38 protein-coding genes are annotated in these 45,710 nt (G+C 64.3%); 14 read left to right on the top strand and 24 right to left on the bottom strand.

Going from position 1 to position 45,710, the window contains the following annotated elements; all coding sequences use genetic code 11:
* The first annotated feature begins 751 nt into the window (after positions 1–751).
* A complete protein-coding gene (locus UP09_RS06550; protein WP_245301764.1) occupies positions 752–2,224 on the top strand; it encodes a sensor domain-containing diguanylate cyclase in 1,473 nt (490 codons plus the stop codon).
* Between the two features lie 41 nt (positions 2,225–2,265).
* On the opposite strand, the gene UP09_RS06545 is transcribed toward UP09_RS06550, so the two are convergent.
* The 6 genes from UP09_RS06545 to UP09_RS06520 all read right to left on the bottom strand — a co-directional run bounded on the left by UP09_RS06545 (position 2,266) and on the right by UP09_RS06520 (position 11,492).
* A complete protein-coding gene (locus UP09_RS06545; protein ID WP_044537262.1) occupies positions 2,266–3,144 on the bottom strand; it encodes a transglutaminase family protein in 879 nt (292 codons plus the stop codon).
* The gene (locus UP09_RS06540; protein WP_044537261.1) at positions 3,141–5,684 is read right to left on the bottom strand and encodes a circularly permuted type 2 ATP-grasp protein; all 2,544 of its coding nucleotides are present in this window, start codon (positions 5,682–5,684) and stop codon (positions 3,141–3,143) included. The genes UP09_RS06545 and UP09_RS06540 overlap by 4 nt, the downstream gene beginning before the upstream one ends.
* Before the next feature lie 20 nt (positions 5,685–5,704).
* Complete coding sequence (locus tag UP09_RS06535; protein WP_044537407.1) at positions 5,705–8,971, bottom strand: transglutaminase family protein; 3,267 nt, start codon at positions 8,969–8,971, stop codon at positions 5,705–5,707.
* 143 nt (positions 8,972–9,114) lie between these two features.
* Positions 9,115–9,978: a glycosyltransferase family 2 protein gene (locus UP09_RS06530; protein WP_044537260.1), complete on the bottom strand. Its 864-nt coding sequence runs from the start codon at positions 9,976–9,978 to the stop codon at positions 9,115–9,117.
* Positions 9,975–10,700 (bottom strand): class I SAM-dependent methyltransferase, encoded by a 726-nt coding sequence (locus UP09_RS06525; RefSeq protein ID WP_044537259.1) that lies wholly within the window; start codon positions 10,698–10,700, stop codon positions 9,975–9,977. Before UP09_RS06525 ends, UP09_RS06530 begins: the two co-directional genes overlap by 4 nt.
* A 12-nt stretch (positions 10,701–10,712) precedes the next feature.
* On the bottom strand, positions 10,713–11,492 hold the full coding sequence (locus UP09_RS06520; protein ID WP_197082621.1) for a class I SAM-dependent methyltransferase: 780 nt from the start codon (positions 11,490–11,492) through the stop codon (positions 10,713–10,715).
* Between the two features lie 254 nt (positions 11,493–11,746).
* Between UP09_RS06520 and UP09_RS06515 the strand changes: the two genes are divergently transcribed.
* The 3 genes from UP09_RS06515 (at position 11,747) to UP09_RS06505 (ending at position 16,347) form a co-directional block, all read left to right on the top strand.
* On the top strand, positions 11,747–13,303 hold the full coding sequence (locus tag UP09_RS06515; protein WP_044537257.1) for a hypothetical protein: 1,557 nt from the start codon (positions 11,747–11,749) through the stop codon (positions 13,301–13,303).
* Positions 13,304–13,357: 54 nt separating this feature from the next.
* Positions 13,358–15,268, top strand: coding sequence for an asparagine synthase (glutamine-hydrolyzing) (gene asnB, locus UP09_RS06510; protein ID WP_044537256.1), 1,911 nt, complete (start codon positions 13,358–13,360; stop codon positions 15,266–15,268).
* A 146-nt stretch (positions 15,269–15,414) separates the two neighbouring features.
* Entirely contained in the window at positions 15,415–16,347 is a 933-nt protein-coding gene (locus UP09_RS06505) for a lipase family protein (protein WP_052832988.1), read from the top strand.
* A gap of 112 nt (positions 16,348–16,459) precedes the next feature.
* Here UP09_RS06505 and UP09_RS06500 read toward each other — a convergent pair whose 3' ends face one another.
* From UP09_RS06500 to hpaR, 8 genes are all read right to left on the bottom strand, one after another.
* Entirely contained in the window at positions 16,460–17,980 is a 1,521-nt protein-coding gene (locus UP09_RS06500; RefSeq protein WP_044537255.1) for a UxaA family hydrolase, read from the bottom strand.
* Between the two features lie 202 nt (positions 17,981–18,182).
* Positions 18,183–18,959 (bottom strand): HpcH/HpaI aldolase family protein, encoded by a 777-nt coding sequence (locus UP09_RS06495; RefSeq protein WP_044537254.1) that lies wholly within the window; start codon positions 18,957–18,959, stop codon positions 18,183–18,185.
* A 39-nt stretch (positions 18,960–18,998) separates the two neighbouring features.
* Entirely contained in the window at positions 18,999–20,084 is a 1,086-nt protein-coding gene (locus UP09_RS06490; protein ID WP_044537405.1) for a malate/lactate/ureidoglycolate dehydrogenase, read from the bottom strand.
* Positions 20,085–20,115: 31 nt separating this feature from the next.
* Positions 20,116–20,844 carry an ABC transporter ATP-binding protein gene (locus UP09_RS06485; protein WP_044537253.1) on the bottom strand — a complete coding sequence of 243 codons (729 nt, stop codon included), beginning with the start codon at positions 20,842–20,844 and terminating at the stop codon, positions 20,116–20,118.
* Positions 20,844–22,619 (bottom strand): branched-chain amino acid ABC transporter ATP-binding protein/permease, encoded by a 1,776-nt coding sequence (locus UP09_RS06480; protein ID WP_044537252.1) that lies wholly within the window; start codon positions 22,617–22,619, stop codon positions 20,844–20,846. The genes UP09_RS06485 and UP09_RS06480 overlap by 1 nt, the downstream gene beginning before the upstream one ends.
* Positions 22,616–23,491: a branched-chain amino acid ABC transporter permease gene (locus tag UP09_RS06475; protein WP_044537251.1), complete on the bottom strand. Its 876-nt coding sequence runs from the start codon at positions 23,489–23,491 to the stop codon at positions 22,616–22,618. Before UP09_RS06475 ends, UP09_RS06480 begins: the two co-directional genes overlap by 4 nt.
* Positions 23,492–23,579: 88 nt before the next feature.
* Complete coding sequence (locus UP09_RS06470; RefSeq protein ID WP_044537250.1) at positions 23,580–24,725, bottom strand: ABC transporter substrate-binding protein; 1,146 nt, start codon at positions 24,723–24,725, stop codon at positions 23,580–23,582.
* Between the two features lie 297 nt (positions 24,726–25,022).
* The gene (gene hpaR / locus UP09_RS06465) at positions 25,023–25,559 is read right to left on the bottom strand and encodes a homoprotocatechuate degradation operon regulator HpaR (RefSeq protein WP_044537248.1); all 537 of its coding nucleotides are present in this window, start codon (positions 25,557–25,559) and stop codon (positions 25,023–25,025) included.
* A gap of 109 nt (positions 25,560–25,668) precedes the next feature.
* On the opposite strand from hpaR, the gene hpaH reads away from it, so the two are divergent.
* The 6 genes from hpaH (at position 25,669) to UP09_RS06435 (ending at position 32,061) form a co-directional block, all read left to right on the top strand.
* A complete protein-coding gene (gene hpaH, locus UP09_RS06460; RefSeq protein ID WP_044537247.1) occupies positions 25,669–26,475 on the top strand; it encodes a 2-oxo-hept-4-ene-1,7-dioate hydratase in 807 nt (268 codons plus the stop codon).
* A gap of 27 nt (positions 26,476–26,502) precedes the next feature.
* Entirely contained in the window at positions 26,503–26,904 is a 402-nt protein-coding gene (locus UP09_RS06455) for a 5-carboxymethyl-2-hydroxymuconate Delta-isomerase (RefSeq protein ID WP_044537246.1), read from the top strand.
* Positions 26,897–28,438, top strand: a complete 1,542-nt coding sequence (gene hpaE, locus UP09_RS06450) for a 5-carboxymethyl-2-hydroxymuconate semialdehyde dehydrogenase (RefSeq protein WP_044537245.1) — start codon at positions 26,897–26,899, stop codon at positions 28,436–28,438. Before UP09_RS06455 ends, hpaE begins: the two co-directional genes overlap by 8 nt.
* A gap of 103 nt (positions 28,439–28,541) precedes the next feature.
* Positions 28,542–29,525 carry a 3,4-dihydroxyphenylacetate 2,3-dioxygenase gene (hpaD, locus tag UP09_RS06445; protein WP_044537244.1) on the top strand — a complete coding sequence of 328 codons (984 nt, stop codon included), beginning with the start codon at positions 28,542–28,544 and terminating at the stop codon, positions 29,523–29,525.
* 9 nt (positions 29,526–29,534) lie between these two features.
* The gene (locus tag UP09_RS06440) at positions 29,535–30,407 is read left to right on the top strand and encodes a fumarylacetoacetate hydrolase family protein (RefSeq protein ID WP_044537404.1); all 873 of its coding nucleotides are present in this window, start codon (positions 29,535–29,537) and stop codon (positions 30,405–30,407) included.
* 25 nt (positions 30,408–30,432) lie between these two features.
* Positions 30,433–32,061, top strand: a complete 1,629-nt coding sequence (locus tag UP09_RS06435; RefSeq protein WP_044537243.1) for a thiamine pyrophosphate-dependent enzyme — start codon at positions 30,433–30,435, stop codon at positions 32,059–32,061.
* A 12-nt stretch (positions 32,062–32,073) separates the two neighbouring features.
* Here the strand turns inward: UP09_RS06435 and alkB are convergent, their stop codons facing one another.
* The 9 genes from alkB to UP09_RS06390 form a co-directional block, all read right to left on the bottom strand.
* Positions 32,074–32,727, bottom strand: a complete 654-nt coding sequence (gene alkB / locus UP09_RS06430; protein WP_082070022.1) for a DNA oxidative demethylase AlkB — start codon at positions 32,725–32,727, stop codon at positions 32,074–32,076.
* A gap of 8 nt (positions 32,728–32,735) precedes the next feature.
* On the bottom strand, positions 32,736–33,482 hold the full coding sequence (locus UP09_RS06425; RefSeq protein ID WP_044537242.1) for a 2OG-Fe(II) oxygenase: 747 nt from the start codon (positions 33,480–33,482) through the stop codon (positions 32,736–32,738).
* Positions 33,483–33,640: 158 nt separating this feature from the next.
* Positions 33,641–34,327 carry a DUF2848 domain-containing protein gene (locus tag UP09_RS06420; RefSeq protein ID WP_044537240.1) on the bottom strand — a complete coding sequence of 229 codons (687 nt, stop codon included), beginning with the start codon at positions 34,325–34,327 and terminating at the stop codon, positions 33,641–33,643.
* Positions 34,320–35,669 carry an amidase gene (locus UP09_RS06415; protein ID WP_044537238.1) on the bottom strand — a complete coding sequence of 450 codons (1,350 nt, stop codon included), beginning with the start codon at positions 35,667–35,669 and terminating at the stop codon, positions 34,320–34,322. Before UP09_RS06415 ends, UP09_RS06420 begins: the two co-directional genes overlap by 8 nt.
* Positions 35,670–35,760: 91 nt before the next feature.
* Complete coding sequence (locus tag UP09_RS06410; RefSeq protein ID WP_044537237.1) at positions 35,761–36,480, bottom strand: ABC transporter ATP-binding protein; 720 nt, start codon at positions 36,478–36,480, stop codon at positions 35,761–35,763.
* Complete coding sequence (locus tag UP09_RS06405; protein WP_044537236.1) at positions 36,470–37,201, bottom strand: ABC transporter ATP-binding protein; 732 nt, start codon at positions 37,199–37,201, stop codon at positions 36,470–36,472. Before UP09_RS06405 ends, UP09_RS06410 begins: the two co-directional genes overlap by 11 nt.
* A complete protein-coding gene (locus tag UP09_RS06400) occupies positions 37,191–38,111 on the bottom strand; it encodes a branched-chain amino acid ABC transporter permease (RefSeq protein WP_044537235.1) in 921 nt (306 codons plus the stop codon). Before UP09_RS06400 ends, UP09_RS06405 begins: the two co-directional genes overlap by 11 nt.
* The gene (locus UP09_RS06395) at positions 38,104–39,027 is read right to left on the bottom strand and encodes a branched-chain amino acid ABC transporter permease (RefSeq protein WP_044537234.1); all 924 of its coding nucleotides are present in this window, start codon (positions 39,025–39,027) and stop codon (positions 38,104–38,106) included. Before UP09_RS06395 ends, UP09_RS06400 begins: the two co-directional genes overlap by 8 nt.
* 45 nt (positions 39,028–39,072) lie before the next feature.
* Positions 39,073–40,320: an ABC transporter substrate-binding protein gene (locus UP09_RS06390; protein WP_044537233.1), complete on the bottom strand. Its 1,248-nt coding sequence runs from the start codon at positions 40,318–40,320 to the stop codon at positions 39,073–39,075.
* A gap of 208 nt (positions 40,321–40,528) precedes the next feature.
* Between UP09_RS06390 and UP09_RS06385 the strand changes: the two genes are divergently transcribed.
* From UP09_RS06385 to UP09_RS06370, 4 genes are all read left to right on the top strand, one after another.
* Positions 40,529–40,942 carry a Zn-ribbon domain-containing OB-fold protein gene (locus UP09_RS06385; protein WP_044537232.1) on the top strand — a complete coding sequence of 138 codons (414 nt, stop codon included), beginning with the start codon at positions 40,529–40,531 and terminating at the stop codon, positions 40,940–40,942.
* 5 nt (positions 40,943–40,947) lie between these two features.
* Positions 40,948–42,087 carry a thiolase C-terminal domain-containing protein gene (locus UP09_RS06380; RefSeq protein WP_044537231.1) on the top strand — a complete coding sequence of 380 codons (1,140 nt, stop codon included), beginning with the start codon at positions 40,948–40,950 and terminating at the stop codon, positions 42,085–42,087.
* Positions 42,088–42,194: 107 nt separating this feature from the next.
* The gene (locus UP09_RS06375) at positions 42,195–43,109 is read left to right on the top strand and encodes an SDR family oxidoreductase (RefSeq protein WP_044537230.1); all 915 of its coding nucleotides are present in this window, start codon (positions 42,195–42,197) and stop codon (positions 43,107–43,109) included.
* Positions 43,110–43,268: 159 nt separating this feature from the next.
* Complete coding sequence (locus UP09_RS06370; RefSeq protein WP_044537229.1) at positions 43,269–44,381, top strand: SMP-30/gluconolactonase/LRE family protein; 1,113 nt, start codon at positions 43,269–43,271, stop codon at positions 44,379–44,381.
* Between the two features lie 206 nt (positions 44,382–44,587).
* Here UP09_RS06370 and UP09_RS06365 read toward each other — a convergent pair whose 3' ends face one another.
* Positions 44,588–45,691, bottom strand: a complete 1,104-nt coding sequence (locus UP09_RS06365; RefSeq protein ID WP_044535962.1) for an IS4 family transposase — start codon at positions 45,689–45,691, stop codon at positions 44,588–44,590.
* Positions 45,692–45,710: the final 19 nt, after the last annotated feature.

Below are 45,710 nucleotides of genomic sequence, written 5' to 3'. Positions count from 1 at the left end.
GGGCTGGAACCGAGAGGCCGCGGCGTACTGGGTCGCCCGGTCGAGCCGGGCGATGACAGCGGTGGATGTGGCTGCGCATTCTCGCGACATGATTTGTCCGAGCTTTGCATTTCGTTTGCCCTCTTATTGAGCAGAGGGCGCAGGGAAAGCCGGGTGCCGATCGCACCCATGGGCCCGGTGCAACAAAAAGCACCGGGGTAGGACCACAGGTGTAACCGGGAACTCCGGCTTTCCCTGCACGATGGTTTTACGGTTTCCTTCGTGCTCTCCCCGGTGAGCGCTTTGTTGCCACCGTTGTCTCTGAGAAGCGTCAGCTTCTCTAGAAACTTTCCGCCTGCATTGCAGCGTCAGGACCACACGACTTCGCCGTCCGCCTCACGCGCTCTCGTCAGTTGCGCATTCGGCGTCCACCGCATCCCACCGCGCGTTCGTGACGTGCGCTCGCCCCTCAATCGGGTGGGACGGCATATCTATATCACTGAGTTGCGATTCTGAAAATCGGAATATTTTTCACGCGAGGGCTTGACGGGTTTTTGCTGAGTTGCCCGACAGGCAGTTTTTGCATGGCTCACGGCCCTCATTCCGGGGGAATGCGCCATGGTTAATCACCCCCTAACCGGCTCGAATAAATTGCGTCCGGTTCACGCCGGCTTTCTCAATCCGATGCCCCCATAAACGCGGCCCAAGCACGGGGGTGCGGGGAATTTCGGGGAAGCGAGCAATGCACGGGATTTTGCCACGACCGAGGACAGTGCCAGCCAAACGGCTGTTCGCACTCGGCATCGGCCTCATCCTCTGCTTTTGCGCAGTCTGCGCGGCCATCCTCTGGGAGATGGCGCAGAAGGACTACCAGCACGCGAAGGAAGCATCGACCAACCTCGTCGCCAGCATCGCAAGCGAGATCGACCGCAACATCGAGCTCTATGATCTCTCGCTGCAGGCTGTCGCCGACGGCGTGAAGCTGCCCGAGATCAACAGCATCAGCCCGGAACTTCGGCAGGTCGTGCTGTTCGACCGGGCCGCAACGGCCAAGGATCTCGGTTCAATTCTCGTGCTGAACCCGGCCGGCGACGTCATGCTCGATTCCACAACGTTGACGCCGCCGCCGGCGAATTTCGCCAATCATGATTTCTTCCGGGTCCATCAAACGCGATCGGCCGCGGGATTGTACATCAGTGCGCCCTGGGTCACCCAGCAAGGCGAATATCTGATCAGCCTGAGCCGGCGCATCAGCGACAGCGACGGCTCGTTCGCCGGCGTGGTCGCCGGCAGCATGCGGCTCAGCTATTTCCACAATCTGTTCCGGAAGCTGAGCTTCGGCCCCAACGACAGCATGACGCTGTTCAACACCGACGGCGCGATGCTGATGCGGGCGCCGTTCGACATCGGCAAGATCGGGCAAAGCATCCGGGACTCCCAAGCCCTCAAGCAGTTTCCGGCACGGCAATCCGGCTCCTACGTCACGAAATCGGTCGTCGATCGCGTCAGCCGGCTCTACGTTTTTCAGCAGGTCGGGCACCATCCCCTCATCATTGCCCAGGGTCTCGCGCTCGACGGCATCTATGCCGACTGGTGGCAACAGCTTTGGCTGATCGGCGGCGTGGTGGCCGCACTCGGCGGCTTCTCGATCGTCCTGATGTTCTACCTGGTGGCGGCCGTCAAACGGCGGGCCGCGGCCGAAGACCGGCTGGCGCACCTCGCCAGCACCGATTCACTGACCGGCCTGGCCAACCGCCGCCGCCTCGACAATACCCTGGACGTCGAATGGCGCCGCGGCATGCGCGCGAAGGCGCCGGTCTCGGTCCTGATGATCGATGTCGATCATTTCAAGATCTTCAACGACACCTACGGGCATCAGGCCGGCGACGCGGTGCTTGCCACCGTGGGGCAGTGCATCGCAACCAGCACCAAGCGCGCGACCGACCTTGGCGCACGCTATGGCGGCGAGGAGTTTTCCGTGCTGCTGCCCGGCATCGGCAAAGTGGGAGCGCTGGAAGTCGCCGAACAGATTCGCGCAAGGCTGACGACCGCCCGCGCATCGCAGGGTGAGCTGCCGACCGTCAGCATCGGATTGGCTTGTCTCGTTCCCGACCATGAGCGCACGTCACGCGATCTGATCAAGGCGGCGGACCTTGCCCTTTATGAAGCCAAGCGTGAGGGCCGCGACCGCGTCGTCGTCAGCCCGGTCGGGTGGGACAAATCGAGCAAACGGCGCGTGGCCTGATCGAGGCGTTGGCGCCAACGAGTGCGCCCGCCTGTTTCCGCTCATTCCACCAGCAGCACGTCCACCGCAACGTTGAGCTTCTGCTTGCGCGCGCCGACGATGACGCCGTCGACCGGCGAGACGTCGGAGAAGTCGCGCCCGACGGCAAGGATGATGTGGTCGCTCGCGACGACGAGATCGTTGGTCGGATCGAACCCGATCCAGCCGAGTTCGGCGCCACACCAGACCGAGACCCAGGCATGGGTCGCGTCCGCGCCCTGCAGCCGCGGCTGGCCGGGCGGCGGAATGGTGCGCAGATAGCCAGAGACATAGGCGGCCGGCAGGCCGAGCCCGCGCAGCCCTGCGATCATCACATGGGCAAAATCCTGGCAGACGCCGTGGCGCTTCTCGAACACCTCCTTCAGCGGCGTCGAGATCACGGTCGCCTTCGGATCGTATTTGAAGTCGGTGCGGATGCGGCGCATCAGGTCGGCGGCGCCTCGCAGGATGCCGCCGCCGGGCGCAAAGCTCGCCGACGCATAGGCGGTCACCGGCCGCAGCACCGGTACCAGCGCGCTGGCGAAGACATAGCCGACCGGCGAGTCCGCACCCAGGCTCGAGGCCTCGAAGGCGACGTCACGCACGGTCTCCCATGACGGACTCGCGGTATCGCGGGGCGGCGCCTGCCGTTCGACCGAGACGCGCGAGCGCGAATCGATGCGAAGGTTGCGGTGGGCGGTCTCGATCAGCACGTTCTCGGTCAGCGTGCCGAAGAAGTCCCGCCTTGCCGTGCGCTCCGCGGGCTTCGGCCTGATCTCGACACTGTGGGAGATCAGCTGCTGGCCGTCGCCGCTGAGTGGCTCCAGCCGCAGCGAGCAGCGCGCGAAGCTGACCTGGGTCTCATAGCTGTAGGTCGTGACGTGACGGATGTCGTAGATCACGCCAGCCCCGTGAGCTTCTCCGGCCGGCTGGCGTTCGGTCCGTGCGGGAAGTAGTGCAGCCCGATTGCGTCGGCGAGGCTCAGCAGGTCCTGCTCCAGCGCGAACAGCGCCTTGACGTCGAGCGCCGTGGCCTCCGCCGTCGTCAGCATCGCCTCCAGTGCGACTGCCAGGCGCTGCGGCCGCTCGATCATCCCATGCTCCTTCAGGCTCGGCAGCGCGGCGACATGCTCGTTCAGGCAGGCGACCTGGAACACCACCGAGCGCGGATTGTAGGGATCGAGCACCGCCAGATCGCGCACCGGCGCCAGCAGCGGCTGCACCAGATAGCGTGAGCGATAGGTGATCTGGCAGTCGACCAGCGTCAGCAGGACGTCGAGGTCTTCGTCGCCGGCATCGTCATAAGCGAACTGGCGGGCGAAGCGCGTGGTGTTGATGGCGCGCTCGGCGCGGCGGCCCATCTCCAGGAAGCGCCAGCCGGCGGCACGGTTCATGTTCTCCTGCGCCAGCCCGGCAAAGCTTGCCAACTCCTGCAGCGTCAGCTCGGCGGCGCTAACGACGCCGTCGTCATCATGAACCTCGATGGCGAGGCGCTCGGCCATTTCGGTGATGACCTGCCAGGCATCCGGCGACAGCCGCTCGCGCAGCGAGGTTGCGGTGCGCTGCGCCGATCGCACCAATGACAGCGCCGAGCCGGCTTTCTCCTCGCTCTGCAGCGCTTCGAGTGCGACCTTGGCGGGATTGGCGCGCGCGGTCTGCGAGGACGCGCCCCAGGCAACCAGCATGCGCTGGATCCGCTCAGCCGAATGCAGCGTCGGCGCGGTGCCGGTGGCATTCGTGCGGGCCGGATCGCGCAACGGCGTGCCCAGCGCACGGATCAGCCGCATGGTCGCCTCGGCGCGCTCGAGATAGCGGCCGAGCCAGAACAGATTGTCCGCGGCGCGGCTCGGCAGCACGCCGGCGATGCGGCGGATGCGCACCGTGTCGACCGCAGGCAACAGCGTCGAGGTTGCAACCGCCTTGTCGGAGACGATCCAGACGTCGGCCGAAACAGCGCCATCGCCCATCGACACCGCGCGTGCATCCGCCCGTTCGGCGATCCGGCACAAGCCGCCGGGCAGCACAGTCCAACCGTTCGGCGTCGCGGCTGCGAACACCCGCAGCGCGAAGGGACGCGGCGCGATGCGGCCGTTCTCCCAGACCGGCGTGGTCGAAAGCCTCACCAGCTCCTGCCCGACATAATCGATGCCGCGATTGGCGATCGCATCCTTGAGCCGGTCGCGCTCGCTTGCCGGCAATTGGCCAGGAAGCACCGGGCCATTGCCGGGGAAGCCGGGAGCGCCGCGGCCATAGGCACCCTCGATCGCGAACTCGTCGAGCCGCGACAGCACCTCCTCGCGGGCCGCTTTCTGGCCGCACCACCAGGTCGCGATGTGCGGCATCGCCAGATCTTCGCCAAGCAGCCGCCGGCAGAGATTGGGCAGGAAGCCGAGCAGCGCGCGTGCCTCCAGCACCCCCGAGCCCGGCATGTTGGCGACCACGACACCCTGTTTGCGCAGCACCTCGACGAGGCCAGGCACGCCGAGATAGGAGGATGAATCGAGCTCGAGCGGATCGAGCATGTTGGAATCGACCCGGCGCAGCAGCACGTCGAGCCGCTTCAGCCCAGCCACGGTGCGGATGTGGACGCGATCGCCCGAGACCGCGAGATCGTCGCCTTCGACCAGCAGGAAACCCAGATAGCGCGCCAGCGTGGCGTGCTCGAAATAGGTCTCGCTGAACGCGCCGGGCGTGAGCAGGCCGATCCGCGGTTCGTCGCGATCGGCGCTGGCGCGCAAGGAATCGCGGAACTGTTCGAAGAACGGCGCCACGCGCTCGACATTCATCGACTTGTAGAGATTGGAGAAGGCGCGCGACAGCACCAGGCGATTTTCCAGCGCATAGCCCGCGCCGGACGGCGCCTGCGTGCGGTCGCCAAGCACCCACCAGCGGCCATCCGGCCCGCGGCCGACATCGGCGGCGTAGAGATGCAGATAGCGGCCGCCCGCCGGCTTGATACCGCTGACCGCGCGCAGATATTCGCCGCTGCCGGCAATCGCCGCGGCGGGAACAGCGCCATCAGCGACCAGACGGCCCTCGCCGTAGAGATCGCCGAGCACCATTTCCATCAGCTGCGCGCGTTGCGCGACCGCGGCGGCCAGTTGGCGCCAGTCGGCGGCGTCAATCAGCAGCGGCAAATGGCTGAGCGGCCAGATCCGGTCGGCGGTATCGCCGGGCGCGCGATAGGTGACGCCGGCCTCGCGCAGATGCCGGTCGGCGGCGGCGAATCGCCGCTCGATATCGGCCGGCGACAGCGCGGCAAAGGCATCGAAGAAACGGGTCCAGACCGGACGTGGCGCACCGTCCTGCGCGATATATTCGTCGGGAATGCCGGGAAGCCGGGCGTAATCGCGGGTCCATTGCGCCGTCCGGCGCTGGCCGGGACGGGCCCTGCTCTCCTGACTGCTGCCTTGGCTGCTTCCTTGGCCACCCGAACCGGTCATTGCACTTCCCCTGCCCTCAATTAGTGCAGGAGCGGCGTCCGCAAGTCGAGGGTCAACGGAAACTCAACTGTGCGTTCCTCCGGCGGCGGCTCGATCGGGCCTGGGGTATGGCCGTGATCCTGGAATCGCGCCAGCCGCCGCGCCTCCGCCTCGTAGGAATTGACCGGTTTGGTCTCGTAGTTGCGGCCGCCGGGATGGGCGACGTGATAGACGCAGCCGCCGAGCGAGCGGCCATTCCAGGTGTCAATCAGATCAAACGTCAGCGGCGCATGCACCGGAACGGTCGGGTGCAGGCCCGAGGCCGGTTGCCAGGCCTTGAAGCGGACGCCGGCCACCGCCTCGCCGGCACGACCGGTCTCGGTCATCGGCATCCGCCGGCCGTTGCAGGTGATGACGTGGCGTCCCTCGACGAAGCCGGTCGCCTTGACCTGCAGCCGCTCGACCGAAGAGTCGACATAGCGCACGGTGCCACCAGCGGTGCCCTCCTCACCGAGCACATGCCAGGGCTCCAGCGCCTGGCGCAGCTCGAGGCTGACACCGCCGTGATGGATGCGGCCGAAGGCGGGGAAGCGGAATTCGAGCTGGGCCTGGTACCATTCCGGCTCGACATCGTAGCCGGAGTGCTTGAGCTCGGCGAGCACGCCCAAGAAATCCTCCCAGAGGAAATGCGGCAGCATGAAGCGGTCGTGCAGCGCGGTGCCCCAGCGCACGAATTTGCCCTGCTGCGGCTCGCGCCAAAGTTTGGCGATCAGCGCGCGGATCAACAGCTGCTGCGCCAGCGACATCCGCGGATCGGGCGGCATTTCGAGCGCGCGGAATTCGACCAGGCCAAGCCGGCCGGTCGGGCTGTCGGGGGAATAGAGCTTGTCGATGCAGATCTCGGCGCGGTGGGTGTTGCCGGTGATGTCGACCAGGATGTGCCGGAACAGCCGGTCGACCAGCCAGAGCGGCGCGTCCATGCCCGACGGCGGCACATGCGCGAGCGCGATCTCGAGTTCATAGAGCCCGTCGTGCCGGGCCTCGTCGATGCGCGGCGCCTGGCTGGTCGGACCGATGAACATGCCGGAGAACAGGTAGGACAGCGACGGATGCCGCTGCCAGTACAGCACGAGGCTCTTCAAGAGATCGGGCCGGCGCAGGAACGGCGAATCCTCCGGCTTGCTGCCGCCGACCACGATGTGATTGCCGCCGCCGGTGCCGGTGTGGCGGCCGTCGATCAGGAAGCGGTTGGCCCCTAACCGCGTCTTCGCGGCGTCTTCGTAGAGCCCGAGCGTGATGTCCACCGCCGTGCGCCAGTCTTGCGCCGGCTGGACGTTGATCTCGATCACGCCGGGATCGGGCGTCACCTTGATGACCTCGATGCGCGGATCGTAAGGCGGCCCGTAACCCTCGACATTGACTTGCAGCTTAAGCTCTTCGGCAGTCGCCTCGAGCGCCGCGATCAGCTCGAGATAATCGTCGACCTTCTCGACCGGCGGCATGAAGGCACAGAGCACGCCATCGCGGACCTCGATCGACATCGCGGTGCGCACCGGGGCCGGCTCTTCAATGTCCTTGAGCGCCTGCTTCAGCTCCGGATCGATCTCGCCCAGCGCATCGCGCGGCGCCATCGGATCCTGCTCGATGATGTAGGGAAAATCTTCGGCAGCGACGTGTTCGAGCGAGCCGATCGGAAGCCGCAGGCCGAGCGGGGAATCGCCGGGAAACAAAAACAGATGGCTGCGGCGAATTGTCCAGCGCTCGCTGCGCCAGCGCGCCGGAATACGATCGGCAAGCGGCGACCAGCGCTGGATCGGCAGCACGTAGCCCTTCGGCGTCGTCAGTCCCTCGTCGAACACCCGCGCGATCCGTGCACGCTCTTCCGCATCGGCCAGTTTGGCATTGGCCGGGCTGACATTGGCCGGCAAACCCGCCTCGCGCTGCAGCCAGAACGCAGTGTCCTCGTAGGCGGGCATGACGTAATCCGGCTTCAGGCCGAGCTTCGCGGCGGTCCCGATCGCGAAGCGCTCCGCATCCGCGACCTCAGCTTTACGCGGATTTTCGACCGACGCGATCAGATCGGCGTTCTTCCAGATCGGCTTGCCGTCCTTGCGCCAGTACAGCCCGAAGGCCCAGCGCGGCAGGGTCTCGCCCGGATACCATTTGCCCTGGCCATAGTGCAGCAGGCCGCCCGGGGCGAAGCGCGTGTGCAGCTTGCGGATCAGCTCGTCGGCGAGCACGCGCTTGGTCGGGCCGACCGCGGCGACGTTCCATTCCGGGGACTCCAGATCGTCGATCGAGACGAAGGTCGGCTCGCCGCCCATGGTGAGGCGGACATCGTCCCTGGTCAGATCGGCATCGACCTGCTCGCCAAGTTTGTCGAGCCGTGCCCAGGATTCGTCGGAGAATGGCCTGGTGATCCGCGGCGCCTCGCGGATCCGCTTGACCGTCATCTCGAAGGCGAAATCGGTGTTGGCGAAGCCCGCGGTGCCGGTCACCGGCGCGGCCGAGCGATAATGCGGCGTGGCGCAGACCGGAATGTGCCCCTCGCCGGTCAGCATGCCCGAGGTGACGTCGAAACCGATCCAGCCCGCGCCAGGCAGATAGACTTCGGCCCAGGCGTGCAGATCGGTGAAATCGCTCTCGACCTCGCGCGGCCCTTCGAGCGGATCGATGTCGGGCCGCAGCTGGATCAGGTAGCCGGAGACGAAGCGCGTGGCGAGCCCGAGATGGCGCAGCGCCTGGATCAACAGCCATGCCGAGTCGCGGCAGGAGCCGGAGCCGGCCGCGAGCGTCTCCTCCGGCGTCTGGATGCCGGGCTCCATGCGGACGATGTAGCGGATGATCTTCCGCAGCTGCGCGTTCAGCTCGACCAGGAAATTGACCGTGCTGTCGGCTTTGCGCGGAATCTCCTTGAGGTACGCTGAAAGCAGCGGACCGGGCTCGCTCGTCTCCAGATAGGGCGCAAGCTCGGCCTTGAGATCGCTACTGTATTCGAACGGAAAGCTGAAGGCGGAGGGTTCGACGAAGAAGTCGAACGGATTGACCACGGTCATCTGCGCGGTGAAGTCGACCTCGATCTTGAGCTCGGTCGCCTTCTCCGGAAAGACGTAGCGCGCCAGCCAATTGCCCTGCGGATCCTGCAGCCAGTTCACGAAATGGTTCGCCGGCGTCACCTTGAGCGAATAGCTCAGGATCGGCGTGCGGGTATGCGGCGCGGGACGGAGCCGGATGGTCTGGGGCCCGAGATCGATCGGCCGGTCGTATTTGTAATGCGTGACGTGGTGCAGTGCGACGAAGATCGACACGGACAAGGGACTCCAGCAGCTTTTTTGAGCAGAACACTGGTGCGCGGGTGGATCAAGCACTAACAAGCGGCATGGGGTGCCTATCGGACGGGCCTACCACGTCGTCGAGGAGGCGGCACGGGTTTGCTCACGCCGCCGCGGGCTCAGGCCCTGTCCATGATCTGCTTGAGCAGGACCGCCAACATGCCGATCGCGAATATGATGATCGAGACCATCGCGGTGCCGACGGCCAGCATGATGCCGGTGACGATCTTGAAGTAGAGCGACACCGCCATCATCACGACGGCTCCCGCCAGACAGATCAGGCTGAACAGCAGAAATATCTTCAACGGATTGTAGTAGACGATCGCCTCGACGACGAACTGCAACGTGCGCAGCGCATCCTTGAACAGCCGAACCTTGCTGCGGCCGGTCCGTTCGAAATAGTCGACCTTCGCATAGGCAACGAAACGGCCCGTCATCATGTAGGCGAGCGTCATCGACGTCGTAAAGCTGAAGGTGTCGCAGAGATGCGGAAAGTACGGCATCACGGTGGCGCGGCTGAACACGCGCAAGCCGGAATTGATATCCGGAACCCGGCGCCCGGCCGACCACTCGACCAAAAAGCGCAATATCCCCCGCAGCAGCATCTTCAACCTGGATCCGCGGTAGTGCGGCCCGTGCCGTTGACCGACCGCCATGTCGAAGCCGCCCTCGAAAAGCTTTACGAGGCTCGGAATCGATGCGGCCGGATAGGTGCCGTCGGCATCGCAAATCGCGATCGTGTCATATCGCGACGCTTCGATGCCCCTCTTGAGTGACCGGCCATAGCCGACATTGTGCGGATGGCGGACGACCCGTGCGCCCACAGCCTCAGCGATCTTCCCGGTCTCGTCGCCCGACCCGTCGTCGACGACGACGATCTCGAATGGAACCAGATTCGCTGCGGTAAGCACCCTGGACACATCTGAAACCGTGGACCCGATCGCGTCTTTCTCGTTAAGCGCGGGGATGACGACCGAGATCATTTTCGCGTTGCCACGCAAATCAGGGACTGGCCGAAGAATCCGCGCGTCACGGGATCAACCAACCTGGAGATCGGAAGAATGTACTTGTCGAAAATCCGGATCTGCGCGTTGACGGCGGCGGCGTCGAGCGACTGGTGCCTGGCAAACCGGTTCACCCACCAGGCCAGCCCTCCAATCGAATTGAAATAGCGCAGCTCGAGGATTTCGATCGGCGCTCCGTTGCAGGCCTTCAGCATCATCTCTTTGTCGTAGCGGCGATAGTGGCCGGCGAGACGATCGAGTTCGCCATAGAGCTGCTGCAGCGCCGGCACGAGGATCAGCAGATGTCCCCCCGAAACCAGTGCGTTGGCCAAATTGGCAACCGCCCGGTTGTCGTCTTCGATATGCTCGATGACATTGCAGCACACCACCGTATCGACCTTGCCCGGTCCGAAGCGCGATCTGAACTCTTCCGAGCAGATATCGGCAAGCTCGAAGTCGCCGCCGGGATATCTTGCACGGGAGCCTTCGACGTTTGCCGGATCGATATCGACGCCACGATAGCCTCCGCGCTTGCTGAGATACTCGTAGTAGCTGCCGTGGCCGATGCCGACTTCAAGAACGTTCCGCCCCAGATAAGAACGGAACGTCCCCACGATCCAATCCATATAGTTGTGAGCGTCGGCAATCGCGCTGGAGAACGTCGGCGCGAGCGCTTCGGTATGAACAGTATCAGCGTCCATGACGCCCCCTGGTCAAGCGACGCTCCCGGCGGTTATCGGCACCGAGGTGCGCTTCCACTTCGCAAGGAAACACGGATACATGCTCGGCAGCGGGATATTGCCGAAGGCCACCTCGACGGGTTTCACAATCGGCCAAAGGATCGGCTTGGCGGCGAGAGGCACGCGCATGATCAAGCTGTTGAGGATTAGGAAATAGGCCAGCCCGCCGAAGTACCGGACCGCCTTGCCCTCGAAATAGGGCTCAGCCTGCTTCAGGATGGCATCGTGCGACAACGCCTCCTCGGTCGGGGCATCGAAATATTTGTCTGCTGCGTACCATCTGTCGCGGACGACATTCAGTGCGAAGTCGGCGCTCGGCTCCATCATCAGAAAATAGCCGCCAGGCTTGACCATGGCCGCGATGTTGCGAAGCGTCTGCGCAAGATCGACCACGCAGTGATGCAGCCCGCCAACGACGATGGCGGCATCGTAGGATTCGGAAACTGCAACGGGACGCATCAGGTCAACGACATGTGCATCGCCGCTGGTGGTGCGGCGGTAGGACGCGCAAGCCGGCTCGGATATGTCGAAGCCCACCGTCCGGACGCGGTCAAACCGCTGCTTCAACGCAAGCGAATTGTAACCGCTGCCGCAAGCCAGATCGGCGACCGTGGCATTGTTGAAATCGACGCCCGCGAACAGCCAGCGGTAGATAAACCGCGACCTGTATTCCATCGAAGGCGCATCGTAGTAATGCGCCTCATAGGCATCGTGGATCGCAGTATAGTGCTGCTTTTGTCTGGAACTATCCATCATCGCCATCAGGTCGAACGGACCGGTCGAAAGGCTAATAGAACGAAACTGGAGTATTCCGTGCAAGTTGCGTAGATGTAACGAGTAGTGCATATCTCAGCGTGATTGCAAGGTAAACCAGCGCGTCCTTTCCGTACTTTCCCGGACACTCAATGACCCTTCGACGGATCGCGGGCTGCCTTGTAGCCTTGGGAGTATTTCTCGTCTGGCTGCACTCCCTTGGCTTGCGCCTCCCCTACATGGATCAGGTCCCAGTGTTCGATGCCGACTGCACGACGTCGGAGGCGTCGATGTGGGCTCGCATGTGGTGGGACGAGGGTCCGCTCAAAATGTGGTTCTCGACGCCGATTGCGCCTCGCTCGATCGAGGCCCCGGAGCGGGTGCTGTATGAATCATGGCCACCTGGAGCATTCGTTCCGGTTTATCTGATCGCGATGGCTCTCGGCAGGGAGCCGAGCGTCCCGATCGTGAACTGGATCAACACCGGCGAGCACGGGCTGATCGCGCTGGCGGCAGCGCTCATCGCGTTCAATATCGCCTCGATGAACCGGATCGGGAAAGTGAGCAGTGGCCTGATCGCGGTCGGCGTCAGCTTCCCTATCCTGCTCTCGCGCGGCCCGTTATACGTCTTCTCGCAGGTTTACGACGTCACCAACGCGGTGCTGATCTATACAACGCTGTTCCTGCTGCTCGAGACATTATTCTACAGCGCGCAGCGTGAGCGCGAAAAACGGATCATCACGGCGTTCGAGCTGGTCATCATCTTCACCGCATTCTTTGTCGATTGGCTATCCTACACGCTATTCGCGTTTTGGATTTTCAGCCGCCTGGCGGCCAGTTACTTCGGAGTGGAAACGCGCATGAGAATGCGCGGTGTGATCGCGCTTTGCCTGCTGCCCATGAGCGCATTCGGACTGTACCTGGTTTGGCGCTTCTTTGCCCCGGACTCCATGGCGAGACAGTTGGGGGTGGCGACATCGGTTCATCAGCTCTTTCTCAAGATCCAGCAGCGGATGAACCTGTCCAGTGACAGTCCCATATCCGGATTCATGGATGCTTTCGTCGGGCAAATCCATACTGATTTCTACACGCCAATCGCATTTGCATTGATTGCGGGATCCACGCTGGCGACTCTCGTGCTTGTCATGATTGCGTTTCGGCGCGCCTGCGATCCGGCGGAGCGGAAGGCCGTCTTTGCCACCGGTTCGATCCTCTTCCTCGTCACCGTTCCGTTCTATGTGCACATGCTCATCCTGTATGAGCACACATTCATCCATCGCTGGGCGATCATGAAGGCGATGTTGGCCTATGGCTTGGTGCCGTTCGCACTTCTGCCAATCGCGGCGCTTGCAACGGTCCGGCCGTTCATGAGCGGCAAAGCCCTGCCCCGATTCGGATTCGCGGTCCTGAGCCTCGCCGTCGCCCTTTGCGCGATCGTTTGCGCAGAGACTATCACGGAAGAGCCGTGGTATCTGCTCGGTCGTGTCAATCGCACGGCGTATCTGATGTGGGACGATATCGGTCGAAACACGCGCTACGAGGATGTCGTCGTGTCCCCGGTTCTCGAAGCCGCGCCGATCAGTGCGCAAATCGGTGCCTCCTACAAGCTCGTTCACCTGGCAAAGGACTTCGCTGAAGCCGACAAGGTCGTCGAGCGTCTTTGCGGCGATTACAATCTCGTAGTCGCGCTCCCGGAAGGCACCTACGCCGGCGATTTCGCCTCGCGCCAGCCGGCCGAAGCGATCGATACCGGGCGAATTCGGCTGCTCCGGTTTCAGCTGTATCGGGGGAAGGCGCTCGGCTGCCCCTGAAACTGCAGCGATCACGGTTTCACTCAACTCACCGATATGATGTAGCATCCACGCATGTGTGGTATCGCCGGCATTCTCAACCTCGACGGCCGCAACGTCGACCCCGCCGTGCTGGAGCGGATGAACGCCACGCTCATCCATCGCGGGCCCGACGCAGGAGAGATCTGGCATGATGGCGCCGTTGGCTTCGCCCACCGCCGACTGGCCATCCGCGATCTGACCGACGCCGGACGCCAGCCGATGAGCGATCCGAGCGGCCGGATCACGGTGACCTATAACGGCGAAATCTACAACGAAGCCGCGTTGCGCGCGGAACTTGCGCGGGATTTCGGAACGGTGTTCCACTCCCATTGCGACACCGAGGTGCTGCCTGCGGGCTATCTCGCCTGGGGCGACGATCTGTTCGCCCGGATCGAGGGTATCTTCGCGATCGCCCTGTGGGACAAGGACGAACGGCGCCTGGTGCTGGCGCGGGATTCAATCGGGGCCAAGCCGCTGTTCTTTTCGCAGGTCGGCAGCACGTTGCGCTTCGCCAGCGAGATCAAGGGCATTCTCGCCGACCCGGCCCACCCGCGCGAGTTCGATCCCGACGGCCTGCATCGCTTCCTCGCCATGGGCTATGTCGGGCCGACCGCGACGACCATGCGCCACATCCGCCAGGTCGAGCCGGGCACGCTGACGATCTATCAGAACTCCGCCGAGACCTCGCGGCGCTTCTGGCAGCCGCGTCGCGCTTATCGCATCCGCCGACTTGACGAGGCGGTGGATGCATTCCTGCCGTTGCTCGATCGCGTGGTCGACGACCAGTTGATCAGCGACGTCCCCGTCGGGGTTCTTCAGAGCGGCGGAATCGACAGCTCGCTGATCGCCTACGCGCTGGCGAAGCGCGGACAGTTTCCGCTGGTGACCGCATCGTTCGCCGAGCAGTCGCATGATGAAAGCGCGATCGCTTCACTGGTCGCGCAACAGACCGGATTGCCGCACCGGATCGTCCAGGTCAGCGCAGACCCGGATCCTGCCGCGACGCTCGCACGCGTCGTGCACCACTTCGACGGCCAGGTCGCGGATGAAAGCGCCGGGCCGCTGCTGTTGCTGACGGCGGAGCTGCGCCGCAACGCCACGGTCGCGCTATCGGGCGACGGTGCCGATGAATTTTTCGGCGGATACCCAACCTACAGGGCGACGCGCTTGGCCGAGCGGTTCGGCGGCGCCATTCCCGCAGGGGTCGCAAGGTCGCTGGGGCAATTGATGTACCGGGCCTCACGCACGGACGAGACCCGCCTTCCGGCGACCGCGCTACTGTCCCGCTTCCTGCTCGGGGTCGCGGCCGGCGGATCGCTCGCGCACGCGGAGTGGCGGCGCTATGTCCCCGACTTCCTCGTCTCCCGGATCTACGGGCCGGCACTGCGGCACCTCGAAAACGTCAGCCCGATGGCTGGCTATCGCACGGCAATCGAGCAGGCCGATGGCCCGACCCTGCTGGATCGATGCCTGATCGCCGACCAGACCTATCATCTGCCGGCCGGCCTCTTGATGAAGACCGACGCGATGAGCATGGCCAACGGCGTCGAGATCCGCGTGCCGTTTCTCGATCGCCGGATCATGGAATTGTCGGGCGCCTGCAGTTCCGACCTGATCGTGCCGCCAGGCGGCCCGAGCAAACCCCTGCTCCGTAAGGCGCTGCGCGCCAAGGGCGCGGCCGCCGAGGTATGGGGAGCGCCGAAGCGCGGCTTCAACAATCCGCTGTCAACATTGTTGCGTGGACCGCTGCGGCGTCTCGCCGAGTCGATTTTTCAGGATTCGCCGGACATCCTTGCGCCCTACCTTCAACCGGACGCCGTCCGCACGCTCTGGCGCGAGCACGCCGGTCTCGAGACCAATCACGCCTATGCGTTGTGGCCGCTGCTGACCTTCGCGCTTTGGCGCTCGCAGCTCGAAGGCAACGGCATCGCCCCAAGGGGCTGACCCGCCGGAGGTCGGCCGTGGCACCCGTGACGTCGCCCCCAGCCCTCACAGCGCGAATTGGCCGCGGACGCTTCCGCTTGTTGACGCGGTCTACCTGTGATTGATTTGATGGCCGTGGTCCCGCTTGTGGCACAGGAGATGCCGCAATGAGCTTTCTGGTAGCGATCAGCCGAAGTGCATATCCCGACAACGCGCTCAGCAAGTTCACGGCAAGGCCGTCCTTTGCCATGGACGACGCCAGGGCAATGATGTGGATGTCGCAGCTGGCCTACGAGACCGATGACCCGGGCAAGGTGAAGGACATCCTGACCGCGTGGCAACTGGATCTGAAGGGGCTCGCCAGCAATGATCCTGTCAGCGGCCTGCCGCCGCACAGCGCCTGCTTCGTGGCGGCGGCGGGACGCAATGCGACCATGATCGCGTTCTCCGGCACCGACCCGCTCAAGATCGAGGACTGGATCACCGACTTCACCGCGGCCCCGTCTCCCGACGGCCTGCACAGCGGATTCAAGGCCGCAGTCGACTCGATCTGGCCGCAGATCGTGCCCATCATCCAGCAGCGTCCCGCTGCCGCCCAAAAGCTGTTCTTCACCGGCCACAGCCTCGGCGGTGCGCTCGCGATCATCGCGGCCGAACGCGCGATGCGCGAACTCGGCGCAACGGCGACTGCGGTCACCACGTTTGGCGGCCCGAGGGTCGGAGGACTGGATTTCTTCAACGGCTACACGACGGGGCTCGGCAACTGCACCATCCGCCTGGTGCATGGCGACGATGTCGTGCCGACGGTGCCGCCCGGGCTGGGCAATACGTTCCTCCATGTCGGGCGCCTGATCCAGTGTCCAACCGATGGCAGCTTTGCCGACCCGCCGACGATGTCCTTGGACGACAGCAACGAACCGGATTTCGTGAACGGGCTCGTGCAGGCCGGCCTCGACGATTTTCGCGCACTCGCGGCGTTCCGGTTCATTCGCAGGATCGGCCCGCGGCCGCTCGACATGTTTGCCAGCGTCCTGCCACGGATCGTGCGGGACCACGTGCCCGCAAGCTATTTCAGCGCGCTGGGGATAGCGTTGCGGTGAACGAGTGATTGCATGAGGCTGCGTAGCCCGGATGCAGCAAAGCGCAATCCGGGGTCCGTGCGCGTACGAGAGTCCCGGATTTCGCTGCGCTCCATCCGGGCTACGCTTTCAGCTACATCGTCGCCCCTAGCACCCAGGGTGCGAACTCGGCGCCGCCGAAATCAAAGCTCTCGCTCTTGGTCGGCTGCCCCGAGGCGGTCTTGAGGATCAGGTCGAAGATGCGCTGACCGCAATCCTGCACGCTTTCCTCGCCGTCGAGGATGGTGCCGCAATTGACGTCCATGTCGTCTACCATCCGCGTGTACATTGGCGTGTTGGTGGCGAGCTTGATCGAGGGCGCGGGCTTGCAGCCGAACACGCTGCCGCGGCCGGTGGTGAAGCAGACGAGGTTGGCGCCGCCTGCCACCTGCCCGGTCGCCGCGACCGGGTCGTAGCCGGGCGTGTCCATGAACACGAAGCCCTTCTTGGTCACCGTCTCGGCGTAGTGCAGGACGTCGACGAGGTTGGTGCTGCCGGCCTTCGCCATCGCACCGAGCGATTTTTCCAGGATGGTGGTGAGGCCGCCGGCCTTGTTGCCGGGGCTCGGATTGGCGTTCATCTCGGCGCCTTCGCGCTGGGTGTATTCCTCCCACCAGCGCATCAGCCCGACCAGTTTCTCGCCGACCTCGCGGCTGACGGCGCGGCGCGTCAACAGATGCTCGGCGCCATAGGTCTCAGGCGTCTCCGAAAGGATCACGGTGCCGCCATGGCGGACCAGCAGGTCGCTCGCCGCGCCCAGCGCCGGATTGGCCGACACACCGGAATAGCCGTCGGAGCCGCCGCATTGTAGCGCGACCGTGAGTTCGCTCGCCGGCACCGGCTCGCGCTTGACTTTGTTGGCGTCGGTCAGCGCTTCCCTCACGAAGGCAACGCCGGCTTCCACCGTCTTGCGGGTACCACCGACCTCCTGGATGTCCATCGCGCGCAGGCGGCCGGCGAGCTTCTGCTCCTGCATCAGGCCGCCGATCTGGTTCACCTCGCAGCCGAGACCGAGCACGATCACGTTGGAGAAATTCACATGCCGCGCGTAGCCGCCGAGCGTGCGGCGGAGCAGCGCCAGCGGCTCGTCCTGGGTCATGCCGCAGCCGGTCTTGTGGGTCAGCGCAACGACGCCGTCGACATTCGGGTAATCAGCGAGCGGATTGTCGCCGGTGAACGGGTTCTTCTTGAACATATCGGCGACGATGCCGGCGACATGGGCGCTGCAATTCACCGAGGTGAGGATGCCGATATAGTTGCGGGTTGCAACGCGGCCGTCGGCGCGGCGGATGCCCTCGAAGGTCGCGGGCAGATCGAAATTCGGCACCGGCTTGACGTCGACGCCATAGGCATAGTCCTTGGCGAAATCGCCCATGCCGCAATTCTGGGTATGCACGTGCTGGCCCGGCGCGATCGGCGCAGTCGCGAAGCCGATGATCTGGCCGTAGCGCTTGATCGGCTCGCCGACTGCAATCGGCTTGATCGCGACCTTGTGGCCGGCCGGAATGCGCTCGACCGTGGTGACACCCTCCACCACCAGTCCCGGCGGCAGGCTCGCGCGCGCGATCAGGACGCTGTCGTCAGGATGCAGGCGGATGACGTGGGTTGGGGCCATGGGAGTCTCCTTCGGAGTTTCTTTCACCTCTCCCCGCTCTTTGCGGGGAGAGGTCGAATTCTCGCAAAGCGAGAATTCGGGTGAGGGGCAAGGCACGTGCGCAATCACGAACAATGTGCTCGCCGGATGGAGGCCCCTCACCCCAACCCTCTCCCCGCGAAGAGCGGGGCGAGGGAGAACAGCGTGCGCTTGCGGGAAAAGCTTACGCTTTCCCGCCCGACTTCTCGCGGGTCGCGTTGACCTGCATCTTTGCGTAGGTCTGCATCAGGCCGACCTCGTTCGACAGCGTCACGAGCTTGAAGCCGATGTTGATGGCGCGCGCTGCGCCTTCGGCGCCGGAGCAGTGAATGCCCGGGTGGAGGCCGCGCTTGCCGCATTCCTTGATGATCTTCTCGTAGATCTTGAGGATCTCCGGCTCGTCGCGGTCGAGCTTCGGCACCAGGCCGTAGGAGAAGCCGAGATCGGACGGACCGACATAGACGCCGTCGATGCCCTCGACATCGAGGATCGCTTCCATGTTCTCGACCGCGGTCCTGGTCTCCATCATCGGCAGCAGCACGATCTCGTCGTTCGCGGTCTGCTGGTAGGTGCCGGCCGAGCCGTACATGCCGGCGCGGATCGGACCGTTGGAGCGCACGCCCTTCGGCGGATACTTCGCGTAGGAGACCAGGTTCTTGGCTTCCTCCGGGGTGTTGACCATCGGACAGATCACGCCATAGGCGCCGCCGTCGAGCACCTTGCCGACGATGCCGGGCTCATTCCAGGGCACGCGGACCATCGGAGTCACCGGATGGCCATGCATCGACTGGAAGCACTGCACCATCGAGAGATAGTCCTGCACGCCGTGCTGCATGTCGACGGTGACGCTGTCGAAGCCGCATTGCGCGATCACTTCGGCCGAAAACCCCGACGGGATTGCGAGCCAGCCGTTGACGACAGCCTTGCCCGACGCCCAGACTTGCTTGACCTTGTTTGCCATTGATCGCGTTTCCCTTCGCGGTTTCTTGGGGGACCAGCCTTAGCTTGTCGCCCGCTGGATTAAGACTTCGCTGACGCCGACTTCGCGCGCGGTGTTCACTATCGCCGCCCAGGTGTCGTCAGGCAAGGGGATGCCGTTTTTGGTACGCTCGGCGCGGGTTTTCCGCTCGACATCGCCCGGAATCAGCACGGATTCGACACCCGCGATCGGCTTTGTTTCCCTGATGAAATCGACATAGCGCGCGATCTCGCCGTCGAAGAAGTTTGCAGGGTCCACCACCTTCGGATCGATGTAAATGGCCAGCATGCCGTTGGCGAAACGGCGGTCCGGAGCGGTGGCACCAGTGCCGGTCAGGGCGCCGCCGAGCAACTCGCAGATGAACGCGAGACCCGAGCCCTTGTGATCGCCGAAAGCGCGGATCGCGCCAGTGCCCTTGGTGTGGTCGCGCGGTCCATCCGGCGTGAACGGCCCATAGAGCACATGCGGATCTTCGCTCAAGGTGCCGTCGGCATCGACCAGCGCGGCCTTCGGCAGGTTCTTGCCGCCGCGGCTTGCGACCAGCACCTTGCCCTCGGCAACCACGGAGGTCGCAAAATCGAGCACGATCGGGTCCTGCCCCTCGCGCGGAATACCGACGCAATACGGCGCGGTCGACAGCCGCTTCTCGACGCCGCCGTAAGGCGCGACCAGCAGCGAGCCCGCAGCGTTGACGAAATGCACCGACACCAGGCCTTCGGCGGCTGCCATCTCGGCCCAGTCGCCGACGCGGCCGATATGGCCGGCGTTGCGTAGCGCGATCGCAGCGAGGCCCGCCTTTTTGCACTTCTCGATGCCGAGCCTGACCGCGACGGGCGTGACGGTTTGTCCGTAGCCGAACTTGCCGTCGACCACCGCGAGCGCCGGCGTGTCGACCACGACTTCGGGGGTCTGGTTCGGCACCACCGAGCCCATCTTCTTCCACCTGACATAGACCGGAACACGGATCACGCCGTGGCTGTCATGCCCGGTGAGGTTCGCGGTCGTCAGGTAAGTCGCGATCCGCCTCGCCTCCTCAGTTGAGGATTCCGAATGCGAAAACACCTCGGAAACGAAGTTGATGAGATTATCAACCTTGATGGTGACCATGAAGAACAGCTCGTTGGATTGGGCGCGACCTTTACGCGTGGGATTTGGCGTGACCGCCAAGATAGGCCGCGGCGATGGCTTCGTTGCCCCACAATTCGTCGGGTCTGCCGCCCAGCACGATCCGCCCGGTTTCCAGGACGAAGCCATGATCGGCGACTGAAAGTCCCATGCGCGCATTTTGCTCGACGAGCAAGACCGTGGTGTCCTTCCTGATCTGCGAAATTATGCGGAACACCGCCTGGACGATGACGGGCGCGAGACCGAGCGACGGCTCGTCCAGCAGCAGCAGCCGCGGCTTGGCCATCAGCCCTCGGGCGACCGCGACCATCTGCAGCTGCCCGCCGGACAGCGTCCAGCCGAGCGCGCCGGAGAAGGCGCGGATGTCCGGAAACAGGTCGAACATCGCATCCGCCTCGCGCGAGATCTGCGACGCCGAAACCTTCCGGTTCGACGCCCCTAACATGATGTTCTCTTTCACCGTGAGGCCCGGGAACACGCGGCGGCCTTCCGGCACATGCGAGATGCCGAGCCGGACGATCGCTTCCGGCCCGAGGCCCGCGATCGAATGGCCGTCGAAGATGATGTCGCCCGAGGCCGGCTTGGCGAGGCCGGAAATTGCGCGCAGCGTGGTCGACTTGCCGGCGCCGTTGGCCCCTAACAGTGTGACCACCTGCCCCTGCTCTACGGCGATAGTGACGCCGCGCAGCGCTTCGATCTCGCCGTAGCGGACCACGAGATTGCGGATTTCGAGCAGCGGCATCATTCGCTCCCGAGATAGGCGGAGACGACGTCGGGATGACGCAGCACCGCCAGGGATTCGCCGTCGGCGATCCGGCGTCCGAAGTTCAGCACGGTGATGTGCTGGGCGGCTTCCGAGACCAGCGTCATGTCGTGATCGATGATCAGGATGGTGAGACCTTGCGCAGCGATGCGCTTCAACAGCTCATGCAGCTCGAGCTTTTCGGTCGAATTGAGGCCGGCGGCGGGTTCATCGAGCAGCAGCAGCGTCGGATTTGACGCCAGCGCCCGCGCGATCTCGATCAGGCGCTGATGGCCGTAGGAGAAGCTCGAGATCAACTCGTTGGCGCGGCTGCCGAGGCCGACGAAGGTCAAGGCCTCCATCGCACGCTCGGTCAGCGCGTCGTCGCCCTTCCCGATCATGGTGTTGCCGGGACGCTCGGCGCCGATCTCGACATTCTCCAGCGCCGTCATCGACCGGAACAGGCGGATGTTCTGGAAGGTGCGCCCCAGACCCGCAGCCGTGCGCTGATGCGGCGCCATATTGGTGATGTCGGTGCCGTCGAGCACGATCTTGCCCGACGTCGCCTTGTAGAGGCCGGACAGCACGTTCAGCGTCGTGGTCTTGCCGGAACCATTGGGGCCGATCAGCGCGTGCACGCCGCCGCGCCTGACCGCGATGTCGACGCCGTCGACCGCCTTGAGGCCGCCGAAATGCTTCGACAGCCCGGTCACCTCGAGCACGATGTTGCCGCCGGTGGTCGCAGGTCTCAGCTGCAGCGCGGCCACAGCCGGGGGCGCCTTGGCGCGCGCCCGCAAGCGCGTGAAGGCGTTGGACACAAAGCCCCAGATGCCGTCGGGCATGAAGCGGATGATCAGGATCACGGACAGGCCGTAGATCGCAAGGTAAAGCCCCGGCACGCTCTTGAGGAAGCGCAGCCATTCCGGGATCAGGATCAGCAATCCCGTGCCGATCGCCGATCCGATCGGCGAGGCCACGCCGCCGAGCAGCGACATGGTCAGGAACACGATCGATTCCGCGAACGAGAACTGGTCCGGGCTGACATAGGCGAAGCCGCCGGCGAACAGGCCGCCGGCAAGGCCGCCCAGCGCCGCGCACACCGCAAAGGCGTAGACCTTGGTGCGGAACACGTCGATGCCGTTGACGCCGGCCGCGAGTTCATTGTCGCGTACCGCCCGCATGGCGCGGCCGAGCCTGGTATCCGGCAGGTGCCAGACCAGATAGCCGACGATGCCGAGTGCTGCGACGCAGAAGGCGAGATAGCTCTGCGAGCTCTGGAACAGAGCGGGACGTCCGATGTTCGAGACGCCGTCCGGCCCATGCGTCAGCCAGATCGCATTGATCATCACCAGCGTCACGATCTGCTGGAACGAGATCGTGACCATGGCCAGGTAGTGGCCGCCGAGCCGCAACGTCGAGGCGCCGAGGAACGCGCCGGCCAGCAGCGCAATCACGCTGCCCGCAACGAGACATAGCCAGAAGCTCAGATGCCAATCGGTGGTTCCGATACCGACCGCGTAGGCGCCGAAGCCGAAGAACGCCGCCTGCGCCAGATTGATCTGGCCGCACAGGCCAAGCACGACCGAGAGCCCGAACACCGCGATCGAGAATGTCGTCGCCTGCATCAGGATGTTGTGGACGTAGCCGTCGAACTGCATCCTGGCGGCGAGCGCCACCACGATGGCAACGCCGATGAAATACGGCAGGTGCCGAAGCAGCAGCGGCTTCGAGCGGATCGCAGGCGCCGGGACCTGAATGTTTTCGCTGGCGCTCATGCTTTCTCCGCGACACGTTCGCCGAAGATGCCCTGCGGCCGGAAGATCAGGAAGGCGATCAGCACCAGGAAGGCAAAGCCGTCCTTGTAGGGCACCGAGATATAGGCGGCGCCGAAGGTCTCGATCACGCCGAGCGCGAGCCCGCCGATGATGGCGCCGGTGACATCGCCGAAGCCGCCGATGATGGTGGCGGCAAACGCCTTCAGCGCGATCGTCGAGCCCATCTGGATCGAGACGAACAGCACGGGGGCGACCAGGAGGCCGGCGAGACCGCCGAGCACGGCTGAGTAGATGAAGGTGATCATGATCATGGTGGAGACGGAAATGCCGAGCAGCGAGGCCATTTCCTTGTCCTGCGAGGTCGCCTGCAGCTTCTTGCCGAGCAGCGTCTTCTCGAAGAACCAAAAATTGAAGATCACCAGCAGGATCGTGACGCCGATGATCAGGAGATACTGGCTGTCGAGATAGACCGGGCCGAGCTGGATGCCTGGTGTCTCGAACCAGCCCGGCAGCACCTGCGGCTGCGGGCCGTAGATCGCGAGCACGGAGTTGGCGAGCAGGATCGAGGCGCCGATCGTGGCGATGATGACAGGCAGATAGGAGCGATGGCGCAGCGGATAATAGACGCCGAGATTGAAGATGACACCGAGCAGCGCCATGCCGGCCAGCGCGAGCAGGAACGACAGCCAATAGGGCCAGCCGAGATCGACGGCGAAATAGACCATCAGATAGGCCGCGACCATCGAGAATTCGCCCTGCGCGAAATTCACCACGTTGGTGGCGCGGAAGATCAGCACGAAGCCCAGCGCAACCAGCGCATAGACCGCGCCGATGCCGATGCCCGTGAACAGCAGTTGAAGGAATAAATCCATGACAAGCGTTCGGTTCGAGGAGAGCCCAGTCCAACGAGCGACCGGCGCTGGCCTCCCCGGCTGACGCCGAAGAGGCCTTTTGCCGGTATCAGTCGTTGAACTCGATGTGCTTGTCGAAGGTGATGTTACCCTTGTCGTTCTTCACGATGTTGTAGCCGTGAAGCCCGTCGCCGTTCTGGTCGAAATTGTATTCGCCCTCGGCACCCGGGAACTTCTTGATTGCGAGAATCGCGTCGCGGATCTTGTCGGGATCGGTCGAGCCGGCCTTGTTGATCGCTGCCGACAGCACGGTGATTGCGTCATAGGTCCATGAGCTCTGGTTGTCGGGCGCGACCTTGACCGCATCGCGATAGAGCTTGCCGAACGCCTTTGAGCCTTCGCTGGAATCTTCCGCGTAATCGGCGACACCGTAGGTGTTGTAGAGCGCGGGACCGGCGAGCTTGAGCGCGGTGATGTTGACGATCGACGGCGAGCCGACCCAGGGAATGTTGACGCCGAGCTGGCGCAACTGGCGGGCAAAGATGCCGAGGTCGTTCTCGAAGGTGAAATAGGAGCCGAGGATATCGGCGCCGGATTGCTTGATCGCGAGCACGACGGGGGTGAAGTCCTGGCTCTGGTTGGCGTAGCCCTGGTCGAGCACCGGCGGTGCCCCGAGCTTTTCGAGCGCGGCGGTCAGCGCCTTGCCGCCGGCGGTGCCGAAGGCGTCGGTCGAGTGCAGTACGGCCCACTTCTTCTTGCCAAGCGTGCTGACGCCGTATTCGGCGATGACGCGGCCGGAATAGCTGTCATTGGGGCGGAAGCGGAACAGCCATTTGTTGCCCATGTGGGTGAGGTTCGGATCGGTGCCGCCGATCATCACGGGCTTGCCGAGCTTGATCACATCGGGCGCCATCGCGTGGACCTGGGTCGAGCGGATCGAGCCGAGGAAGCCGACGATCTCGGCATTCGCGGCGAGCTTGGAGAAGGCCAGCACGATGCCGGGATTGGTGGTCTGGTCGTCCTCGACGATCAGTTCGCCCTGCTTGCCGAGAATGCCGCCGGCCTTGTTGACGGCTTCGAGCGCGAGCTTGGCGCCCTTGACGGCGTAACCGCCGGACTCGGCGGCGGGACCGGTGACGGGCGCACACATGCCGATCTTGAGGGTTGCGCCTTGCGCCCGCGCGCTCGAGATGATGTGGGGGGCGGCAATGCCAGCGACGATACCGGCCGCGAAATCGCGTCTCGTTAACTTCATTCATTCCTCCCTGGGGCCGGGCTTCCTTGTCGGCCCTTCTTGGCTTTGGCATCCCAAATACCGGACGCGAAACCGCGAGCGTCTTAGGGGCTTCCACGTCCTGAGTAAATTGATAATGCGGCGAGTTCGACTAACAGCCGAGACGCCGGTGTGTGACGGCGCTCAAAACTGATTAACGCCGGTGCCCTGGTCCTATTCCCGACTGATCCAGCGCAATCGCCGATAACGACACTGCACAAGGCCTGTGCAGCCCGTGAAGCTATGCGTCATGCTGCATATCATCATGCAAATTTGTGATCACTCGTCGGATTCCAACTCGGCGTCCTCGGGGGACGCCATTTCGAACAGGCTCGCCTCGAGTGTGCCGAGCATCTCCTGTAGTTCGGCAAGCCTGCGCGCGCCGTAGCGTTTGGTGATCGCGGCGTAAATCGCCTCAGACGTCGGCGCCACCGCCTCGATCAGCTTCAACCCCTTCGCCGAGATCGAGACGACCGCGCGCCGCAGGTCGTTCGCCGCCGTCCTGCGCTCGATCAACTGGCGGGCTTCGAGATCGCGCAGGATGCGCGACAGGCTCGGGCCGAGCAGGAACGCCACATGCGCGAGCTCGGTGACCTCAATCTCGTCGACGGAGGAGAGTGCACGCAGAATTCGCCACTGCTGCTCGGTCAGCCCATGACTGCGCAGCGACGGGCGGAATTGCCGCATCACGGCTTCACGGGCACGGAGCAGCGACATCGGCAGCGAGCGTGAGAACTCGCGCATCGGCACCCGCCGGGACGATCCGGCCTCTGCTGGATTTGAACGCAGTTCGTTCGACGATTTCTTGCGAGCCATCGTTCAATCCACAACCGCAAACTTTTGCGCTGCAACATGCATCGATTCAGTTTGCGGACATTCACTTAACATGTTAATTATCTCCCAGCATCCACTTTGTGTAGCACGCATGGCCCTCTCCCACGACGATATCCGCGCGGCCGCCCAACGGCTCGACCAGGCGGAAAAGACCCGCACGCAGATCCGCCAGCTCTCGCTGGAATACCCCGGCATCACGCTTGCCGATGCCTACGCGATTCAGCAGGCTTGGGTCGAGATGAAGGTGGCGCAGGGCCGCGTCGTCAAGGGCCACAAGATCGGCCTGACCTCGAAGGCGATGCAGAGCGCGCTCAACATCGACGAGCCGGATTCAGGCATCCTGCTCGACGACATGTTCTTTGCCGATGGCGGGCTGGTGCCGAGCGATCGCTTCATCGCAACCCGCGTCGAGGCCGAGTTGGCCTTCGTGATGAAGCATCGGCTCGCAGGCCCGGACTGCACCCTGTTCGACGTGCTCAATGCCACCGACTTCGTGGTGCCGGCGCTGGAAATCCTGGATACGCGGGTCGAGCGCGTCGATCCGCAGACCAAGGCGACGCGCAAGATCTTCGACACGATCGCCGACAACGCTGCGAATGCCGGCATCGTGCTCGGCGGCCGCCCGATCCGCCCACTGGACGCTGACCTGCGCTGGATCGGCGCGCTCTGCTACCGCAACGGCCAGCTCGAGGAGACCGGGCTTGCCGCCGGCGTGCTCAACCATCCCGCGACCGCGGTCGCCTGGCTTGCCAACAAGATCGCGCCGAACGGGCTGGCGCTGGAAGCCGGACAGGTGGTGCTGGCGGGCTCCTTCATCCGCCCGATCGAAACCCGCAAAGGCGACACGATTCAAGCCGACTATGGACCTTATGGGTCCGTGAGCTGCTACTTCGCCTGACGCGCTGACATCAGCAGGAGACCGGCCATGCCGCATTTCACGCTAGAATATTCCGCCAATCTCGACGGCCTCGTCGATATGGCCCAGACCGTCGAAGTGGTCCGCAAGGCCGCGGTCGAGACCGGCATCTTCCCGCTCGGTGGCATCCGCGTCCGCGCCATCAAATGCGAGCATTACGCAATCGCCGATGGCGGAAAAAACTACGGCTTCCTCGACATGGTGCTGCGGCTCGGCGAAGGCCGCGATCTCGCCGCCCGTAAGCGGGCCGGCGAGCACATCTTCAGGGCACTGTCGGCCCATCTCGATCCGGTCTTTGCCAACAGCAAATTCGCTCTGTCGTTCGACATGCAGATCAACGACAAGGAGACGAGCTGGAAACGCAACAACATCCACGACGCACTGAAGAAAGTGGAGACGGTCCATGGATAAGCCGACCCCGAAATCATCAGACGTATTCCAGGCGAACCGCGACCGCGCAGGTCCCCTGCTCGCCAAGTTGAAGGCGGAGGGCATCGGCCACATGATCGACGGTAAGGTGGTGCCATCGATCTCAGGCCAGACCTTTGAGACGAAATCGCCGGTTGACGGCGCGGTGCTGGCCACCGTGGCGCGCGGCAATGCAGAGGATATCGACCGTGCTGCGACCGCGGCGTCGCGCGCCTTCAAGGCGTGGCGCGACATGCCGGCGACGGCGCGCCGCAAGCTGTTGAATCGCGTCGCCGATGCAATTGTGGATCATGCGGACGATATCGCGGTGCTCGAATGTATCGACACCGGACAGGCGCACCGCTTCATGGCCAAGGCCGCGATCCGCGCCGCGGAGAATTTCCGCTTTTTCGCCGACAAATGCGCGGATGCGCGCGACGGCAAGAACATGCCGAGCGACGAGCACTGGAACATCTCGACCCGTGTGCCGATCGGCCCGGTCGGCGTGATCACGCCGTGGAACACGCCCTTCATGCTCTCGACCTGGAAGATTGCGCCGGCGCTGGCTGCCGGTTGCACCGTCGTGCACAAGCCGGCGGAATGGTCGCCGGTGACCGCCGACCTGCTGGTCAAACTGGCAAAACAGGCCGGCATCCCCGACGGCGTGTTCAATACCGTGCACGGTTTTGGCGAAGACGCCGGCAAGGCACTGACCGAACATCCGGCGATCAAGGCGATCGGCTTCGTCGGCGAGAGCTCGACGGGCTCGGCGATCATGGCGCAGGGCGCGCCGACCCTGAAGCGCGTGCATTTCGAGCTCGGCGGCAAGAACCCGGTCATCGTGTTCGACGATGCCGATCTCGACCGCGCGCTCGATGCCGTCGTGTTCATGATCTACTCGCTCAACGGCGAGCGCTGCACCTCGTCGAGCAGGCTTCTGGTTCAAGCGAGCATCGCCGACACCTTCATCGAAAAGCTGACCGCGCGGGTGAAGGCGCTCAAGGTCGGCCATCCCCTCGATCCTGCAACCGAGATCGGGCCGCTGATCCACGAGCGGCATCTGGCGAAAGTCTGCAGCTATTTCGACATTGCGAAGAAAGATGGCGCGACCATCGCGGTCGGCGGCAAGCCGCATGACGGCCCCGGTGGCGGGCACTATGTGCAGCCGACCCTGGTCACCGGCGCGAACGCCAAAATGCGCGTCGCCCAGGAGGAAGTATTCGGCCCGTTCCTGACCGTGATCCCGTTCCGCGACGAGCAAGACGCGATCGAGATCGCCAACGGCGTGCAGTATGGCCTCACCGGTTACGTCTGGACCGGCGAGATGGGCCGCGCATTGCGCGTCGCCGACGCGCTGGAAGCCGGCATGATCTGGCTCAACTCGGAAAACGTCCGCCATCTGCCGACCCCGTTCGGCGGCATGAAATCGTCGGGCATCGGCCGCGACGGCGGCGACCACTCGTTCGACTTCTACATGGAAACCAAACACGTCTCGCTCGCGCGCGGGACGCACAAGATTCAGAAACTGGGAATTTAACGACCACCGTCATTCCGAGGCGGCGCGCAGCGACGAACCCGGAATCTCGAGATTCCGGGTTCGCTGCGCGCCCCGGAATGACAACACAATCAGGGAAACGTCCATGCCCGCTCCACAGCACGTCTTCGATCCACCCTTCAATATCATCCGTTGCAGCCACGCCGTGCTCGACGTCACGGATCTGAACAAGAGCGCCGCGTTCTACGAGACCACGGTCGGCCTCCACGTCGAGGACCGCGACGATAAGTCGGTCTATCTGCGCGCCAGCGAGGAGCACCAGCATCACTCGGTGGTGTTGCGCAAGGCGCCGAAGGCGGCCTGCAACCGGCTTGGCTTCAAGGTCGGAAATGACGGCGACCTCGACAAGGCGGCGGTGTTCTTCTCCGAGAACGGCATCGCCTACGCCTTCGTCGACCAGCCGTTCCAGGGCCGCACGCTGCAATTCACCGATCCGTTCGGCTTCCAGATCGAGCTCTACGCCACGATGGAGAAGCGACCGCATCTGCTGCGGCGCTACGACCTCTACAAGGGCTGCCATCCGCAGCGGCTCGACCATTTCAACGTGTTCGCGGCCGAGGTGCAGGACACCGTCGACTTCTACGCCCGGCTCGGCTTCCGCCTCACCGAATATGCCGAGGAGGACGGCCCGAACGGCCGCATCGCCGCCGCCTGGATGCATCGTAAGGGCAACGTCCACGACTTCGCCATCACCAACGGCCGTGGCCCGCGCCTGCATCACATCGCCTATTGGGTGCCGACCGCGATGAACATCGTGCATCTCTGCGACGTGATGGCCTCCTCGGGTTTCCTCAGCAACATCGAGCGCGGCCCCGGCCGGCACGGCATCTCCAACGCCTTCTTCCTCTATATCCGCGATCCCGACGGCCATCGCATCGAGCTCTACACCAGCGATTATTTCACCGGCGATCACGACCACGAGCCGCTGCGCTGGTCGCTGCGCGATCCGCGCCGCCAGACGCTGTGGGGCGCGCCGGCGCCGCGCTCCTGGTTCGAGGAGGGCTCGGTGTTCGCTGGCCAAGCGGTGCGCGAACCGCGCTTCGTCGCCGACGTCCTGGTTGCGGATTGAGGATCGATGATGTCCATACCCCGCCTCGCCACCTACTCCATCAACGGCGCCACCAGCTATGGCGCCGTGACCGACACCGGCATCGTCGATCTCTCCGCGCGCTTTGCCAAGGACTACCCGACGCTGCGTGATGCCATCGCCGCCGGCGCGCTGACGAAGCTCGCGGAGGACGCCGCGAAGCGTTCGCCCGACCATGCGCTCGACGCGGTCGCCTTTCAGCCGCCGATCCCGGCGCCTGAAAAGATCATCTGCATCGGCGTCAACTATCCGGACCGCAACGCCGAATACAAGGACGGCTCGGATGCGCCGAAATATCCGAGCATGTTCCTGCGGGTGCCGCGCTCCTTCGTCGGCCACAACGCAGCCGTGGTGCGCCCGCGCGCCTCGCCGCAGCTCGACTACGAGGGCGAGTTGGTGCTCGTCATCGGCAAGCCCGGCCGCCACATCCCGGAAAGCGCCGCGCTCGATCACATCGCGGCGCTTTCACTGTGCAATGAAGGCACCATCCGCGACTGGGTGCGGCACGCCAAGTTCAACGTCACCCAGGGCAAGAATTTCGATTCCACCGGCAGCCTCGGCCCGTGGATCGTGCCCTACAGCAACGAGGCGCAGATCGCCGATGTCAGGCTGACCGCCCGCGTCAACGGCGAGGTCAGGCAGGACGACCGCACCTCGCGGCTGATCTTCGGCTTCCGTTACCTCATCAACTACATCTCGACCTTCACGACATTGATGCCCGGCGATATCATCGTGACGGGCACGCCGACCGGCGCCGGTGCGCGGTTCGATCCGCCGCGCTATCTGAAGCCCGGCGATGTGATAGAGGTCGAGGCTGAAGGCGTCGGCGTCTTGCGCAACGGTGTCGTCGACGAAGCCAGCTAACCTCTCAAGCCAAGTGGACAGGACCATGACCTCAACATCCGGCGGCGAAGCCATCGTCAACGGCATCGTCGCCCACGGCGTCGACACCGTGTTCGGCCTGCCCGGCGCGCAGATCTACGGCCTGTTCGATGCGTTCCACCAGGCGCAGCTGAAGGTGATCGGCGCCCGGCACGAGCAGGCCTGCGGCTACATGGCGTTCGGCTATGCGCGCTCTTCGGGTAAGCCCGGCGTGTTCAGCGTGGTGCCCGGCCCCGGCGTGCTCAATGCCTCGGCAGCGCTGCTCACCGCATTCGGTTGCAACGAGCCGGTGCTGTGCCTGACCGGACAGGTACCGACACAATTTCTGGGCAAGGGCCGCGGCCATCTGCACGAGATGCCGGACCAACTCGCGACCTTGCGCACCTTCGTGAAATGGGCCGACCGGATCGAATACCCCGACAACGCGCCCGCGATGGTCGCGCGCGCATTCCAGGAGATGCTGTCGGGCCGGCGCGGCCCGGTGTCGCTGGAAATGCCATGGGACGTGTTCACCCAGCGCGCCCAGGTCGCGCCCGTCAAACCGTTCGATCGGCTGCCGGCGCCGCAGCCCGATCCCGATCGCATCAAGGCGGCCGCCGATTTGATCGCGGGCAGCAAGGCGCCGATGATCTTTGTCGGCAGCGGCGCGATCGACGCCCGTGAGGAGGTTCTGGAGCTCGCCGAAATGATCGACGCGCCGGTCGTCGCGTTTCGCAGCGGCCGCGGCATCGTCTCCAATGCCCATGAGCTCGGGCTGACCATGGCCGCGGCCTACAGGCTGTGGCCGAAGACCGACTTGATGATTGGCATCGGCAGCCGCATGGAGCTGCCGACGATGTCGCGCTGGCCCTATCAGCCGGCCGGCTTGAAATGCGTGCGGATCGATATCGACCCGGTCGAGATGCGCCGCTGGCCGGCGGATGCCGCGGTCATCGCCGACGCCAGGGCCGCGACCGCCGATCTCGCCGGCGCCGTGCGCAAGGCCGGTTACAGCAAGACAAGCGGCCGTCGCACAGCGATCCGTGAGGCGACCGCCGCTGCGGAAGTCGATATCCAGCGCATCCAGCCGCAGATGGCCTACCTGAAAATCCTCCGCGATGTGCTGCCGGCGAACGCCATCGTCACCGACGAGCTGTCGCAGTTCGGCTTCGCGTCCTGGTACGGCTTTCCGATCTACGAACCGCGCACCTTCATCACGTCAGGCTATCAGGGCACGCTCGGCTCCGGCTTTCCGACCGCGCTCGGCGCCAAGGTCGCCAACCCGAACAAGCCGGTGGTCGCGATCACCGGCGATGGCGGCTTCATGTTCGGCGTGCAGGAGCTTGCGACCGCCGTTCAGTTCAAGATCGGCGTGGTCACGCTGGTGTTCAACAACAACGCCTACGGCAATGTCCGCCGCGACCAGCAGGAGCGTTTCGACGGCCGCATCGTCGCCTCCGACCTCGTCAATCCGGATTTCGTCAAGCTCGCCGAATCCTTCGGCGCTGGTGCTGCGCGCGTCACCTCGCCCGATCAGTTCCGTCCCGCGCTGGAAAAGGCGCTGGCCGACGGCGGGCCCTATGTGATCTCGGTGGAGGTGCCGACCGGCTCCGAAGTCTCGCCGTGGGCGTTCATCCACCCGGCGAAGAACATCTGAGAGCGGGACGGCTCAACGCACCTTGCGAAACGTCAGGTTGATGCGCTGGCAGCCGAGCACGCCGTGCTCGCCGTCGGCGAGCGGCGCGACGCCGTGGTAAAACAGCCGTGACGGACCGCCCCACACCGCGACGTCGCCATGCTCGAGGCGGTAACGCCGTGGCGTGTCGTTGCGCTTGAGGCCACCGAACAGGAAGGTCGCCGGTAGCCCGAGCGACACCGAGACGATGGGGGCTGCGTAGTCGAGTTCGTCCTTGTCCTGATGCAGCGACAGCTTTGCGCCGGGGACAAAGCGGTTGATCAGGCAGGCCTCCGGCGCAAACCCGGTGAAGCCGCCCTCCTCCGCGGCCGCAGCGGCGAGCCTGCATAGCACCGGCGGCATCGCCGGCCATGGCGCGCCGCTATCCGGATCGATGCCGTCATAGCGATAGCCGCTGGGGTCGGAGACCCAGCCGAGGCGGCCGCAATTGGTCATCGCGACCGACATCCGGTGGCCGCCCGGCGTGATCAGATGGCGGAACGGCGCCCGCTTGACGATGTCCCGCAACGCCTGAAGCAACTCGGCTTCGAACGTTCCTGCGAAGCCGCGCAGCAACACGGCGCCCTCCGCGATCATCTCGCGCGGTGGGCGTGCGTCGCCAACGGTCTCGAACAGATCGGCAGTCACGTTCACAGTTACTTTGCGTCGTGGAAGATCACGCCAACGGTGTGACGGTGACCATATCTGATACGGCTGACGCCGTGACGCAGATTAACCCGATAGAAGCCGCGTGTCCCCTGCACCGGACGATGATGCACGGCAAAAGCCACCGCATCGCCCTGCGCGAGCGGCACCACCTCGGGCCGCGACTGCATCCGCGGCCGCTGCTCCGTCAGCACGAACTCGCCGCCGCTGAAATCGCGCCCCGGCTGCGACAGCAGGATCGCGACCTGGATCGGGAACACGTGCTCGCCATAGAGATCCTGATGCAGGCAGTTGTAGTCGCCCTCGCCATATTGCAGCAGCAGCGGCGTCGGCCGCGTCTGCCCGGCATCATGGCAGCGCTTCAGGAACGCCTCATGCGACGCGGGATAGCCGATATCGATCCCCATCGTCTGGTTCCAGCGATTGGCGATCCCGGTGAGCCGCGCATAGAGCGCAGGCCGCAGGCCGGCGATCAAGTCCGGCAGCGGATAGGCGAAATATTTGTACTCGCCGCGACCGAAGCCATGGCGGCCCATCACGACCTTGCTGCGGAACAGGCCGTCATGGGGATAGAGCGCTGACATCGCATCGCATTCCGGCGGCGTCAGCAGGCCCTTGAGGACCGCGCATCCCTCTCCGTCGAGATCGGCGGTGACTTGCACCCAGTCGAGCGCATCGACGCGAGCGGGGATATCGGTTGAGAACTCTTGGGCGGCGGCTTTGGCTGTGGCTTTCATGAGCGGGAGTCTCGCTCATGATCGGGATTGACGCCACCCGATTTCCGGCAGGAACACGCCAGTATCGTGCCCCAAACTCACTGTCGTCCCTGCGAAAGCAGGGACGACCCGTGGAGAGGACGTCAGCTCGCTTCGCCGGGACGACGCGTGGAGAGAGATCAGCCCCTGACCGGCAGCGTAATTACGTCGTAGCCGTGGCTAATCTTCCGCTTCAGCACCGGATCTTCCAGCTCGAACTCGAAGCGGCTTGCCGGGCGGATGCCGCCCTTGGCCGCGAAGGTGCCGCCGAACATGGCGCAGCCGTCGGGCAATCCGGCCTCGCCGAAGCCACGGTCGATCAGATCCTTCACCGGCAGCATGTGGTCGAGCGTGCCTTCCTGATAGAGCACGCGCTGGCCGCCGATCACGGCCCAGGAGCGCAGCACCAGCTCATCCCAATGGCCGATGACGTCCTCGAGTTCCCACAGCTCGGAGGCGACAGGCTTGTCGCACATCTGCTTCGACACGGTGACGCTGTAGGCCTCGACCTTGCGGTCGGTATGGTCGGAGCCGCAGCCGACAAAGGTGCGGCCCTGCCAGCCGATCAGCACGAACTCGACCTCGCCGCTGGATTCCTCGCCGCAGACCTCGATGGTATCGGCGAAGGTGATCCGCCGCGCCGAGCAGCGGTAATAGATCGGCGTCGTCGCCGGACGGGCGATGCCGATCGCTTCCAGTTCGACGATGTGCTTGTCGCGCGCCACCGGATCGCGGCCGGTCCAGCCGGCGATGACGGCCTGCCTGATTTCGAGCGTGAGCGGGGTCGCTGCGCCCTTGTCGTCGACGTTGAAGGTGAGATCAAACACGGATGACGGTCTCCATTCCGGCCGCAAGTTCGAAGATGCGGCGATCTGATCCTCCCGACGCCGCAAGCATCAGGCCGACCGGCACCTCGCCTTCGCGATGCGCCGGCAGCGAGATCGCGCAGCCGTCGAGCACATTGATCAGCGTGCAGTTGCGCAGCGCGCGCAGGTTCTGGATGGTGAAGGCCGTGTCGTCGGCGAGGTCGGCGATGCGAGGTGGCGTGTTCGCCGTGGTCGGCATCACCAGCGCGTCATAGGACGCGATGCGCTTGTTGGTGCGAGCGATGAACGAGCGGCGCGCGTTGAGCAGATCGATGTAATCGGCCGCCGGAAAACCCTCGCCGCGCAGGATGCGCGAGGAGACGCGAGGATCGTAGACGTCGCCCTTGCTCGCGATCAGGAAGCGGTGCCAGGCATAGCTTTCCGCCGCGGCGAAACCGCCCTTGGCGTGCATCACCCCGACGTCGAGCAGCTCCGTTATTTCGATCCGCTCGATCGATGCGCCGGCGCGCGACAGCGCCGCGAGCGCGCGCTCGAAGGTTTTTGCGACGGCGTCATCGAGATCGTCGAGCACAATTGTGGTCGGCACCGCGAGCCGCATGCCTTTCACCGGCCTCGGGGTCAGCGGCTCGACCTGCTCGTCGGCGAGCACGGCATCGAGCGCCGCGCAGCAGGCGACTGAATTGGCCAGCGGCCCGTAGCTGTCGAGCGAGAACGACAGCGGCACGCCGCCATCGAGCGGGATTCGGCGCTGCGTCGGCTTGTAGCCGACGATGCCGTTGAAGGCGGCGGGAATCCGGCAGGAGCCGCCGGTGTCGGTGCCGAGCGCGCCGAACGCCATGCCGTCGGCGATCGACACTGCCGCGCCCGACGACGAGCCGCCGGGCACATGGCCGACACTCCGGTTCCAGGCGCTCTTCGGGGTGCCGTAATGCGGGTTGATGCCGATGCCGGAATAGGCGAACTCGGTCATGTTGGTGCGGCCGATCACGATAAAGCCGGCGCGCTTGAGCCGCGCCACCACGGGTGCATCGGCCTCTGCGGCTGCGGAATCATCCAGCGCCCGGGAGCCGGCGCGCGTTACCTGGCCCTTGATGTCGAACAGGTCCTTGATTGAGATCGGGATGCCGGCAAAGGGCGACGGCGCCGCATTCGCCTTGCGAAGCCCGTCCATCGCGTCGGCCGCTTCCAGCGCGGCGTCCCTGTCGACGTAGATGAAGGTGCGCTGGCCCTCACCCGCGGGATCGGCGATTTTGGCGATGCATTGCTCGACGAGCTTGCGGGCGGAGGTGGCGCCGGAGGCGAGATCGGCAGCAAGGGAGGCGAGTGTTGGATTATCAGGCATGGCTCTCACTTCATGGCTCTGGTCTGATTGTCGCCCGAACCGGCGCCGATTTCCAGATGGTCTGCGCCAAGGCAGATCATCGCCGTTGGCATCACTTCAGCCCGAAATAGGCCTTGTGCAGTTCGTCATTGCCGCTCATTTCAGCAACCGTGCCGGAGAAGCTGATACGTCCGCCTTCCAGCACGAACACCCGCGTCGCGACCTCGAGGAAACCGATATTCTGCTCGGCGATCAACAGCGCCAATCCGCGGCCCTGCAGGCTCGACAGGATGCGGATCACCTCCTTGACGAACAGCGGCGACAGCCCGGCGGAGGGCTCGTCCATGACCAGCAGCTTCGGCTCGGCCGACAGCGCCTTGGCGATGCCGAGCATCTTGCGCTGGCCGCCCGACAGGCTGGAGGCGGGATCGCGGCGCTTGTCGCGCAGCACCGGAAACAGGCCGTACAATTCCTCGACCCGCGCGCCCGGATTGGCGTGTCCCAGCGCCTGCGCACCGACCCGGATGTTCTCCTCGATCGACAGATCGGGAAACACCGCGAGCTCCGACATGTAGGTCATGCCGCGCTTCATGCGGTCCGACGAGCGCATCTTTGTGACATCCTCGCCGCCGAGGCTGATATGGCCGCTGCGCGCCTCGATCAGGCCGACCAGCGACTTCAGGAAAGTGGTCTTGCCGGCGCCGTTGGCGCCGAGCAGCAGCACGGTCTCGCCGGGGCGGACGTCGAGATCGACGCCCCACAGCACCTGCATGGTGCCGTAGCCGGCATCGACCCCCCTGGCGTCCAGTAGCGATGTTGCATCAGGCGGCATGCTCGCCTCCCAAAAACACCTCGATCACCTGCGGCTCGCGCACCGCGGTGGCGAGCGTGCCTTCAAAGATCTCCTTGCCGGCATTGAGCACGATGACGCGGTCGGTGATCTGTTCGATGAAGCCCATGAGATGCTCGACCACGATAACAGCCATGCCGGTGGCGGCCAGCGCCTTGATGCGTCCGGCGATCCAGTCAAGCTCGGCTGGGTTGAGGCCCGCCGCGAGCTCGTCGAGCAGCAGCAGCCGTGGCCGCGTCGCGAGCGCGCGGGTGAGATCCAGCATTTTCTGCTGCGCGCTGTTGAGATCGGCTGCGGGGCGGTCGGCGACCTCCGTCAGTCTGAAGTCGTCGAGCAGTTCCTCCATCGCGGGCGGCGCCACCGACGCGCGGCCGTAAGCCAGCGCCACCTGGATGTTCTCGCGCACCGTCAGCGACAGGAACGGCTTTGGCACCTGGAAGGTGCGGTTGATGCCACGGTGAACCAGTTTGTGCGAGGCGACGCCGCCGACCGAGGCGCCGTCGAACACGACCTCGCCGCCATCAGGCGCATAGAGGCCGGAGATCACGTTGATCGCCGTCGTCTTACCCGAGCCATTGGGACCGACGAGTCCGAGGATCTCACCCGATGCGACGTGAAAGCTCAGGCCGTCGAGTGCATGGAAGCCGCCGAAGCGCTTGACCAGCGTGGAGACCTTGAGGATGGGCGCTGGCTCAGGGGACATGCCACCCCCTGCGCGTTGCCAGCGACACCAGCCCTGCAGGCAGGAACAGCACCAGTCCCATGATCAGGAGGCCGTAGATCAGCTGGAAATATTGCGGCGTGGTGAAGCCGATCAGATTGTAGATGCCATAGAGGATGAGTACGCCGACGATTGGTCCGGTGATGGTGGCAACACCGCCGAACAGCGCGAACACGATCGCGAAGATGCTGAAGTCGCCAGAGAACACGTTGTCGGGGTAGAACACCGAGACGTACCAGGCGTAGATGCCGCCGGCGAGCCCCGCGACCAGCGCGGACGCCAGCCAGGCGATCACCCGCATCTTGATGACGTCGACGCCAGCCATCGAGGCCGACACCGCATCCTCGCGCACCGCCTGCAACGCCAGGCCGAACGCCGAGTTCTTCAGATAGATGACGCCGCCAACCGTCAGCGCCAGCACGACGAGCGCGGCGTAGTAGGCATTCTCCGGGTTGAACGTCCCGGTGAGCGACACGCCATAGGGGCCCTTGGTGATCCCCTCCAGCGCCGGATTGGCGACGAAGTGCAGCACCGCCAGCGACGCCGCGAGGTTGGCGATCGCAAAATATGCACCTGATAGCCGCAGCAGCGGCGTCAGCAACAGACCGAGCAAGACCGCGACCACGCCGCCGACCAGCACGGCAAGCGCGGCCGGCGTCTGCAGGTGCATCACCATGATGGCAAAGCCATAGGCGCCGGCGCCGAAGAAGCCGACATAGCCGAACGGCAGATAGCCGGTGAAGCCGTAGATGATGTTCACGCCTTGCGCGAGGATCAGGAAGATCACGAAGTTGAACAGCAGCAGATGGTTCTGATAGACGCCGGGCAGTACCGCGAACACGACGATCAGCGGCACCAGGATGAACAGCAGGTGTTTCAGCGCATTAGGCAACGCGCACCCGCCTTCCGAGCAGGCCGCTCGGACGCAACAACAGGATCAGGATCAGCAGCACATAGGGCAGCAAATCGGCCCATGAGCTGAGATAGGTCTGCACCAGCATATAGAAGACACCATAGACGACGCCGCCGAGCGCCGTGCCTAAGGGATTGCCGAGCGAACCCAGCACCACGATTGCAAACGACGTCACGGTGGCGTCGGCGCCGAAGGCCGGCGTCACCGAGCCGAACATAAAGGGCGCGAACACGCCGGCGACGGCAGCAAGCCCGAGCCCGATGCCGAATGCCGCCGCCGACACGCGGTCGACATCGATGCCGGTCGCCAACGCTTCATCGCGGCGTGACATCACCGCGCGGGTCAGCGTGCCGAGCCTTGTGTGGTAGAGATAGAGATAGACGAAACCGATCGCGATCAGGCTGGTGATGGCCGCGATTACCCAGGGCGCGGGAAAGCCCTGGCCAAAGATCTGGATCGGCCCTGCCCCGCCGGCCTTGCCGCCGAACCATTTGACCTTGATGGTCGTGAACACAGTGCCAAGCAGCCGGCTCTGGATCGACCGTTCGCTGGTGCCGGCGAAGATCGTGGTGATGGCTTCGACCACCTGCGACAGGCCGAAGAACAGGATGATCGACAGCATTTCCGGATTGGCCGAGCCCTGCAGGCGCGGCACCAGCACCCAGTACAGCAAGAGGCCCGCGAGCACGAAGATTACGAAAGCCAGCGGCACCGCGAACAACGGATCGATGCCGAAGATGCCGACCACGCCCACCGCAATGAAGGCGCCGAGCATCAACATGTCGCCATGCGCGAGGTTGACGATGCGCATCACGCCGAACACGAGATTGAGGCCGATACCGACCAGGCTGAAATACAGCCCGAACAGCACGCCGGCAACGAGCGCGTAGGTCATGCTACCGCCCGCCGCCCAAGGCTTCTGATGTCGTCGATATCCGCATTACGGCGCCGGATAGATCGGCTTGCCGTTGGCGCTCTCGTGCGGATAGATCGAAACGAACTTGATGTGCTCGTGCTCGTCCACCGTGAGCTGGCCGAGCGGCGTCAATTCGCCGATCTGCCCGCCCGTCTCGTCCAGCGCGAAGGTGCCGTCGAGTGTCTTGAGCTCGCCGTTGAGCGAAAACACCGCGCGGCGCAGCTCCATCTGGTCGAGGCTGGTCGCGACCGACAGCGTCTTTTCGATCACCAGCGCGGTGGTGTAGCCGGCCACCGCGTTGAACCCGAACTCCATCTTGCCGTCGCTGTACTTCTTCTGCCAGGCTGCGCGGAAATCCTTCATGTTCATCCCGAAATTGACGGGATAGTCCAGCTCGGACGGCGGCACATAGGTCCAGACGTGCTCGAGCCCCTTGGCGCCGACGTTCTTTTCCAACAGCTCGGTTTCGAGACCGGCATAGATCGAGAACAGCATCTTGAACTTGATGCCGACGTCCTGGACGTTGCGCAGGAAAGCGATGTCGTTCGGCGCGTAGCCGAAATGGATCACCGCGTCGGGATTGGTATTGTTGATGTTGTTGATGATGACGTTGTAGTTCGTGGTCTCGGTCGGCACGCCCTGGTCGTAGACGATCTCGATCGGCGCACCGGAATCCTTGACGAACTTCCTGAACGCGTTGGCTTGCGTTCCCGTGAACTCGTTGGTGGAATAGAGGATCGCGACCTTCTTGATGCCGAGGCCCGGGCCGTCATGGCTGATGAAGTCAGCCACCGGCTTCGGCCAGATGGTGGACACCGGGTCAGCCATCAGCGCGATGTAGGGATTATCCTTGGAGAAGAAGCTCGCGCCGGTGCCGGTCTGGTCGAACAGGAACATCTTGTGGTCGCGTGCGATCGCAACCGCGGGCGCGGTCAGCACCGATCCGGAATCGGCGACCAGGAGATCGACCTTGTCCTGGGTGATGAGCTGGTTATAGAGCGTCGAGGCGGTCGCGGTGTTGCTCTGGTCGTCATAGGAGACGAGCTTGATCGAGAGCTTCTTGTCGAACGCCTTCACATAGACGCCGCCCTCGGCGTTCTTCTGTTCGACCCAGAATTTCAGCGAGCTGTAGACCGGCATCGAGATCGAGGCGTAGCGCCCGGAGGACGCATAGAGCGTGCCGATCTTGATCTCCGACGGCGCATCCGCGGCCATGGCCTGTGTGGCAAATGCGAGGCCGGCAGCGAGTGCCGCGCCCGTCATCCTCAGCATGTTGTTTCCTCCCCGGATGCTTGTTTCGGGGTCCTTCTACGCGCCGTGCCGGAGGGACACAAGCACGGCCGCCTCATCAATTGTGCGAGGGGCGGAATATGCGGCATGCGCGGGACACAGGCGGCTGCGCAGGGCGCGGATAGACCGTTGACGGCCATTGGTCCGATGGCGCATCAAGATCACAACGATTTCGGGAGGAAGATCAGAGATGGCCGAACCCGCGCGCGCGAAACCGAAGCCGACACCGGAAACCCAGCATTTCTGGGACGGCACCAAGGCCGGCGAGCTGCGTCTGCAGCGCTGCGATGCCTGCGCCAATGTCTACTTTCCGCCGCGCCCGTTCTGCCCGTCCTGCGCCTCGCGCAAGGTCTCCATCTTCAAGGCCAGCGGCAAGGGCAAGCTCTACAGCTATGTCATCAACCATCGCCCCGCCGCGCCCGGCTTCACGCCGCCTTACGCCATCGCGGTGGTGGAGCTCGACGAGGGCCCGCGCATGATGAGCAACATCATCGATTGCCCGCAGACGCCTGAAGCACTCGAGCTCGACATGCCGCTCGAAGTCGCCTTCGAGGCACTCGACGACAAGATCACCCTTCCCTTGTTCCGTCCGGCGAAGGGATAATCGTCATGCGCAGAAATGCAGTTGCCGTCGTCGGCGCGGCTGAAACCACCGAACTCGGCGTCATCCCGAACGTGTCGCAGATCCAGCTGCACGCGGACGCGGCGCTGAACGCGATCGCGGATGCCGGGTTGAAACTGTCCGATATCGACGGCTTCGCCACCGCGGTCGAGAGCCCGCAGCAGGTCGCCCACTATCTCGGCATCACGCCGACCTGGGTCGACGGCACATCGGTCGGCGGCTGCTCCTTCATGCTGCATGTCCGCCACGCCGCGGCGGCGATCGAGGCCGGTCTCTGCAAGACCGTGCTGATCACCCATGCCGAAAGCGGCAAGTCGATGATCGGCAAGCAGCCGCGCTTCACGGCCCCCGACAGCCTCAACGGCCAGTTTGAAGCACCGTTCGGAGTCTACGGTCCGCCGAGCATGTTCCCGATCCCCGTGCTCCGCTTCATGAAGACCCACGGCATCACCCATGAGCAGCTCGCCATGGTCGCCGTCGTGCAGCGCGAATGGGCGGCCAAGAACCCGCGCGCGACCATGAAGGACCCGATCACGGTCGCCGACGTCTTGAACTCGCGGATGATCGCCTATCCATTCCGCCTGCTGCAGTGCTGCCTCGTCACCGACGGCGGCGGCGCGCTGATCCTGACCTCCGCCGACCGCGCCAGGGATTTCCCGAGGAAGCCGGTCTATGTCCTTGGCACGGGCGAGAGCGTGGAAACGCCGATGGTCAGCCAGATGAAGACGTTTGATTCATCACGCGCCTTCAAGGTCGCGGGCCCCTTGGCCTTCAAGGAAGCCGGCATCGCGCACAAGGACGTCGATCATCTGATGATCTACGATGCGTTTGCGCATCTGCCGCTGTTCGGTCTCGGCGACCTCGGCTTCATGCCCCACGAAGAAACCGGCAAGTTCATCGCCGAAGGCAACACGCGTCCCGGCGGCAAGCTGCCGCTCAACACCAATGGCGGCGGGTTGAGCTACATGCACTCCGGCATGTACGGCATGTACGCGCTGCAGGAGAGCGTGCGGCAGATGCGCGGCATCGCGCCGGCGCAGGTGCCGAACGCAAAAATCTCGGTCTGCCACGGCGTCGGCGGCATGTTCGCGGCAAGTGGCACGATCATCTTTACGAACGAGAAGTAACCCCAACCCGTCATTCCGGGATGGTCCGAAGGACCAGACCCGGAATCTCGAGATTCCGGGTTCGCACTTCGTGCGCCCCGGAATGACGGAATAGACAGGAGACTCATATGGCAAAATCACTGCAGGACAAAGTCATCATCGTCACCGGCGCAGGCCGCGGCATCGGCCGCGAGATCGCGCTGCTCTGCGCCGCTGAAGGCGCCAAGGTCGTCGTCAACGATCCCGGCGGCGCGGCCGACGGCGCAGGCTCGAGCGCCTCGCCCGCAGAAGAGGTGGTCGAGGAGATCAAGAAGCGCGGCGGAACTGCCGTTGCCAATTTCGAGTCGGTGGCGGAAGCGATCCCCGCCAGCAAAATCGTAAAGACCGCAACCGACCATTTCGGCCGGCTCGACGGCGTCGTCAACAATGCCGGCATCCTGCGCGACATGATCTTCCACAAGATGAGCGTGGAAGCCTTCGAATCCGTCATCAAGGTGCATCTGATGGGCTCGTTCTATGTCAGCCACGCTGCGGCCCGGCTGTACCGCGAGCAGGAGAGCGGCTCGTTCGTGCACTTCACCTCGACCTCCGGCCTGATCGGCAATTATGGCCAGGCCAATTATGCCGCCGCCAAGCTCGGCATCGTCGGTCTCTCGAAGTCGATCGCGCTCGACATGGGCCGCTTCAACGTGCGCTCGAACTGCGTCTCGCCGTTCGCCTGGACCCGCATGATCGGCACGATCCCGACCGAGACCGACGCCGAGAAGGCGCGCGTCGAGAAGATCAAGCAGATGGGCCCGGAGAAGATCGCACCGGTCTGCGCCTATCTGCTCTCGGACGCCGCCAACGACGTCACCGGGCAGATCTTCGGCGTGCGCATGAACGAGATTTTCCTGTTCGGCCAGCATCGCCCGGTGCGCTCGGTGCACCGCGGCGAAGGCTGGACGCCGGAGACCATCGCCGAGCACGGCATGCCGGCACTGAAGGGATCGTTCTCCAAGCTCGACCGCTCGGCTGACGTCTTCACCTGGGATCCAATCTGACAGTTTTATGAAATTGCCGTCCCGGCGAACTCCGTGCGCAATTGCGCACTAGGCCGGGACGACACACTCTTTGGTTGTTTCATAACGCCTCGCCCGCTTTATGCCAGATTGCGGGCGTACGACTTGCCTCCCTATAACAAAAAAGCCTGGGAGGACGTCATGACAAACCCAAACAATACACAGAACCACCAGCACGACGGCGCGAAGGCGTTCGACCGTCGGACAATCTTGCGCGGTGCAACCGCGCTTGCTGCGACTGCGATGGCCGCGCCAGACGCGGTCGCGCGGGACTACGGGCGCAACGCGGAACCGCAACGCTATCCCGATCCCGACATCATCGTGATCGACGACAAGCGCTTCAAGGCGAAGGTCGGCAACACCACGATCAAGCGGCTCTACACCGGATGCCTGTGGGCGGAAGGCCCGGCCTGGAACGCGCAGGGCCAGTACCTGGTCTGGAGCGACATCCCGGCCAACCGGCAGCTGCGCTATCTCGACGATGACGGCCATATCTCCGAGCAGTTCCACAAGCCGTCGAACGAGGCCAACGGCTCGACCTTCGATTTCGAGGGCCGCCAGATCACGGCCGAACGCACCCGGCTGGTGCGCTATGAGCACGACGGCACCATCACGACGCTGGCGGAACAGGCTGGCGGCAAGCAGCTCAACGGGCCGAACGACATGGTCGTGCATCCCAACGACAAGTCGATCTGGTTCACCGATCCCGGCTACGGCGCGATCTCGATCTACGAGGGGCAGCTTGCCAAAACCGGCTCGCTTCAGCCCTACCAGAAGGAAGCGGTCTACCGGGTCGACGCGCAGACCGGCCAGGTCACCAAGGTCGCCGACGAACCGTTCAAGCCGAACGGCATCGCCTTCAGCCACGATTACAAGAAGGTCTATGTCTGCGACACCGGCATCACGCACTACCCGAATGCGAAGAACATCATCTGGCAGTACGATCTCAACGGCGACAAGCTCTCCAACCCGCGCACGCTGATCGACATGACGCTGGACGGCAAGTCAGGCTTCCCGGACGGCATGCGCGTCGATATCGACGGCAACATCTGGGTCGGCGCTGGCTGGGTCGGACCGGGCTATGACGGCGTGCAGGTGTTCGCACCCGATGGTCAGCGCATCGGCCAGATCCTGCTGCCGGAGACCTGCGCCAACCTCACCTTCGGCGGCAAGAAGCGCAACCGCCTGTTCATGACCGCGAGCCAGTCGCTGTATGCGGTGTATGTGGAGACGAAGGGCGCGCATAATTGCTGACAGAGCCGTCGTCCCGGCGAAGGCCCATAGGCGCTAAGATAGTTTGATCATGGCCTGATAGCGGCGCTTACGTCTGGGAGGCTCGCGCAGATGTCGTTGGAGAGCGAGGCTGGCTCTGCGCAGACGCGCGATTGTGGGCTGGGGAATGATGGCTTGGAGCAGGGAGGCGATGAGCTGACGGAGCAGGCGCCATGCTGCAGGTCTGGTTAGGCGGCTTCGGCCAAGCGGGGAGAGTCCTCGAGTTCGTCGACAAGCGGCTCGAGCAGAAGAATGATCAGCAGGTGAGCGAGGATATGGGGTCTGGCAGACCGCTCGTCAGTTCCTGGAGGTCCTTTCAAGCCAATCAGGCTCTTCAGCCGCTTGAAGCCGAGTTCGATCCGCCATCGCAGCCGGTAAAGGGCAAGCAGATCAGCGGTTGTGAAGTCCTCGGGCTTGAGCGAGGTCACCAGGATCACCCAATCCGCAGCATCAAGCGTTTGCCTGGAGAGACGATGGCCTCCCTTCTGAGCCGTCCTGCGTGCCTTGCGCCGTGCAGCCTGAGCCGCATCTGCAGGTTTCTTGACGGCAACCAAACGCACAGCAAGCGGTGCTCCACCAGACTTGCGTTTTACCCAGATCGGCCGGTCGATGATGCCGCGTGCCGCGGCCTTGCGCAGTTCGGCGACGAGATCGATCAGATTGCCTTTGCGATCCAGCCAACAAGCGCTCTTCCAGCCCGAGCGGATCACGAAGTCCGCACCGGCCTCGACCAGATACGCCATGCGCTCCGGCTGCAGATAGGCGCGGTCGGCAAGACGGATCTCGCCGGCAATCAGCGGGATCCGGTCCAGCGTCTCGCCCGCGCGTTCGTCGGTCAGCTCGAAGTGACCAAAACGTTCTTGCGGAAGATCGAACGCACTGTGGATGCGCCACACCGCATTCTTCTGCCTGCCGCCGGTTCCAGCTTTTGGGACCGTCGTGGCGTCAACGATGCGGATCAGTCGACCGCGGCTTGCCTTCGGCGCACCGCTCGCAAGTGCCCGGCCTATCAGCTGTGCAAGCCAATCCCCGGACTGACGCAGCCGGTATAACAGAGCCACGTTGGAGATATCGACAAGGCCCACCGAAGTCGCCCATGCCGCCGTCAACCGCAGACCTCTCGTGCCCAGGCAATACGCAAGGATCAGCCGCAGCAGATCGACTGCATTGCTGATCTCGCGCGGGCGAACAAACGCCTTCGTCTCCCGCGCGCCAGCCTCCAGAGCCTCAGCTCCGCCCAGCCGCGAAACAACACGCGCCCAGTCTTCGTTCACAAGCGATTCGTTTCTCATCTCTTCTTGGAATCACACG

Origin of the sequence: Bradyrhizobium sp. LTSP885 (genome assembly GCF_000938305.1) — a bacterium.
Classification (GTDB): Bacteria; Pseudomonadota; Alphaproteobacteria; order Rhizobiales; family Xanthobacteraceae; genus Bradyrhizobium.
Note: the sequence above shows the minus strand (reverse complement) of the source record. Positions and strands in the feature narration are given on the sequence as shown.

Excerpts from the sequence above, each read along its gene's own strand:
- UP09_RS06540 (WP_044537261.1), bottom strand. The coding sequence starts at position 5,684 with ATGACCGGTTCGGGTGGCCAAGGAAGCAGCCAAGGCAGCAGTCAGGAG.
- UP09_RS06530 (WP_044537260.1), bottom strand. The coding sequence starts at position 9,978 with ATGATCTCGGTCGTCATCCCCGCGCTTAACGAGAAAGACGCGATCGGG.
- UP09_RS06525 (WP_044537259.1), bottom strand. The coding sequence starts at position 10,700 with ATGGACGCTGATACTGTTCATACCGAAGCGCTCGCGCCGACGTTCTCC.
- UP09_RS06520 (WP_197082621.1), bottom strand. The coding sequence starts at position 11,492 with ATGGATAGTTCCAGACAAAAGCAGCACTATACTGCGATCCACGATGCC.
- asnB (WP_044537256.1), top strand. The coding sequence starts at position 13,358 with ATGTGTGGTATCGCCGGCATTCTCAACCTCGACGGCCGCAACGTCGAC.
- UP09_RS06505 (WP_052832988.1), top strand. The coding sequence starts at position 15,415 with ATGAGCTTTCTGGTAGCGATCAGCCGAAGTGCATATCCCGACAACGCG.
- UP09_RS06500 (WP_044537255.1), bottom strand. The coding sequence starts at position 17,980 with ATGGCCCCAACCCACGTCATCCGCCTGCATCCTGACGACAGCGTCCTG.
- UP09_RS06495 (WP_044537254.1), bottom strand. The coding sequence starts at position 18,959 with ATGGCAAACAAGGTCAAGCAAGTCTGGGCGTCGGGCAAGGCTGTCGTC.
- UP09_RS06490 (WP_044537405.1), bottom strand. The coding sequence starts at position 20,084 with ATGGTCACCATCAAGGTTGATAATCTCATCAACTTCGTTTCCGAGGTG.
- UP09_RS06485 (WP_044537253.1), bottom strand. The coding sequence starts at position 20,844 with ATGCCGCTGCTCGAAATCCGCAATCTCGTGGTCCGCTACGGCGAGATC.
- UP09_RS06480 (WP_044537252.1), bottom strand. The coding sequence starts at position 22,619 with ATGAGCGCCAGCGAAAACATTCAGGTCCCGGCGCCTGCGATCCGCTCG.
- UP09_RS06475 (WP_044537251.1), bottom strand. The coding sequence starts at position 23,491 with ATGGATTTATTCCTTCAACTGCTGTTCACGGGCATCGGCATCGGCGCG.
- UP09_RS06470 (WP_044537250.1), bottom strand. The coding sequence starts at position 24,725 with ATGAAGTTAACGAGACGCGATTTCGCGGCCGGTATCGTCGCTGGCATT.
- hpaR (WP_044537248.1), bottom strand. The coding sequence starts at position 25,559 with ATGGCTCGCAAGAAATCGTCGAACGAACTGCGTTCAAATCCAGCAGAG.
- hpaH (WP_044537247.1), top strand. The coding sequence starts at position 25,669 with ATGGCCCTCTCCCACGACGATATCCGCGCGGCCGCCCAACGGCTCGAC.
- UP09_RS06455 (WP_044537246.1), top strand. The coding sequence starts at position 26,503 with ATGCCGCATTTCACGCTAGAATATTCCGCCAATCTCGACGGCCTCGTC.
- hpaE (WP_044537245.1), top strand. The coding sequence starts at position 26,897 with ATGGATAAGCCGACCCCGAAATCATCAGACGTATTCCAGGCGAACCGC.
- hpaD (WP_044537244.1), top strand. The coding sequence starts at position 28,542 with ATGCCCGCTCCACAGCACGTCTTCGATCCACCCTTCAATATCATCCGT.
- UP09_RS06440 (WP_044537404.1), top strand. The coding sequence starts at position 29,535 with ATGTCCATACCCCGCCTCGCCACCTACTCCATCAACGGCGCCACCAGC.
- UP09_RS06435 (WP_044537243.1), top strand. The coding sequence starts at position 30,433 with ATGACCTCAACATCCGGCGGCGAAGCCATCGTCAACGGCATCGTCGCC.
- UP09_RS06425 (WP_044537242.1), bottom strand. The coding sequence starts at position 33,482 with ATGAAAGCCACAGCCAAAGCCGCCGCCCAAGAGTTCTCAACCGATATC.
- UP09_RS06415 (WP_044537238.1), bottom strand. The coding sequence starts at position 35,669 with ATGCCTGATAATCCAACACTCGCCTCCCTTGCTGCCGATCTCGCCTCC.
- UP09_RS06410 (WP_044537237.1), bottom strand. The coding sequence starts at position 36,480 with ATGCCGCCTGATGCAACATCGCTACTGGACGCCAGGGGGGTCGATGCC.
- UP09_RS06405 (WP_044537236.1), bottom strand. The coding sequence starts at position 37,201 with ATGTCCCCTGAGCCAGCGCCCATCCTCAAGGTCTCCACGCTGGTCAAG.
- UP09_RS06395 (WP_044537234.1), bottom strand. The coding sequence starts at position 39,027 with ATGACCTACGCGCTCGTTGCCGGCGTGCTGTTCGGGCTGTATTTCAGC.
- UP09_RS06390 (WP_044537233.1), bottom strand. The coding sequence starts at position 40,320 with ATGCTGAGGATGACGGGCGCGGCACTCGCTGCCGGCCTCGCATTTGCC.
- UP09_RS06385 (WP_044537232.1), top strand. The coding sequence starts at position 40,529 with ATGGCCGAACCCGCGCGCGCGAAACCGAAGCCGACACCGGAAACCCAG.
- UP09_RS06380 (WP_044537231.1), top strand. The coding sequence starts at position 40,948 with ATGCGCAGAAATGCAGTTGCCGTCGTCGGCGCGGCTGAAACCACCGAA.
- UP09_RS06375 (WP_044537230.1), top strand. The coding sequence starts at position 42,195 with ATGGCAAAATCACTGCAGGACAAAGTCATCATCGTCACCGGCGCAGGC.
- UP09_RS06370 (WP_044537229.1), top strand. The coding sequence starts at position 43,269 with ATGACAAACCCAAACAATACACAGAACCACCAGCACGACGGCGCGAAG.
- UP09_RS06365 (WP_044535962.1), bottom strand. The coding sequence starts at position 45,691 with ATGAGAAACGAATCGCTTGTGAACGAAGACTGGGCGCGTGTTGTTTCG.